This window comes from Undibacterium sp. Tian12W, assembly GCF_049339405.1.
Lineage (GTDB): Bacteria > Pseudomonadota > Gammaproteobacteria > Burkholderiales > Burkholderiaceae_D > Undibacterium.
In genome coordinates this window covers 1-56,778 of the sequence record NZ_JBMPPK010000025.1, presented here as the reverse complement: position 1 = coordinate 56,778, position 56,778 = coordinate 1, and the positions used below count along the sequence as shown (strand labels likewise).

The 56,778-nt window shown below is 51.7% G+C and carries 54 protein-coding genes (1 of these 54 only partly in view); 25 read left to right on the top strand and 29 right to left on the bottom strand.

Annotation, left to right across the window (positions count from 1 at the left end; translation table 11 throughout):
* From ACO0LI_RS26060 to ACO0LI_RS26045, 4 genes are all read left to right on the top strand, one after another.
* Positions 1 to 481, top strand: partial view of a pyrimidine 5'-nucleotidase gene (locus ACO0LI_RS26060; protein ID WP_423036321.1) — the 3' portion only. 218 nt of this gene lie to the left of the window's left edge; 481 of the gene's 699 nt are visible here — the last part of the coding sequence; its start codon lies beyond the left edge, outside the window; the stop codon is at positions 479 to 481.
* A 121-nt stretch (positions 482 to 602) separates the two neighbouring features.
* Positions 603 to 1,178 (top strand): nucleoid occlusion factor SlmA, encoded by a 576-nt coding sequence (gene slmA / locus ACO0LI_RS26055; RefSeq protein ID WP_422950045.1) that lies wholly within the window; start codon positions 603 to 605, stop codon positions 1,176 to 1,178.
* Positions 1,179 to 1,260: 82 nt separating this feature from the next.
* Positions 1,261 to 2,034, top strand: coding sequence for a helix-turn-helix transcriptional regulator (locus ACO0LI_RS26050; protein ID WP_423036319.1), 774 nt, complete (start codon positions 1,261 to 1,263; stop codon positions 2,032 to 2,034).
* A gap of 40 nt (positions 2,035 to 2,074) precedes the next feature.
* Entirely contained in the window at positions 2,075 to 2,518 is a 444-nt protein-coding gene (locus tag ACO0LI_RS26045) for a DUF962 domain-containing protein (RefSeq protein WP_423036317.1), read from the top strand.
* Positions 2,519 to 2,543: 25 nt separating this feature from the next.
* On the opposite strand, the gene ACO0LI_RS26040 is transcribed toward ACO0LI_RS26045, so the two are convergent.
* Positions 2,544 to 3,827 carry a diguanylate cyclase domain-containing protein gene (locus tag ACO0LI_RS26040; RefSeq protein ID WP_423036315.1) on the bottom strand — a complete coding sequence of 428 codons (1,284 nt, stop codon included), beginning with the start codon at positions 3,825 to 3,827 and terminating at the stop codon, positions 2,544 to 2,546.
* Between the two features lie 483 nt (positions 3,828 to 4,310).
* Here ACO0LI_RS26040 and pabB point away from each other — a divergent pair, with 483 nt between their 5' ends.
* The 7 genes from pabB (at position 4,311) to ACO0LI_RS26005 (ending at position 12,207) form a co-directional block, all read left to right on the top strand.
* Positions 4,311 to 6,191, top strand: a complete 1,881-nt coding sequence (gene pabB / locus ACO0LI_RS26035) for an aminodeoxychorismate synthase component I (RefSeq protein WP_423036313.1) — start codon at positions 4,311 to 4,313, stop codon at positions 6,189 to 6,191.
* A 247-nt stretch (positions 6,192 to 6,438) separates the two neighbouring features.
* A complete protein-coding gene (locus ACO0LI_RS26030) occupies positions 6,439 to 7,602 on the top strand; it encodes an ABC transporter substrate-binding protein (protein WP_423036311.1) in 1,164 nt (387 codons plus the stop codon).
* A 98-nt stretch (positions 7,603 to 7,700) separates the two neighbouring features.
* Positions 7,701 to 8,750 (top strand): branched-chain amino acid ABC transporter permease, encoded by a 1,050-nt coding sequence (locus tag ACO0LI_RS26025; RefSeq protein ID WP_423036309.1) that lies wholly within the window; start codon positions 7,701 to 7,703, stop codon positions 8,748 to 8,750.
* Positions 8,750 to 10,591 (top strand): ABC transporter permease subunit, encoded by a 1,842-nt coding sequence (locus ACO0LI_RS26020; protein WP_423036307.1) that lies wholly within the window; start codon positions 8,750 to 8,752, stop codon positions 10,589 to 10,591. Before ACO0LI_RS26025 ends, ACO0LI_RS26020 begins: the two co-directional genes overlap by 1 nt.
* The gene (locus tag ACO0LI_RS26015) at positions 10,591 to 11,394 is read left to right on the top strand and encodes an ABC transporter ATP-binding protein (protein ID WP_423036305.1); all 804 of its coding nucleotides are present in this window, start codon (positions 10,591 to 10,593) and stop codon (positions 11,392 to 11,394) included. The genes ACO0LI_RS26020 and ACO0LI_RS26015 overlap by 1 nt, the downstream gene beginning before the upstream one ends.
* Positions 11,395 to 11,418: 24 nt before the next feature.
* Positions 11,419 to 11,784 carry a hypothetical protein gene (locus tag ACO0LI_RS26010; RefSeq protein ID WP_423036303.1) on the top strand — a complete coding sequence of 122 codons (366 nt, stop codon included), beginning with the start codon at positions 11,419 to 11,421 and terminating at the stop codon, positions 11,782 to 11,784.
* 27 nt (positions 11,785 to 11,811) lie between these two features.
* Positions 11,812 to 12,207 carry a VOC family protein gene (locus ACO0LI_RS26005; protein WP_423036301.1) on the top strand — a complete coding sequence of 132 codons (396 nt, stop codon included), beginning with the start codon at positions 11,812 to 11,814 and terminating at the stop codon, positions 12,205 to 12,207.
* A gap of 35 nt (positions 12,208 to 12,242) precedes the next feature.
* Here the strand turns inward: ACO0LI_RS26005 and ACO0LI_RS26000 are convergent, their stop codons facing one another.
* The 6 genes from ACO0LI_RS26000 to gpmA form a co-directional block, all read right to left on the bottom strand.
* A complete protein-coding gene (locus ACO0LI_RS26000) occupies positions 12,243 to 13,037 on the bottom strand; it encodes a spermidine synthase (protein ID WP_423036299.1) in 795 nt (264 codons plus the stop codon).
* Between the two features lie 9 nt (positions 13,038 to 13,046).
* Positions 13,047 to 13,691: a glutathione S-transferase family protein gene (locus ACO0LI_RS25995; protein WP_423036297.1), complete on the bottom strand. Its 645-nt coding sequence runs from the start codon at positions 13,689 to 13,691 to the stop codon at positions 13,047 to 13,049.
* 69 nt (positions 13,692 to 13,760) lie between these two features.
* Complete coding sequence (locus ACO0LI_RS25990; RefSeq protein ID WP_423036295.1) at positions 13,761 to 14,519, bottom strand: HesA/MoeB/ThiF family protein; 759 nt, start codon at positions 14,517 to 14,519, stop codon at positions 13,761 to 13,763.
* Positions 14,520 to 14,579: 60 nt separating this feature from the next.
* Positions 14,580 to 16,109, bottom strand: coding sequence for a S41 family peptidase (locus ACO0LI_RS25985; protein WP_423036293.1), 1,530 nt, complete (start codon positions 16,107 to 16,109; stop codon positions 14,580 to 14,582).
* Positions 16,110 to 16,123: 14 nt separating this feature from the next.
* Positions 16,124 to 17,467 (bottom strand): murein hydrolase activator EnvC family protein, encoded by a 1,344-nt coding sequence (locus ACO0LI_RS25980; RefSeq protein ID WP_423036291.1) that lies wholly within the window; start codon positions 17,465 to 17,467, stop codon positions 16,124 to 16,126.
* A 10-nt stretch (positions 17,468 to 17,477) separates the two neighbouring features.
* Complete coding sequence (gene gpmA, locus ACO0LI_RS25975) at positions 17,478 to 18,224, bottom strand: 2,3-diphosphoglycerate-dependent phosphoglycerate mutase (protein WP_423036289.1); 747 nt, start codon at positions 18,222 to 18,224, stop codon at positions 17,478 to 17,480.
* A 97-nt stretch (positions 18,225 to 18,321) separates the two neighbouring features.
* Here gpmA and ACO0LI_RS25970 point away from each other — a divergent pair, with 97 nt between their 5' ends.
* The 5 genes from ACO0LI_RS25970 (at position 18,322) to ACO0LI_RS25950 (ending at position 21,277) form a co-directional block, all read left to right on the top strand.
* A complete protein-coding gene (locus tag ACO0LI_RS25970) occupies positions 18,322 to 18,729 on the top strand; it encodes a rhodanese-like domain-containing protein (RefSeq protein WP_423036287.1) in 408 nt (135 codons plus the stop codon).
* 14 nt (positions 18,730 to 18,743) lie between these two features.
* Entirely contained in the window at positions 18,744 to 19,010 is a 267-nt protein-coding gene (gene grxC, locus ACO0LI_RS25965; RefSeq protein ID WP_423036285.1) for a glutaredoxin 3, read from the top strand.
* A 163-nt stretch (positions 19,011 to 19,173) separates the two neighbouring features.
* Complete coding sequence (secB, locus tag ACO0LI_RS25960) at positions 19,174 to 19,650, top strand: protein-export chaperone SecB (RefSeq protein WP_422950062.1); 477 nt, start codon at positions 19,174 to 19,176, stop codon at positions 19,648 to 19,650.
* Positions 19,651 to 19,711: 61 nt separating this feature from the next.
* Complete coding sequence (locus tag ACO0LI_RS25955) at positions 19,712 to 20,161, top strand: SH3 domain-containing protein (protein ID WP_422950354.1); 450 nt, start codon at positions 19,712 to 19,714, stop codon at positions 20,159 to 20,161.
* 117 nt (positions 20,162 to 20,278) lie between these two features.
* Positions 20,279 to 21,277 (top strand): NAD(P)H-dependent glycerol-3-phosphate dehydrogenase, encoded by a 999-nt coding sequence (locus ACO0LI_RS25950; RefSeq protein WP_423036283.1) that lies wholly within the window; start codon positions 20,279 to 20,281, stop codon positions 21,275 to 21,277.
* 31 nt (positions 21,278 to 21,308) lie between these two features.
* Here ACO0LI_RS25950 and ACO0LI_RS25945 read toward each other — a convergent pair whose 3' ends face one another.
* The 11 genes from ACO0LI_RS25945 to ACO0LI_RS25895 all read right to left on the bottom strand — a co-directional run bounded on the left by ACO0LI_RS25945 (position 21,309) and on the right by ACO0LI_RS25895 (position 31,526).
* Entirely contained in the window at positions 21,309 to 21,488 is a 180-nt protein-coding gene (locus ACO0LI_RS25945; protein ID WP_422950064.1) for a hypothetical protein, read from the bottom strand.
* 221 nt (positions 21,489 to 21,709) lie between these two features.
* Entirely contained in the window at positions 21,710 to 22,219 is a 510-nt protein-coding gene (locus ACO0LI_RS25940; RefSeq protein ID WP_423036281.1) for a GAF domain-containing protein, read from the bottom strand.
* Positions 22,220 to 22,237: 18 nt separating this feature from the next.
* A complete protein-coding gene (locus ACO0LI_RS25935; protein ID WP_423036279.1) occupies positions 22,238 to 22,447 on the bottom strand; it encodes a hypothetical protein in 210 nt (69 codons plus the stop codon).
* Positions 22,448 to 22,503: 56 nt separating this feature from the next.
* Positions 22,504 to 23,841 carry an ATP-dependent protease ATPase subunit HslU gene (gene hslU / locus ACO0LI_RS25930; protein ID WP_423036277.1) on the bottom strand — a complete coding sequence of 446 codons (1,338 nt, stop codon included), beginning with the start codon at positions 23,839 to 23,841 and terminating at the stop codon, positions 22,504 to 22,506.
* A 13-nt stretch (positions 23,842 to 23,854) separates the two neighbouring features.
* Positions 23,855 to 24,391, bottom strand: coding sequence for an ATP-dependent protease subunit HslV (gene hslV / locus ACO0LI_RS25925; RefSeq protein ID WP_423036275.1), 537 nt, complete (start codon positions 24,389 to 24,391; stop codon positions 23,855 to 23,857).
* Between the two features lie 179 nt (positions 24,392 to 24,570).
* Positions 24,571 to 25,962 (bottom strand): hypothetical protein, encoded by a 1,392-nt coding sequence (locus tag ACO0LI_RS25920; protein WP_422950069.1) that lies wholly within the window; start codon positions 25,960 to 25,962, stop codon positions 24,571 to 24,573.
* Between the two features lie 296 nt (positions 25,963 to 26,258).
* A complete protein-coding gene (locus ACO0LI_RS25915; protein WP_423036273.1) occupies positions 26,259 to 28,298 on the bottom strand; it encodes a TonB-dependent receptor in 2,040 nt (679 codons plus the stop codon).
* Between the two features lie 123 nt (positions 28,299 to 28,421).
* Positions 28,422 to 28,820 (bottom strand): hypothetical protein, encoded by a 399-nt coding sequence (locus tag ACO0LI_RS25910; protein WP_423036272.1) that lies wholly within the window; start codon positions 28,818 to 28,820, stop codon positions 28,422 to 28,424.
* A 266-nt stretch (positions 28,821 to 29,086) separates the two neighbouring features.
* Positions 29,087 to 29,491 carry an RNA polymerase-binding protein DksA gene (gene dksA, locus ACO0LI_RS25905; protein ID WP_110256573.1) on the bottom strand — a complete coding sequence of 135 codons (405 nt, stop codon included), beginning with the start codon at positions 29,489 to 29,491 and terminating at the stop codon, positions 29,087 to 29,089.
* Positions 29,492 to 29,697: 206 nt separating this feature from the next.
* Entirely contained in the window at positions 29,698 to 30,792 is a 1,095-nt protein-coding gene (locus ACO0LI_RS25900) for a CobW family GTP-binding protein (protein ID WP_423036270.1), read from the bottom strand.
* A 233-nt stretch (positions 30,793 to 31,025) separates the two neighbouring features.
* Entirely contained in the window at positions 31,026 to 31,526 is a 501-nt protein-coding gene (locus ACO0LI_RS25895; RefSeq protein ID WP_422950073.1) for a Fur family transcriptional regulator, read from the bottom strand.
* Between the two features lie 409 nt (positions 31,527 to 31,935).
* Here ACO0LI_RS25895 and ACO0LI_RS25890 point away from each other — a divergent pair, with 409 nt between their 5' ends.
* Both ACO0LI_RS25890 and ACO0LI_RS25885 read left to right on the top strand, forming a co-directional pair.
* Complete coding sequence (locus ACO0LI_RS25890) at positions 31,936 to 33,912, top strand: PhoX family protein (protein WP_422950074.1); 1,977 nt, start codon at positions 31,936 to 31,938, stop codon at positions 33,910 to 33,912.
* A gap of 237 nt (positions 33,913 to 34,149) precedes the next feature.
* Entirely contained in the window at positions 34,150 to 35,244 is a 1,095-nt protein-coding gene (locus tag ACO0LI_RS25885) for an OmpA family protein (protein WP_423036268.1), read from the top strand.
* 12 nt (positions 35,245 to 35,256) lie between these two features.
* Here ACO0LI_RS25885 and xerC read toward each other — a convergent pair whose 3' ends face one another.
* Genes xerC through ACO0LI_RS25865 form a run of 4 tightly spaced genes read right to left on the bottom strand, consistent with a single transcriptional unit; the run spans position 35,257 to position 40,094 of the window.
* Entirely contained in the window at positions 35,257 to 36,186 is a 930-nt protein-coding gene (xerC, locus tag ACO0LI_RS25880; protein ID WP_423036266.1) for a tyrosine recombinase XerC, read from the bottom strand.
* A gap of 11 nt (positions 36,187 to 36,197) precedes the next feature.
* Positions 36,198 to 36,857, bottom strand: a complete 660-nt coding sequence (locus tag ACO0LI_RS25875) for a DUF484 family protein (RefSeq protein ID WP_422950077.1) — start codon at positions 36,855 to 36,857, stop codon at positions 36,198 to 36,200.
* Complete coding sequence (gene dapF / locus ACO0LI_RS25870; RefSeq protein WP_423036264.1) at positions 36,857 to 37,717, bottom strand: diaminopimelate epimerase; 861 nt, start codon at positions 37,715 to 37,717, stop codon at positions 36,857 to 36,859. Before dapF ends, ACO0LI_RS25875 begins: the two co-directional genes overlap by 1 nt.
* 46 nt (positions 37,718 to 37,763) lie before the next feature.
* Positions 37,764 to 40,094, bottom strand: a complete 2,331-nt coding sequence (locus ACO0LI_RS25865; protein ID WP_423036262.1) for a methyl-accepting chemotaxis protein — start codon at positions 40,092 to 40,094, stop codon at positions 37,764 to 37,766.
* A 392-nt stretch (positions 40,095 to 40,486) separates the two neighbouring features.
* Between ACO0LI_RS25865 and ACO0LI_RS25860 the strand changes: the two genes are divergently transcribed.
* Positions 40,487 to 44,071 carry an indolepyruvate ferredoxin oxidoreductase family protein gene (locus ACO0LI_RS25860; protein WP_423036260.1) on the top strand — a complete coding sequence of 1,195 codons (3,585 nt, stop codon included), beginning with the start codon at positions 40,487 to 40,489 and terminating at the stop codon, positions 44,069 to 44,071.
* A gap of 123 nt (positions 44,072 to 44,194) precedes the next feature.
* Here the strand turns inward: ACO0LI_RS25860 and ACO0LI_RS25855 are convergent, their stop codons facing one another.
* Entirely contained in the window at positions 44,195 to 44,842 is a 648-nt protein-coding gene (locus ACO0LI_RS25855; protein ID WP_422950081.1) for a peptidylprolyl isomerase, read from the bottom strand.
* Between the two features lie 4 nt (positions 44,843 to 44,846).
* Positions 44,847 to 46,217 carry a hypothetical protein gene (locus ACO0LI_RS25850; RefSeq protein WP_423036258.1) on the bottom strand — a complete coding sequence of 457 codons (1,371 nt, stop codon included), beginning with the start codon at positions 46,215 to 46,217 and terminating at the stop codon, positions 44,847 to 44,849.
* A 155-nt stretch (positions 46,218 to 46,372) separates the two neighbouring features.
* Here ACO0LI_RS25850 and ACO0LI_RS25845 point away from each other — a divergent pair, with 155 nt between their 5' ends.
* The gene (locus ACO0LI_RS25845; protein ID WP_423036256.1) at positions 46,373 to 46,744 is read left to right on the top strand and encodes a DUF423 domain-containing protein; all 372 of its coding nucleotides are present in this window, start codon (positions 46,373 to 46,375) and stop codon (positions 46,742 to 46,744) included.
* Between the two features lie 7 nt (positions 46,745 to 46,751).
* Here the strand turns inward: ACO0LI_RS25845 and ACO0LI_RS25840 are convergent, their stop codons facing one another.
* Together ACO0LI_RS25840 and ACO0LI_RS25835 are read right to left on the bottom strand one after the other, a co-directional pair.
* Positions 46,752 to 48,095, bottom strand: coding sequence for a reverse transcriptase family protein (locus tag ACO0LI_RS25840; RefSeq protein WP_423036254.1), 1,344 nt, complete (start codon positions 48,093 to 48,095; stop codon positions 46,752 to 46,754).
* Between the two features lie 254 nt (positions 48,096 to 48,349).
* The gene (locus tag ACO0LI_RS25835) at positions 48,350 to 48,961 is read right to left on the bottom strand and encodes a glutathione S-transferase family protein (RefSeq protein ID WP_423036252.1); all 612 of its coding nucleotides are present in this window, start codon (positions 48,959 to 48,961) and stop codon (positions 48,350 to 48,352) included.
* Between the two features lie 191 nt (positions 48,962 to 49,152).
* Between ACO0LI_RS25835 and ACO0LI_RS25830 the strand changes: the two genes are divergently transcribed.
* On the top strand, positions 49,153 to 50,868 hold the full coding sequence (locus ACO0LI_RS25830) for an alkaline phosphatase D family protein (RefSeq protein ID WP_423036250.1): 1,716 nt from the start codon (positions 49,153 to 49,155) through the stop codon (positions 50,866 to 50,868).
* Positions 50,869 to 50,922: 54 nt separating this feature from the next.
* Here ACO0LI_RS25830 and ACO0LI_RS25825 read toward each other — a convergent pair whose 3' ends face one another.
* Positions 50,923 to 51,384 (bottom strand): GNAT family N-acetyltransferase, encoded by a 462-nt coding sequence (locus ACO0LI_RS25825; RefSeq protein ID WP_423036248.1) that lies wholly within the window; start codon positions 51,382 to 51,384, stop codon positions 50,923 to 50,925.
* 207 nt (positions 51,385 to 51,591) lie between these two features.
* Here ACO0LI_RS25825 and ACO0LI_RS25820 point away from each other — a divergent pair, with 207 nt between their 5' ends.
* Together ACO0LI_RS25820 and ACO0LI_RS25815 are read left to right on the top strand one after the other, a co-directional pair.
* A complete protein-coding gene (locus tag ACO0LI_RS25820; RefSeq protein ID WP_423036246.1) occupies positions 51,592 to 53,052 on the top strand; it encodes a hypothetical protein in 1,461 nt (486 codons plus the stop codon).
* A gap of 143 nt (positions 53,053 to 53,195) precedes the next feature.
* Positions 53,196 to 54,047 carry an EamA family transporter gene (locus ACO0LI_RS25815; protein WP_423036244.1) on the top strand — a complete coding sequence of 284 codons (852 nt, stop codon included), beginning with the start codon at positions 53,196 to 53,198 and terminating at the stop codon, positions 54,045 to 54,047.
* Between the two features lie 7 nt (positions 54,048 to 54,054).
* Here ACO0LI_RS25815 and ACO0LI_RS25810 read toward each other — a convergent pair whose 3' ends face one another.
* Together ACO0LI_RS25810 and ACO0LI_RS25805 are read right to left on the bottom strand one after the other, a co-directional pair.
* On the bottom strand, positions 54,055 to 54,618 hold the full coding sequence (locus ACO0LI_RS25810) for a YceI family protein (protein WP_423036242.1): 564 nt from the start codon (positions 54,616 to 54,618) through the stop codon (positions 54,055 to 54,057).
* A 75-nt stretch (positions 54,619 to 54,693) separates the two neighbouring features.
* Entirely contained in the window at positions 54,694 to 55,488 is a 795-nt protein-coding gene (locus tag ACO0LI_RS25805) for a class I SAM-dependent methyltransferase (protein WP_423036240.1), read from the bottom strand.
* Between the two features lie 186 nt (positions 55,489 to 55,674).
* On the opposite strand from ACO0LI_RS25805, the gene ACO0LI_RS25800 reads away from it, so the two are divergent.
* Together ACO0LI_RS25800 and ACO0LI_RS25795 are read left to right on the top strand one after the other, a co-directional pair.
* Positions 55,675 to 55,878, top strand: coding sequence for a DUF4124 domain-containing protein (locus ACO0LI_RS25800; protein ID WP_423036238.1), 204 nt, complete (start codon positions 55,675 to 55,677; stop codon positions 55,876 to 55,878).
* Positions 55,879 to 55,944: 66 nt separating this feature from the next.
* Complete coding sequence (locus ACO0LI_RS25795; RefSeq protein WP_423036236.1) at positions 55,945 to 56,658, top strand: head GIN domain-containing protein; 714 nt, start codon at positions 55,945 to 55,947, stop codon at positions 56,656 to 56,658.
* Positions 56,659 to 56,778: the final 120 nt, after the last annotated feature.

Here is a 56,778-nt window from a genome sequence, read left to right as displayed (position 1 = left end):
CCATGGCGTCAGGGCAGATGAGTTTTTGCAAGAGGTCCATCATTTTGATGACCTCAGCGCGATGATCAGGTATGAGCGCGGTTTGAAAAAACTGTTGCGCCGCCTGCCAGGTAAAAAGATTTTGCTGACCAATGCACCGCGCGTGTATTCAGGCCGGGTACTCAGGCACATGGGTTTGCATAAACATTTTGATGCGCATATCCCGGTTGAGGCCATGCGCGTGCATGGGCAAATGCAACCCAAGCCTTCGCGCCCTTATCTGCGCAAGCTGCTGGCAACTTATGGCAAACAGGCAAGAGACTGTATTTTGGTAGAAGATAGTGTGGAGAATTTGCTTGCTGCAAAGCAAGAAGGTCTGCGCACAGCCTGGGTCACAGGCTATACTCCTGCCCATCAGCGTAAAAGAGCTGCTGCCTGTGCCGACGTCAAAGTAAAATCCGTCATACAACTCGCCCGCCACATCCATCGTCTGCGCGCCTGAGCTCAGGCAGTGTAGCAAAATGTGCAGGGGGATTGCGTACTGGGCGGCTGGTCTTTAGAATCTCGCCCCGGCGCGGCTGAATTGCGTGCACTCCTTTTTTGAATTCACTTATTTGACACCTATGGCCAGCACCAAACCCGGCGAACGTAAATTACAGATACTCCAGACGCTGGCGGCGATGCTTGAACATCCCAAAGGTGAAAAGGTCACAACCGCTGCGCTGGCGGCTAAAGTGGCCGTGTCTGAGGCTGCGCTCTACCGTCATTTCGCCAGCAAGGCGCAAATGTTTGAGGGCCTGATCGAATTCATCGAGTCTTCCATCTTTGGCCTGATCAACCAGATCAATGAAAGCCAGGAAGATGGCATGGTGCAAGCCCAGTCCATCATCAACATGCTGCTCAATTTTGCTGAGCGCAATCCAGGCATGACCCGCGTGCTGATTGGTGACGCCCTGGTGAACGAAGATGAACGTCTGCAATTGCGCATGAACCAACTTGCCGAAAGACTGGAAATGGCTTTCCGCCAGTCTTTGCGTCTGGCAGCCAGCCAGGGGCATTTTGCTGAAGAAGAAGCACAGGCCCGCGCCAGTCTCTTGTGCAGCTTTGTCATGGGCCGCTGGTTGCGTTTTGCCAAGACCGGCTTCAAATTGCTGCCGACTGAACAGGCAAACATGCACATTGCTTTGCTGTTGCGCTAATCATCAAGGCTTGATTGCACTTCATCGCTAGCTGACGCATCATAGCCCTTGTTTGATTCACACAAGATGCTGACTGCCATTGATGAAGCTGCCCCAGCAACCCGGACGTTTATTTTTATGGCGCGGAGCCGCCCTGGTGGTTTCACCGGGCATAGATTCGTCCCTGCATACCCATTTTGCACTGCAACTGACTTATGGCCTGGAGCGGCCATTCCGTGCCCGACTGCAGGCAGATCATGACTGGACAGAAACCCGCAGTGCCAGCTTTGCCCCGCATGATGCCCATCAGATAGACAGCGATGGCGGCATGCTGGCGCATCTGTTCCTGGAGATGCCGGAGGCAGTGAAGTGGGGTGGGACGGATTTGCAGGCGGCATTCGGGGCTCTGCCAGAATTTCAGGCGATAGCCGCCAGTCTGGCCGATAACCGCCATCAGTCACTGGACATGGCAAGAGCCCTGCAGATACGCCAAATCTGGCAAGCCTGTGCCTTGCCGCATAGCCAGACCAGTACCTCACTCGATAACCGCATCCTGACTGCGCTGGATGCGATAGCCGCTAACCACGGCGCAGATTGTAGTGGTGAGAGCCTGGCCAGACTCGTACATTTATCTGAAAGTCGCTTCACCCATTTATTCCGTCAGCAAACCGGCATGTCGCTGTCGCGCTATCTGCTATGGTCGCGCATGGTGGATGCAGTAGCGGCAGTTGCGCAGGGCAATAACATGACAGCGGCTGCGCATGCCTCCGGCTTTGCCGATCTCGCCCACATGAGCCGTACCTTCCGTAGCATGATGGGGGTAGCACCTTCAGAATTGCACAGGATGGCGATTGCGTTCAAGCAGAATGTCATTTGATGGATTACTCTGGGGGTATAACAATATCCGGGAGACCCTCATGCAACAAACAAACCAAAGACAGATAGAGCAACTGCTGGCGAAATATAGCGAAAGCCATCTGAACCCCACCAATGAACTGATCCACTTTGTCTGTGTGCCCGTGATCGTGCTGTCCTTCCTTGGCCTGATCTGGGCTGTGCACCCTATGGCGGCACTTGCTGTTACTGTCATCTCGCTGATTTATTACACGACACTCTCGGTGCCGTTTGCCGTAGGCATGCTGGGAATGTCGGGTACGATGCTGTGGATACTCTCGCAACTGCCGCAACACATGGTGTGGCAAATCTCACTCGGTATTTTTGTGGTCGCCTGGATAGGCCAGTTCATCGGCCACAAGATAGAAGGCAAGAAACCTTCTTTCTTTGATGACCTGCGTTATTTGCTGATCGGCCCTTTGTTCGTTCTCAGCTTTTTATACCGCCGCCTGCATATCGCGTATTGAGCATCCGATCAGCATCAACTCAGCATCAGATGCTGAGTTGCACTGCCTGAGAAGTCTTGGGCAAGTCCTTGCTATACAGGCGCCAGGTATTGCGGCCAGCGGCCTTGGCGGCTTTTAGTGCAATATCAGCATGATGCAAAAATAGCCGCTGCTCTTTGGCATGCAGGGGGCAGCAGGCTACGCCCACACTGGCGCTCAGCAAGATTTGCTGGCCGCGCAAGGTCATGGGCTGGTTGATGGCCTTGACCAGCCGGTCTGCCAGTTGTTCTACTACTTCCAGGCTACCCACATTGGGCATGATGGCGGCAAATTCATCACCATCAACACGGCATAGCGTATCAGTACTGCGCAAGACACCGCACAGACGGTTGGCCATGGTCGCCAGGATCAGGTCACCGGCATCATAGCCAAAGCTTTCGCTAAGTCCCTTGAAGTGGTCCAGGTCGATAAACATCAGGGCAGCTATTTCATTATTGGTGACGGCATCTTCGAGACAATTGCTGAGCAATCTGTGGAAGTAATGGCGGTTAGGCAGCTTGGTCAGGCTGTCATGGTTGTTCAAAATAGCCAGGCGGCTGTCGGCTTCACGCCTTTCCCTGGCTTCACTTTGCATATCGTTTTCCCAGGCTTCCATGCGGGCCAGCATGAGATTGAAATGCATGTTCAGGCTGCCCAGTTCATGCTCAGGGTCTTGCGGTGCGCGCAAGCTGTAATCGCCCAGTGTTGCCACTTTTTCAGCAATGACGCTTAATTCCATGATGGGTTGCATGGAGCGTAACTGGTTATTCGTCAGCCAGTAAGCTACCAGCACAGTGATAAACACAGACAGGAAAGCCGCAATCAGCAAGAACAGCAGGATATGCTGGTACAGCGGCCAGGTGCTGATTTGCAACTGTACCTGGCCTATCACCGTGGTGCCGCTCAGCACCGGGCTTATCGCGTTGAAACTGCCTGGGTGAAAATCCACCGTATGGCGCCGCAACAAAGTCGTGGCTTCTACGCCACTGGTCTTGATCAACTGGCCCTGGGGGTTCCAGGCCAGTATTGGCTGGCCATGCCTGTCATAGACATTGGCGGTTTGCATGTCTGGCGTATTGGTAGCATTCAGCAACAGGCTTTGCAATTGCCGCATGTCATTGGCGATCATCGCGTCCGCCATGTTACTGGCGAGGATGTCAGACTTATACAGGGCTTCTGAACGCAGGTTTCTTTGCAAAAGATAAGCAGACAGTACCAGTCCCAAGATCAGGGCAGCCAACATCGCCAGCGCGATTGCCTGCAAATTCTTGCGAAAAATGCGTTTTGCCATTGGTAACCTGAAGTAAGTGTTTTGCATGAGAAATATTGCGAATTGCCCTGTGGGAAGTACTGCTGTAGTGAATATCAGCGACTATACCTATGTGCCAGAATCATGTCATAAAAAAGTGCCATGGCACCAGAACTCATTTCATAAATAGGGGTGAGTGCGAACAAGGCGATTTGGGATGCAGTGCAAGGCGTGACGCGCAGCTAAGGCGTCCGCCTTTGCAAGCGGCACAACGCAGCAATGCGCCCAAATCGTCAGTTCCCGAAGGGTTTGCCTCATAACGCGCGCTGGGCTGCGTTGAACTCCACCGCTATTGACTGCCTCGCCCGACTTACCAGCCCACGTTATGAGGCAAACGCATCTCATCCTTATTTATGAAATGAGTTCTATACTTCTGTCTTGATTGGCGTCTTTGTGCATCGCTTTATGCAGAAGCAGGCATCTGCGGGTAAACTGCGGCACATCTTTATGTTAGCTTGAATCCGCGTGTCAGATTTTTCCAACAATCCTGTCCTGCCATTTTCTCTGCCCCGGGCTGGGGAATGTTTTGCCCTGCTTGATGATGCTCATTCAGAGCAGGCACAATCGCGCTACTACCATGAGCTGCAGACCGTACTGACATGCAGTACAGCGCAACAGTGGTCAGACTTGTGGCGTGATGCAGAGGAGGCTTTGCAACAGGGCAGTTTTGCGCTGGCATTGTTGTCGTATGAAAGCGGTGCGCAATTGCAAGGCATTAGTGAACATGTTGAACACCCTACAGCCGCTGTATCACGCATACTCCTGTTCCGGCAATGTCATATTCTGGATAGCCAGCAAGTCACTGCTTTTTTGCAGGCGCAAGAAGCTTCGTACACCATTGCCGGAATCGCAGGTATACAGCCCAGTGTCGATGCCAGCCAGTTTGAAGAAGACATAGCAAGGGTCAGGGAATATATCGCTGCCGGTGACACTTATCAGGTCAACTACACTTACCGCCTGCATTTTGACAGCTATGGCCCGCCCGCCGCACTCTACAGCCGCTTGCGTCAGCGCCAGCCCGTGCCCTATGGTGCGCTGATCTGCCTGCCTGATGGCGAGGCAATAGTCTCACTGTCACCAGAATTATTCGTGCGCCAGCAACAGGGTAAATTGCTGGCCCGCCCCATGAAAGGCACCGCAGCAGCAACTGGCGATGCAGAGCAAGACCAGCGTTTGGCAGCAGAACTTGCTGCCGACAGCAAGAACCGCGCAGAAAATCTCATGATCGTTGATTTGCTGCGCAATGACCTCGGGCGTATCGCCAAAACCGGCACGGTCAGGGTACCCAAATTATTTGAGGTCAAGCGCTTTTCCAGCGTGCTGCAAATGACTTCTACTGTCGAAGCCGATTTGCAGCAAAACCTGAATCTCGAACAGATACTGACGGCCCTGTTTCCCTGTGGCTCGATTACCGGGGCACCCAAGCACCGCACTATGCAGATCATCCGTGAACTGGAAGCAGAGCCGCGTGGCTTGTATACCGGTGCCATAGGCTGGTTCGATCCACCTGCACAACCAGGCGCATTGGGCGATTTTTGCTTGTCTGTACCTATACGTACTCTGCAACTGCAAGCTCCTGCCGATGATGCAGAGCCAGTCTTGCGCCGTGGTGTGCTCGGGGTAGGTGCTGGCATCGTGTATGACAGTGTGGCCCAGGACGAATATGCAGAATGCCATTTAAAGGCACGCTTCCTGACCGGTTTGCCACCCCAGTTTGAACTGTTTGAAACCATGTACGCAACCCAGGAAGAAGGCTGCCGTCACCAATCACGGCATCTGCAGCGCCTGCAGGCGTCGGCACAGTATTTTGGCTTTGTCTGGAACCAGCAACAGATCAGGCTGGCATTGCAGCAAACATGTGATGCCCTGCCTGCTAGCCTGCCACACAGGTTGCGCCTGGCATTGAAGCCGGATGGCGAACTGGAAGTGCGAACAGCGCTACTGAGCAGCATGCCAGAACAGCCCAAGGTCATGCTGGCGACAACTGCCAGTGATAGTCGTAATCTGTTCCTGCGCCACAAAAGCAGCTTGCGCCAGCAATATGACCAAGCCTGGCAGGCAGCAGAGCAACAGGGCGCATTTGATATGTTGTTTTTTAACGAAAAAGGGCATCTGACCGAAGGCGGGCGCAGTACAGTCTTGCTGAAACTCAATGGCAAATGGCTGACACCGCCACTCGAAGACGGTGTCTTACCCGGTATCATGCGGGCGATTTTGCTGGAAGACAGGCGTTACCAACTGACTGAGCAAGTCCTGACGCTGCCAGACTTGCAGGCCGCAGAGCAAATCATGTTGTGCAATTCCCTGCGTGGTGCTTTTGTTGTTGATTTGATTAAAATGGATTAACTAAGTGCATGCAAGACTTGTTTTGCTGGCAAGAAAGCTGACATGACTTGCCTATCTGAAGTATAAAGATAAATTCCGCTCACAAATTTGGTCTGGAAAATTGATCCAGCTTAAATATTGTGCCTGCACGAAGGAAAGGTTACACTGGAAAAAAATTAACCGACCAAGCGGTCGGCAAATTGCATTCTTATTCATATTGTTTGGTAATGATTAATATTGCAGATAATCGCAAAACAGGAGACTACCCATGAAGAAACGGTTTTTACTGGCGGCCTTGCCTGCCATGTTATCGCTGGTACTGGCAACAAATGCTTATGCGCAGATCAAGGTTGGCGTCAATGTGTCGGCCACCGGCCCCGCCGCTTCTCTGGGCATCCCTGAAAAAAATACCTTTGCCCTGCTGCCCAAGGAAATCGCCGGCAAGAAGGTGGAATACATCGTACTGGATGACGCCTCTGATACCACGACCGCTGTCAAGAATGCCCGCAAGCTGATAGCCGAAGACAAGGTTGATATCCTCATCGGTTCTACCATCACGCCTAATTCCCTGGCCATGGTCGATGTGGCAGCAGAAAATGAAACGCCAATGATTTCGATGGCGGCATCTTCGGCGATTATTTCACCTATTGATTCCAAGCGTTACTGGGTATTCAAAACGCCGCAAAATGATTCACATATGTCCACAGCGATCACCGGCCACATGAACGATGCTGGCGTCAAGACTGTTGCATTTATTGGCTTTGCTGATGCGTATGGCGAAGGCTGGTACAAAGAATTTTCCAAGATCGCTGAATTGCGCAAGCTCAAAGTGGTTGCCAATGAGCGCTTTGCCCGCAGTGATACTTCAGTCACTGGCCAGATTCTCAAAATCCTGGCGACTAATCCTGATGCAGTCTTGATTGCCGGTGCCGGTACGCCAGCAGCCCTGCCACAAAAGACCTTGAAAGAACGCGGCTACAAGGGCAAGATTTATCAGACCCACGGTGTTGCCAATAACGACTTCCTGCGTGTCTGCGGCAAGGATTGCGAAGGCACCTGGTTGCCAGCAGGCCCACTGCTGGTGGCTGAACAATTGTCCAATGATAATCCAGTCAAAAAATCTGCCATGCGCTATGTCAAAGCGTATGAAAAAGAATACGGCGCAGGTTCTGTTTCCACCTTTGGCGGCCATGCCTGGGATGCCAGCTTGTTGCTGGAATCAGCAGCGACCGTGGCTTTGAAAAAAGCCCAGCCAGGTACCAAAGAATTCCGCGCAGCCTTGCGTACCGCGCTGGAAAATACTGTGAACCTGCCAGTCTCGCATGGCATCGTCAATATGACGGATACTGATCATCTGGGTTTTGACCAGCGTTCCCGCGTCATGGTGCAAATCGTCAATGGCAAATGGAAACTCATAGGTCAGGCTAACTGATGTATTGATGAAGTAATCAAGGGAGCTGCGGCTCCCTTTTTGTTCGGCCCAAAGTATAGGGCCACGCTTGAACTAGTAAGCAAGAAAGTCAGGTTTACATGGATTTTTCAATTGCCGCCATCCTCGCTCAGGATGGTATTACCAGTGGCGCCATCTATGCCTTGCTGGCATTGGCGCTGGTGCTGGTGTTTTCCGTTACGCGGATTATTTTCATACCGCAAGGTGAGTTTGTCGCCTTTGGTGCGCTCAGTCTGGCTGCTATACAGTCGGGCAAGTTCCCGCATTCTGCCAGCCTGTTACTCGCTTTTGGCTTGCTATGCCTGGGCAAGGAAATTTATGCGCAACTGCGCAGCAAGCAAGCTGTGAATGCCAAGGCCATGGCTTTATCGGCTGGCAAGCTCTTGCTGTTTCCACTGACTGTCTGGCTGCTGGCACGCAATGTCAACGCGCAGGAATGGCCCTTGTTCGCCCAGGTCTTATTGGCACTGGCGATAGTGGTGCCCATGGGACCCATGATTTATCGTCTGGCTTACCAACCGCTTGCAGAAGCCAGCACTCTGGTCTTGCTCATCGTTTCTGTTGGTGTGCACTTTGCGTTGACTGGTATGGGTCTGGTGATGTTCGGTGCTGAAGGTTCACGCACGACCGCTTTCAGTGATGCCCGCTTTGAACTCGGTGCCATGCAGATATCTGGCCAGAGTCTGGTAGTGATTGCTGTCTCTGCCCTGTTGATCGCTGCACTGTATTTCTATTTTGAGCGCAGCCTGTCTGGCAAGGCCTTGCGTGCTACTGCCGTCAATCGCCTCGGTGCGCAACTGGTTGGCATAGGTACCACGCAGGCGGGTCGTCTGGCATTTACACTTGCCGCAGCCATGGGAGCATTGTGTGGCGTGTTGATCGCCCCGATGACTACGGTGTATTACGACGGCGGCTTTTTGATCGGCCTCAAAGGTTTCGTCGGTGCCATCGTCGGTGGCTTGGTGTCTTATCCGGTGGCCGCAGCGGGTGCACTGCTGGTGGGCTTGCTGGAATCGTATTCATCTTTCTGGGCCAGTGCCTATAAGGAGGTTATCGTATTTACCCTGATTATCCCGGTCTTGCTGTGGCGTTCACTCTCCAGCAAACATACTGATGAGGATGAAGAATAATGAAAGCACTCATCAATAACGGTATCAATAAGGGCATCAAACACGGTAAATGGATATTGCTTGCGCTGGTCTTGCTATTCCCCCTGGTGCCGGTACCTGAATTCTGGATCACTCTTGCCAATTACATAGGCCTGTATGCGATCGTCGCGCTGGGCCTGGTCTTGTTGACCGGTGTAGGTGGCATGACCTCTTTTGGCCAGGCAGCTTTTGTTGGCCTCGGTGCTTACTCCACAGCTTATCTGAGTACGGCCCTCGGTTATTCACCGTGGCTGGGTTTGCTGGCTGGCCTGGTGCTGACCATGGTGGCAGCACTGGCGATAGGCCTGATTACCATGCGCCTGTCCGGCCACTATCTGCCACTGGGGACTATCGCTTGGGGCCTGTCGCTGTTCTTCCTGTTTGGTAACCTGGAATTCCTAGGCAAATATGATGGCCTCAACGGCATACCGCCGATAGAAATCGCTGGCTTAAAACTAGATAGCGGCCGCAGCATGTTTGGCCTGATCTGGGTAATATTGTTGCTGGCGATAGTTGCGGTACAAAACCTGCTGCAATCCCGTCCTGGCCGTGCCATACGCGCACTCAAAGGTGGTGGTGTCATGGCAGAAGCCATGGGTGTCAATACTGCGCGCATGAAGGTTATTATCTTCGTCATCGCTGCGATGCTGGCCAGTGTTTCCGGTTGGCTGTATGCGCACTTGCAACGCGCCGTTAATCCCACGCCATTTGGCTTGAATGCCGGTATTGAATACCTGTTCATGGCCGTGGTTGGCGGTGCTGGTCATGTGTGGGGAGCCTTGTTGGGATCAGCCCTGCTGACGCTGCTCAAAGACAAATTGCAAAGCATCTTGCCTGCATTGCTGGGCGCGAATGGCAATTTTGAAGTCATCGTGTTCGGTGTCTTGCTGGTCTTGCTGCTGCAACGTGCGCGCGATGGTGTCTGGCCTTATTTAGCCATCTGGAGCAAGCACCTGTTTGCCAAATGGCTGCCAGAAGATAAGGGCATACAGGTCGCTGCAGATGCCGCAATATTGCCAGTACGTGCCAAACCACCAGTCGATACCGTCATCCTCGAAATCGACAAAGCGCGCAAGCAATTCGGTGGACTGGTTGCTGTCAATGACATGCAGTTCACCGTCAGTGCAGGCCAGATCGTCGGCCTTATAGGCCCGAATGGTGCAGGCAAATCAACGATGTTCAACCTGGTCACTGGTGTCTTGCCTTTGACCAGCGGTGCCGTGCGTTTTTACCGTGATGGCAAATTGCAGGACATCGCCAACCTGCCTTCGCGTGAAATCGTCAAGCTCGGCATAGGCCGCAGTTTCCAGCATGTGCGTTTGCTGGCCAGCATGACGGTGCTCGAAAACGTCGCGATAGGCGCGCATTTGCGTGCCAAGGGTGGTGATGTCATGGAAGTCATTGCCAGCATCTTGCGCCGTGACAGCAAAGTAGAAAATTCTCTGCTGGCCGAGGCAAAAAAACAGCTGGAACGGGTAGGTCTTGCCCATCTCATCAATGAAGAAGCAGGCAGCCTGGCGCTGGGCCAGCAGCGCATACTGGAAATCGCCAGGGCGCTGTGTTGCGACCCCAGCCTGTTGTTACTCGATGAGCCAGCCGCCGGTTTGCGTTATAAGGAAAAACAGGAACTGGCCGAGCTCTTGCGCAAGCTGCGTGCAGAAGGCATGAGTATCCTGCTGGTCGAGCATGACATGGATTTCGTCATGAATTTGACGGATCAACTGGTGGTCATGGAATTCGGCACCAAGATTGCCGAAGGCTTGCCGCAAGACGTACAACAACATCCGGCTGTGCTGGAAGCTTATCTGGGTGGGATAGATTGATGACGACTACAAATTCTGCAGACACCACGCCAGTCATCCTGGCGACGACTTCCTTGTCTGAACCGGCCTTATTGCAAACCAAGGACCTGCAAGTATTCTATGGCAAGGTCGAGGCTTTACAGCCTGCCAATATACGTGTCGGCGTCGGGCAAATCGTTACCGTCATCGGCCCGAATGGTGCGGGAAAATCGACGATGCTCAATGCCATCGCCGGTGCCCTGCCGGCCAGTGGCAGCATGCGCGGTCAGATATTATTGGCTGATAAAAACCTCGCCAGCGTCAGCATAGAAAACCGCGTTGCGCAAGGCATGTCACTGGTGCCAGAAAAACGCGAGCTGTTCGCTAGCATGAAGGTCGAAGACAATCTTTTGCTCGGCAGTTACCGCCGCTACCAGGCCGGTGAAAAAAATTATGCTGACCAGCTCGATGTTGTCTTCGATCTTTTCCCCCGCCTCAAAGAAAGACGCACCCAGGAAGCGGGTACATTGTCAGGCGGTGAACGCCAGATGCTGGCAGTAGGCCGTGCTCTCATGGCCAAACCGCAATTGCTGATGCTGGATGAACCCAGCCTTGGCCTCGCACCCTTGATCGTCAAGGAGATTTTCCACATCATCCAGCGTCTCAAGCAAACCGGCGTTGCGATTCTACTGGTAGAGCAAAATGCCCGCGCCGCCTTGCAAGTGGCCGACTATGCCTATGTGCTGGAAACCGGTCAGATTGCGCTCGAAGGTGATGCCGCAGAATTGGCAAATGACCAGCGCGTGATCGATACCTACCTGGGTCTGACCAAAAAGAATCATTGAGCTAGCCGTGCTAGACTTTGCGGTATGAGAGTATTGATTACAGGTGCCACCCAGTGGGAAAGCCAGGTCGCTATCCGCCGCGAACTGGCTCAGCTACCGCCAGCGACCATCATCGTCACTGGTGATACACCTGGCATAGATGCGCACGCCAAAACAGTTGCACTGGAATTTGGTTTTGCAGTCGAAGCGATGAAAAAAACCAATGCTGACTACCGCGCATTTCCAGGTGAAGGATGGAAGGGCCTGAATGTCAGAATGCTGGCGACAGGCATAGACCTGGTGCTGGCCTTTCATGCCGACTATGGCAAACCTGGTTGCGCTCGCGGTACAGTACATGCAGCGACACTTGCTGAGCAGGCACAGATACCGGTCAGGATTTTTACACAGTAATGACGCAATAAGCGCAAAGGATGTAGCATGATCTCCCATGTATTCACAGGCATACAGGATTTTGAGAAATCTTTTTCGTTTTACTCTGCCCTCATGACAGAGCTTGGCCTGGTCTTGAAATTCAAGGATGCAGGCAAGCCCTGGGCAGGCTGGATGCCGGCAGACCAGCCTCGCCCTTTGTTCGTCATCGGCAAACCTTATAACGGTGAAAGTGCCGAACAGGGCAATGGTCAGATGGTGGCATTGCTGGCTACGTCACGTGCAGTGGTGCAGCATGCCCATGCATTGGCACTGGCGCACGGCGGTACTTGCGAGGGAGCGCCAGGTTTGCGTCCGCATTATCATCCAAATTATTATGGCGCTTATTTCCGAGACCCAGATGGCAACAAGCTTTGTGTTTGCTGCCATCATCCTGAGGATTAAACAGCACGGAGCATATTAAAGATGCTCGCCAGGATTCAGGCATTTTCCGCCATCCATGCCTTCAGGCCATTGACCCATTTTGCCGCCGGTAATTTGCAGGCCAGCCGTATTGCCTTTGCGCGTTCATACAAGTCTTCAAAATCCACTGCGGGGGCTTGTTTGAAGGCGATGGCGACGGTGTTGGCATCGTGCACCAATGGCAGCCAGACCACGGCATCGAAAGCCTCTTGCAAGGCAGCGATATTGGCATTGCAGTTGGCGCGGTAATTTTGTGGATTGCCAAACAGGTTCACGGTCAGCATACCATCTTCGCTGAGACAATTGGCACAGGCCTGGTAAAACGCGGCGCTGCCGAGTGCCGGGGCTTCGGCGGCGGCATCATACAAATCAATTTGCAAGACATCGGTCTGGCCGTGGTTGGCGCTGTCGTTGACATAGTCCAGCGCATTCATGCACAGCACTTGCAGACGTTCATCGTTGACCGGTAGTTTGAAATGCTGGTGGCAGGTGGCGATGACCCTGGGATTGAGTTCTATCGCAGTGACCCTGGCCTGTGGGAAATTGCGGTAGCAAAACTTGGTCAGCGCGGCTGCACCCAGGCCCAGTTGCACTACGTGTTGCGGTTTATATTTGAACAGCATCCACATCATCATTTGCTGCACATATTCCAGTTCTATCTGGTCAGGCATGGCCATGCGCATGGCACCCTGTATCGCATCAGAAGACAGATGCAGGGTGCGCACACCAAGGTGCTCGGCGATGGTGACCTCGGGCAAGTCCATGGTTGCTGCCTGAGTCGCCTTGTACAGATTAAGACCAGTCTTTTGCATGCGGAGGAATTAATTACTGGTTTTAGGCCAGGTTTCCAGGCCTTCGATGTCCACCATCTTTTGCCAGCTCGGGCGGGCGATGATCAGTTGCGCGAGTTTGTTCAGTGCAGGCCATTGTGTTGCCGGACGTGGCATATTGCGTGACCAGCGCATCAGCATGGTCAGTTGCAGGTCAGCGCCAGAAAAAGTTTCACCGAGCAGGTAGGGGCCATTCTTGCTCAGGTGCAGGTCAAGCTGATCCCAGATGGCAGCGATGCGTTTTTGCAAGGCCGCTTTGCTGGCTTCACTATGCTCAGTAAAACCCAGTTCGGCCGGATAAAACCAGGCACGGAAAGCCGATTGCAGGCTGCCGCTGATGAAGATGATCCATTGCCGCCACAGATCGCGTTCAACGGTGCCAGCGGCGGGTGCAAGGGCCGCTTTCGGGTGGCGCTCTGCCAGCAGCATCAGCAAGGCGGCGGATTCCAGGTAAGGGCGGTTATCGATGACCAGAGTAGGCACGACACCATTCGGATTCAGGCGCAGATAATCGGGATCTTTTTGCTGGTTCTTTTCTACATCGACGAGTTTCAATTCATGGGCAGCGCCAATTTCCAGTAGTGCCAGATGAACGACCATGCTGGCGGTGCCAGGGCAATAGTAAAGAGAATACATATAGTCCTTGATGAATTTTGAAGTGTAGTTGTGAGGTGTAGTTTTAAGCTGCAGTTGTAAAGTACAGGTTTAATCCGGATGAACTTGCCCGCAAACAGAGCATTGTGCATTTTTGCTGATGCCTATGCTATTCCATTCCATGCGCAAGGCATCCAGTAACAGCAGGCGGCCTGACAGTGCCTGGCCTATGCCCATGATGACTTTCAGGGCTTCGGCGGCCTGCATGCTGCCTATGATGCCTACCAGCGGTGAAAATACGCCCATGCTGGAACACAGCACTTCTTCAAAAGGCTGGTCGGGTGGGAACAGACAGGCATAACAGGGCGAAGCCTCGTCACGGCTGTCAAAAACGCTGATCTGGCCATCAAAGCTGATGGCCGCACCAGATACCAGTGGCACTGCAAATTTGACGCAGGCGGCATTCACGGCATGGCGGGTGGCAAAATTGTCGCAACAGTCGAGCACGATGCTGGCCTGGCTGACCAGTTCTTCCAGCCGCGCATCGGCAGCCCGCTCTTGCAGGGCAATGATATTTATTTCAGGATTGATGGATTCCAGCGTGTGTTTGCCTGAGCCAACCTTGGCCATGCCCACGGCTGCCGTGGTATGCATGATCTGTCTTTGCAGATTGGTCAGATCGACGCTGTCATTATCGACCAGGGTGATCGTACCCACCCCAGCGCTGGCCAGGTACATGGCCGCAGGTGAACCCAGGCCACCTGCACCGATGACGAGTGCATGTGCTTCCGTGATTTTTTGCTGGCCCTCTATACCTATCTGGTCCAGCAGGATGTGGCGGGAATAGCGTAAGAGTTGCTGATCGTTCATCGTCGTAAAAAAGGCCGCTGTTGGAGTAAGCGGCCTTTTTATGAAGGTTAATTTCAGGGTTTATTTTTTCTTGCTATCTGTTTTGTGATCGGTCTTGTGATCGGCTTTGTCAGTTTTTTCAGCTTTGGCTGGCTTGTCAGCTTCTTTACTGCTGTCTTTGCCTTCCTTGCCTTCTTTATCAATGACCTTGGCTTCAGTGACCTTGACTGGCAAACCTTTCAGGTGGTTCAGGGCTTGGGCCAGCTGGAAGTCTTCGGCGCCGCCGTATTCAAGAGGCTTGCTCTTTTTCGCCAGCGCGATCAGGCGTTGCTCTTCTTCGGCTTCATCGACTTTAGGACGGGCAACTTCTTTTTCCTTGTCGTTTGTCAGATGTTTTTGCAAGTCAGCTTCACGCGCACGCAAGCCATTGAAGCCATCGCCATCTGCTGTTTCTTCGACGTTCAGGTCAGGGACGATGCCTTTGGCCTGGATAGAGCGGCCATTCGGCGTGTAGTAGCGCGCTGTGGTCAATTTGACGGCAAAGTCTGGATTGCTGCTATTGAACGGGAAGCGGATGATGGATTGCACTGATCCCTTGCCAAAACTTTGCGTGCCCAGGATGGTCGCACGTTTGTAGTCTTGCAAGGCACCCGCCACGATTTCTGAGGCAGATGCAGAACCGGTGTTGATCAGCACCACCATCGGGACTTTTTTGATTGCTTCCGGCAATTTGCTCAGAGGATCAGTCAGCGTTGCCCTGTCATAGTCCTGGCGGCGGGCAAAATAAGTTACTTTTTGATCTGCCATCTGACCATTGGTGGATACTACCGGCACTTCCTTGGGCAGGAAGGCGGCAGACACACCGATGGCGCTATCAAGCACACCACCCGGGTCATTGCGCAAATCGAGTACCAGTCCCTTCAAATTCGGGTCTTGTGCATACAGGCCCTGGATTTTCTTGGACATGTCGTCGGTAGTTGGTACCTGGAACTGGGAAACCCTGATCCAAGCATAGCCAGGCTCGACAATTTTTGCCTTGACGCTTTGCTGCTTGATCAGTTCACGGGTAATCGTGACGACGATAGGTTTTTCTTCGCTCTTGCGGTAAATCGTCAGCGTGATCTTGGTATGCGGTTCACCGCGCATTCTCTTGACGGCTTCATCCAGCGTCAGGCCTTTGACCGGTTCAGAATCGAGCTTGGTAATCAAGTCACCGGATTTTAGATTCGCGCGGTAGGCAGGAGAATCCTCAATCGGGGAAATGATTTTCACATAGCCGTCTTCCATGCCGACTTCTATGCCCAGGCCAACAAACTTGCCCTGCGTGCTTTCATTCAGTTCCTTGTAGGCTTTTTTGTCCAGGTACACTGAATGCGGGTCGAGGGAGCCGACCATGCCGGAGATGGCATCCTTGATCAGTTTTTTGTCTTCAACTGGCTCAACATAGGCAGATTTGATCAATCCGAATACGTTAGTCAGGTCTTTTAGCTCGTCGAAAGGAAGTGTCTCCGCAGTGCCTTTTTGTGCCACTGCAGAAAACTGCATCGACACTGCCACACCGGCAATCATGCCGAGGCCAATTAAACCGAAATTCTTGAATTTGCTGCCCATGATTCACCTAATGCCTATTTAGAGATCCAGTTGAGAGGATCAAATACACGTCCTTGATGACGTACTTCAAAGTATAAACCTGATTCTTCATTACCGCCGCTGTTTCCGGCACTGGCAATGACATCACCGGTTTTTACTACATCGCCGACATGCTTCAATACTGCCTGATTATTGCCATACAGGCTCCAGTAACTGCCGCCATGATCAACAATCACCATATTTCCATAGCCCTTCCACCAGTCAGCAAAAATCACTTTGCCCGGGGCGATGGTCTTGATTTCCGTCCCTTCATTCGCTTTGATGAACATGCCTTTCCAGCTGGGGCCATCAGCGCGTTTGCTACCAAACCGGGCAAGAATTTCACCTTTTACTGGCAAGCGTAATTGCCCTTTCAGCTTGTCAAATTCACCTGCAGGTGGGGTCGCCACCTTGGCTTGCCTGGGCGGTTCGTCATCATCAATCGCATTAGGATTGGTGATTTTCGCTGGTTTCTTGCCCTGTGCTGCCTGTCTTGCTCTTTCTTTCTGTGCTGCTGCAATTCTTTCCTGGCGTTGTTTTTCTTCCAATGCCGCTTTGGCCGCATCTGCCTTGGCCTGCTCTTCAATCAGTTTATTTAATTGTGAGACCAGATTACTCAGTCTTTGTTCATCTTTTTCGAGACTATCAGCCTGTTTTTTTTGTATATATAATTTTTCTGCCAACTGACTTACCAATGTGGCATGTCGTTTTTTCTCTTTTTCCAGCGCCAGCTTATGACTTTTTTCTTCATCAGCTATTTCATCAAGTTCTGCCTTGGCTTCTATCGCTTCTTCGGCATTTTTTTCCACAGCTTGAAGACTGATGCGCAAACCATCTATCAGTTTGGCCTGGGTTTGCGATACATAACTCATGTACTGCAGTTCGCGGTTGATACGGTTGGGGTTGTCGCCCGACAGCAGCAATTTGATGCGGTCACTGTCGCCGCGCATGTATTGGCGGCGTAAAAAATTCGAGAGTTGTGTTTTTTGTTTTTCAACTTTATCAGCCAGGGCTTGCTGCTGCTCTGTCAGTTGTTTGACTTTGGCTTCAGTCTGCGCCTGTTCGGCCTGCAAATCACGCAAAGAACGGTTGGCTTCAGAAATGGATTTTTCTGATTCGGCCATCGCATCGCTGGCATTGTCTTTGGCCGTTTCAGTTTTATTGATATCGTTTTTCAAGGACTTCAGGCGGTTTTGCAACTCTGCCCGGTCTGCTTCTGCCTTGTTTTTTTGCTGGGCGCGGGCATTGCTGGCGGCCATTGCAGACGTTGCTGTGCCTGCCAGAGTCAGGCACAGCAAACTTGCAATTAAAAACGGTGAAGACTTGGTGTTAAATGACATTCAATACTTATTATTTGGACTTGCCCTGGCTGGCCACAGCTTGCAAGGCCGCGGCGATGGCTTCCTGGTCACCCAGATAATAATGTTTAATTGGCTTCAAGTCGGCATCAAGTTCATACACCAGTGGCTGGCCATTCGGGATATTCAGGTTGACTATGTCGTCATCGCTGATACCGTCAAGCATCTTGATCAGGGCGCGCAGGCTGTTGCCATGGGCAGAGATCAGGATGCGTTTGCCAGCGCGTATGGCTGGTGCAATGCTGTCGTCCCAGGCTGGCATGACGCGGGCCACCGTGTCTTTCAGGCATTCTGTCAGCGGTATCTGGCTGCGGTCCAGGCCGGCATAGCGCGGATCGTTGAACGAGGTGCGGTCATCATCTTCTGCCAGCGGCAGAGGTGGCGTGTCGTAGCTGCGTCGCCATACCAGCACTTGCTCGTCGCCATATTTGGCTGCTGTCTCTGCCTTGTTCAAGCCTTGCAGCGCGCCGTAATGACGTTCATTCAGACGCCAGTCATGGATCACTGGCAACCACATCAAGTCCATTTCATCGAGTGTGCCCCACAGTGTACGAACCGCGCGCTTGAGTACCGAGGTATAGGCCAGGTCAAAAGTCAGGCCGGCTTCTTTCAATAGCTTGCCAGCCTGGGTAGCTTCTGCCACACCTTTAGCTGTCAGGTCAACATCAGTCCAGCCGGTGAAACGGTTGTCCAGATTCCAGGTAGATTCGCCGTGGCGCATTAAAACGATTTTATACATAGTGTGCGGGAAGATGAAATAAGTGAATTAGTATGCGATTGCGGCATCTATTTTATAATGACGCGCTTCTGATAACCATTTTTACTACTGGAATCCTGTGAATTTCATTCTTACCAACTACAATTATGTGTGGTTAGCCCTTGCCCTGATCAGCGGCGGCGCATTGTTAATACCTGCTTTACAAAGACGTGGTGCCAAGGTATCGCATTTTCAAGCCACACAATACATCAATCAGCCCAAAACCCTGGTGCTGGATGTGCGTAGTGCAGAAGAATTTGCTGCCGGTCATTTGCAAAATGCCAAACATATCCCTCTGCCAGAGTTGAATGACCGTCTGAAAGAGATAGAAAAATCAAAAAGCAATGTGGTGATCACGGTATGTGCGTCTGGCGTGCGTTCTTCCAGCGCCGTCGGTTTGCTGAGTAAGGCCGGTTTTACGCAGGTGTTCAGCCTGGAAGGCGGTATAGATTCCTGGAAGTCGCAAGGCTTGCCAACAGTAAAGTAAAGCAGGAGAGCATCATGAAAGCCCATGTAGTCATGTATACCACCGCCGTGTGCCCGTATTGCACAATGGCAGAACGCCTGTTGAAGTCCAAGGGTGTGGACGATATAGAAAAAATCCGTGTCGATCTGGAGCCCGGTGTGCGCGAAGCGATGATGAAAAAGACCGGTCGCCGCACCGTGCCGCAAATCTATGTAGATGACACGCATGTGGGCGGCTTTGATGACCTGTCTGCCCTCGACAGGGCGGGTAAACTTGATCCTTTGCTGAATCCGGTTGATTAAAACCAGATTTTTGCCGGATTTTCTACGGGTTTTGCAGCAAAATTGCTGTTTTTGCAGACTACTTGCTACAATAGCGCGCTGCGATCTTGAAATGGCTGGAAACGGCCCTATCTGCCAGTCTCGCTGTTCATTATTAATCTTTTAGAATTTTAGAAAGTTTCACATGTCTGACGAAAATCTGCAGCCCGTATTCCAAATTCAACGCGTTTATCTGAAAGATTTGTCGCTTGAACAGCCAAATTCCCCAGCTATTTTCCTGGAACAAGAAGCCCCAGGCATAGAAGTTTCTGTTGATGTAGGCTCTGAAAAACTGGCTGATGGCATCTACGAAGCCACAGTAACAGTGACTGTTACTGCAAAAGTCGGCGAAAAAGTTGCTTTCCTGGTTGAAGGCAAACAAGCTGGTATTTTCGAAGCGCGCAATATCCCTGAAGATCAACTCGACCCTCTGCTGGGTATCGGCTGCCCTAACATCGTTTATCCATACCTGCGTTCCAACGTAGCAGATGCGATCACACGTGCTGGCTTCCCTCCTATCCATCTGTCAGAAATCAATTTCGAAGCGTTCTACGCGCAACGCCTGACACTGGCTGCTGAGCAGGCAAATGCCACTACTGAAGCACCTACGACTATTCAGTAATCTGCTTTATTACTACGGGCTTGATCCGGTTTTTGGCCGGGTCGGCTTGATGAAAGCTACCATGCGACGCTTGCTGACGCCTTTGCCTTTGTTGTTATTGATGCTACTTGCGAGTAGTGCGGCGCAGGCTTTGGAATTCCGTTCCGTCGGTGCTTCGCCGGTCATCTTGTACGATGCCCCGTCTGCCAAAGGTGCAAAACTGGCAGTGGCCCCGCGTGGCATGCCGCTGGAAGTGGTGTTTACTTCTGGTACCTGGAGCAAGGTAAGAGATGTCAGCGGTGAAATGAGCTGGGTTGAATCCAAGGATTTGATCACCCGCCGCAGCCTGGTAGTGCGGGCCGCGAATGCCAAAATCAGGGCAGCGGCAGACGAATCTGCGCCGCTGGTCTTTAGTGCCGACAAGCATGTCTTGCTGGAAATGGCCGAGCCCGCTGCTGGTGGTTGGGTCAAAGTGAAACATCGTGACGGCCAGTTAGGCTTTGTCAAAATCAATGAAGTCTGGGGTCTGTAGTGCTATAGTGCCTGGGCTGAATATATAGGCAGATGACAGTTTGCAAAAAAGGACAGCCTGCTGTCCTTTTTTTACATCTTCCCCGGTTATTAAAATAAGCAGGAGTCAGGGACAAGCATGAATATCAGCGTATTGGGTGCAGGTGCCTGGGGTACGGCCATGGCAATTGCCTTTGCTGCAAAAAACAATGTTTTGCTGTGGGGGCGTAATCAGGCTGCGATGTCTGCCATGCAGACAGGCAGGCAAAATAGTGATTATTTAAGTGGTTTCCCTTTTCCTGATAACTTGCAGGTGACGGCAGATTTTGCCGCTGCCATGGCACATGCCGCTGGCGCTGATGGCTTGCTGGTGATTGCCACCTCAGTCTCTGGTTTGCGTCCTACGCTGGAAGCCTGCCGTGCTTACCAGCCAAAAAACATTATCTGGCTATGCAAGGGCTTTGAAGAATCCACGCAGCTTTTGCCGCACCAGGTAGCAGAGCAGGTGCTGGGGCAGGACACTGCCTTCGGTGCCCTGTCTGGCCCCTCGTTTGCACAGGAAGTAGCCAAAGGCCTGCCTTGTGCATTGACGATTGCCTCAAAGTCCAATGAACTCAGCAGCCTGGTGGTACAGGCCCTGCATGTGAATGCCATGCGGGTGTATTCCAGTGACGACGTGGTCGGTGTTGAAGTCGGTGGTGCGGTCAAGAACATCCTGGCGATTGCGACTGGCGTGGCCGATGGCCTGGGTCTGGGCTTGAATGCGCGGGCCGCCCTGATCACCCGTGGCCTGGCAGAAATCAGCCGCCTGGGCGTTGCTCTTGGGGGACGTTCAGAAACCCTGATGGGCCTGACTGGTGTAGGTGATCTGATACTCACCTGTACCGGTGATTTATCGCGCAACCGCAAGGTCGGCCTGGCGCTGGCCCAGGGTAAATCCCTGGACGTCATAGTGCAGGAACTCGGCCATGTTGCTGAAGGCGTTCGTTGTGCGCAGGCAGTAAGGACGCTGGCTCAGCAACTGGGCATACAGATGCCAATTACCGATGCGGTGGCAGGTGTCTTGTTTGACGGGATTTCATTACAGGAAATGATCAGCCGCTTGCTGGCCAGGGATGCAAAACAGGAAACACATTAGGAAACGCATTAAGGAAACGTATTAGAACAGCTTAATAGCGCCGTCGGTATGCAGGCGAATGCAGGACGCGGTTGATGACAGTTTCAGGCACATGGTGCCTGCGCAAGAAATGCATGGCCTTGGCCAGCCCCAGTACTTCAAGATAGTGGATGCCCAGATCGACCATGAAGCGCGTCATCACATCACGCCTGCGCAAAGGCTGCTTGTGCATGTGTAGCATTTTCCGGCGTCTGCATCCTGCCATGATGCCATCTCCCTCGGTCTTCTGAATTTTGCTCAATTTCAATAAACTCAGTGTAGAGCGACAAAGACCGGGCAAAGACAGGAATTAGGCAGTTTTGACATAGCTTAACAAAAAAGACCATGGCTACCATGGTCTTTGTCTGCCCCTCGCCACATTCTGGCTGATTCCACAGGGCACTGGTATTGCTATTATTTTAAATCTGTCGCTGCCGTAAAGATGGCGAGCAGGTTCTCCAGACCCAACTGGTCTTCTGCATCGAAGCGTTTCAGGCGCGGACTGTCGATATCAAAAACGCCATAAATCTCACCGTCCTTGATCAAAGGGATGACTATTTCAGAATTGGATGCTGAATCACAGGCGATGTGTCCCGGGAAGGCATGTACGTCTTCTACCAGTACCGTACGTCTTTCTGCCGCTGCCGTACCACACACGCCGCGTTTGAAAGGGATGCGGGTGCAGGCAACCTTGCCCTGGAATGGGCCCAACAGCAGATCATTCGGGAATTCTGCATCAGGCTTGCTGGCCGGTGCGCACAGATAAAACCCAGCCCAATTCAAATCCGTGATGCTGCTGTAAATGAAGGCAGAAAACTGGGCGGCATTGGTGATCAGATTGCGTTCAGCTTCGAGTACGCTGGCCAACTGGCGCGCCAGCATGGGGTAATCGGGTTTGTCGCTGGCAGCCGGTGTGCTAAACATGGATGTATTCCTGAAGGTTTAATTTTCTTGTTGTTCATCTGTACTGCTTGCAGTGTTTGCCGCAGCAGTAGCAGGGAGTGACAGAGATTTGGTATTTCTTTTCGCAGTCAGGTAATCAGGCAAGACTTTTCTTGCCTGATTAGCCCTGCCTTTGGCCGGGGCCGGGATTTGAGACGGCTCAACGCGGAACTGCATGCGTTGTCGTGTTGCGAGCGCCTTGTTAGCCATCTTGAATCCCGGATTAGGAATTGAAACTAAGATTAAAACTAAGATTAAAACTAAAATTACAGAACGTAGCGTGACAGATCTTCATTCACCGACAAGGCTTCCAGACGTTCATTGACGTAGGCAGCATCGATAGTGACTGTCTTGCCGCTATTCTGGTGAGCATCGAAAGAAATCTCTTCCAGCAGCTTTTCCATGACAGTATATAGACGGCGGGCGCCGATATTTTCTGTCGTTTCATTGACAGAATAAGCGATGCCAGCCAGGCGCTCAACACCTTCAGGCGTGAAGTCTATCTGCACGTCTTCGGTTGCCAGCAAGGCCTGGTATTGACGTGTCAGGCAGGCATCGGTGCCTGTCAGAATACGTTCAAAATCAGCGATGGACAAAGATTCCAGTTCGACACGGATAGGGAAACGGCCCTGCAACTCAGGTATCAGGTCAGACGGCTTGGCCAGATGGAAAGCGCCAGACGCAATGAACAGGATATGGTCAGTCTTGACCATGCCATACTTGGTATTGACGGTAGTGCCTTCTACCAGTGGCAGCAAGTCACGCTGCACACCAGCGCGTGAGACTTCAGCGCCACCAGTCTCTGAACGTGAGGCGATCTTGTCAATCTCATCGAGGAAGACGATGCCGTTTTGCTCTACATTGCGTATCGCTTCCTGTTTCAGTTCTTCTTCATTGACGAGTTTGCCCGCTTCTTCTTCTATCAGGAACTTCATCGCTTCCTTGATTTTCAGCTTGCGTGATTTCTTGCGGCCATTGCCCATGCCCGAGAACATGGTCTTGATCTGCTCGGTCATTTCTTCCATGCCCGGCGGTGCCATGATTTCCATATGGGTCACGCCTTCGGCCACTTCGATTTCAACTTCCTTGTCGTCCAGCGCACCTTCACGCAGGCGCTTGCGGAAAGTCTGGCGGGTGGTATTGTCTGGCGTTGCAGCTTCGGTTTCATTTGGATGGAAGCCAAAATCACGCGCAGGTGGCAACAGGATATCGAGGATGCGGTCTTCCGCCGCATCTTCAGCACGGGCGCGTACCTTGCGGGTAGCTGTTTCGCGGGTTTGCTTGATGCCGATATCGACGAGGTCGCGGATGATGGTATCGACATCGCGGCCTACATAACCAACTTCAGTGAATTTGGTTGCTTCGATTTTGATAAAGGGCGCATCCGCCAGTTTGGCCAAGCGACGGGCGATCTCGGTTTTACCTACGCCTGTCGGCCCTATCATCAGGATATTCTTGGGTGTGATTTCATGGCGCAGCGGTTCTTGCACTTGCTGACGGCGCCAGCGGTTACGCAGGGCGATGGCAACGGCGCGCTTGGCCTTGGACTGGCCAACTACATGTTTATCGAGTTCAGAGACGATCTCTTGCGGGGTCATGTTCATTGCGTATTCCAATTCATTCCAGTGTTTCTATGGTGTGCGACAAGTTGGTATAAATGCACAACTCACCAGCAATAGTCAGGGATTTCTTGACGATGTCGATGGGCGACAAATCGGTATTTTCAAACAGGGCAATCGCAGCGGACTGGGCGAAAGTGCCGCCGGAGCCTATCGCACCTATGCCCTGATTGGGTTCCAGCACATCACCATTGCCAGTAATCACCAGCGTGCTGTCTTTATCGGCTACCAGCAACATGGCTTCCAGGCGGCGCAGCATGCGGTCAGTGCGCCAGTCCTTGGCCAGTTCTACCGATGCGCGCATCAGGTGACCCTGGTGCTTTTCCAGCTTGGATTCAAAACGTTCTATTAATGTAAAAGCGTCAGCCGTGCCGCCAGCAAAACCGGCCAGCACCTTATTGTGATACAGCTTGCGCACCTTGCGGGCAGTGCCCTTCATGACGATATTGCCCAGTGTCACCTGACCGTCGCCGCCCAGGGCAACCAGGTTGCCGCGTCGCACCGTCAAGATCGTGGTGCCGTGAAATTGTTCCATATGAACCTCAAAAAATAGTGCCATTCCTGCACGCGAACATGGATCATGAGCGGGCAGTATAAGCAGGCCAAATTGCCTGATTCGTAGAAAATGGGGTGTTTTTTCTGAATTGCAAGCGTGAACAAACCACGTGTACATATGACAGCAAATGGGCGGGCAAAAGCCCACCTTGCTACAGTTTAGTGCTTGCGGGGGATGATGCTGGCGATGTTTTTCAGGCCCATGGCATTGAACAACATCATGACCAGATAATTGACGCCTTCAAAGCGTATATTCATGCCGGCTTTGCTGGCGATAGGTGCGAGGCCATTCAATAATTGCGCAGAGGCACCGAATTCCACACGTTCGAGACGGGTGCAATCGAGGATCAGCGGGTTGTGCTGTTCTGCCTGCATGGCAATATTGGAAATCAGGAATTCTGTCTTGCCTTCGACCACTTTGGGCATCATGTAGCGGTCAGATGCTTCTTCCTGTGCCGGAGCTTCAGGCAGGGCGCTGGTGACATTGTTCTTTGGCGCTTCAAACGATGGCGGCGACACTTCGAAAGTAATACAGTAATCCATACTGACTTCTTCGAAGGCTTGCTCAAAATGCAGTAATTGCAGGATTTCCAGCAACAACAGCCATGGCGCTTCAGTTTCGTCGCGGCGGCCTACCAGCAAGATACTGCGGATTTTATCTGCCAGGTCTTTGGCGCCGACCAACAACAGGTCATGGCCGGATTTTTTCAAACCCTTGAGGGCGCGCAATAACAGGCCGCAACCTATGGGATCAACTTCCTTGACGCGGGAAAAATCCAGCCGCAGGCTTTTACTCTTGCCTGCTGCTATCTGCAATTTCTCGAGCGATTTGATGGTAGTGCTATCGAGCTTGGCCGGGAAGCTGACATTCGCTACGGTGGTGTCGCCCTGGGCTTCAGCATCATTGTCATTGGCAGTCTGGTTTTCTGGCCACAGTGGTGGAGAGGTTTCAAACTTGTTGGCGTAATCAAGCGACAGGCTTTCAAACTTGTGCTGGTCGTTCGTGATGCGGTACAGGTCAAACAGCATTTGCCAGCCAATTTCCGTGGCACCACCAAGTTCATGGTTATGCACGGCAGACGCCAGCATCTGTTCAGCAACTTCATTCTGGCCACTGGCGAACAGGATGGCTGCTTCTTCAAGTACCGGCACGGTTTCGCTATAGGCGAGGGCAGAGGCCGACATTTCCGAGTTTTGCCCTAACAGATAATCTGTAGGCATCATCATCGGCAATGTGGTCTGGAATTCTACCGGCGGCGCTTTTCTTTCCAGCGGTTGGGTGGGAGCACCCAAATCGGTTTTGGTGATGGTCGGCGGACGGGTCTTGACGATGTCGCGCGACATTTCAAATTCTATGGCGTCAATTTTTCTCTCGGTAGCACGGGCGATATGGCGCTGAGCAATAATCGAATTGCTAAAAACCTCACTGTCCTGGAAACCGCCAATGACGGTATTACCATTCTTGGAGCGCGTCTTTCTCGAAGAAGATTTCTCGGTGGAGCGATCTTCTTGCTTGACACCTTTTTTACCGAAAAGAGAAAAAATCCCCACTTTGTTCCCAAATAAGAATAGAAGCGCTGACCACCCGGTAGCGAATTTGACGAGTGCTTAGTATATTCTGATTTCCGTTCCAATGGTTGACTGGGCTCAACTAGTCCAGACAGTTTTTCTTGAAATGTTCTTTTAATTGCTACGCAAGATCGGTGAAAACCTTGCAAAAAAGCAGCTTTTTTGCAGGAAATGGGGGCGGATGCCGCCTCCCATACCTACAGCTTATGAATTAATAACCTAAACGTCAATTACATCTGCTTACATTTTTCTTGCAATTCTTAGCTGATTTTTTAACATTAAAAGCTGACACGCAGTCCTGCCAGTACATTTCTGCCGGGCTGAGGCAGGGTTTCTTTCAAAACTGAAGTAGAAAGACGGATATCCTGGTTCAGCAAATTCTTCGCCATCAGGAACCAGGTCAGCTGCATATTCTGATAAGGATGGGTATAAGTCAGGCTGGCATCAACCTTGGTATACGCCGGTGTAACAAAACCTTCAAAACTGGCCAGCCTGTCCTGGCGCAAGGCATGCAAGACATCGACGCCAGCACGCCATGCCCCAGTGCGGTAGCCAATGTCAAAACCGGTACGTGTGGCTGGTTGCAATGGCAGGTTGCCCATATTGTCCAGGCTGCCGCGTGAGTAATCGGCAAAAGCGCGGCCTGACCAGCCTTCACCCAGCAAGTTGTAACTAATCTCGGCTTCACCGCCACGTATGGTCGCAGATGCCTGCGACCAGTTGCGCAGCGTAAATTCTGCGTCAGCATCAGGAATGCCTGCTTCATCTACCTTGATACCATTGGTATGGCCGTAGATGTAATTATTGACCTTGTTCAGGAAGGCATTGATCTTCCAGCGCAGCACGCCATGGGTTTTTTGTATGCTGAACTCCAGATTGCGCGAGGCTTCTTTTTTCATGTCGGCATTGCCGATATCAAAAGTCGCAGTCGATTCATGGGGCCCGGCGGAATACAATTCTTCTGTCGCCGGGGCACGTTGCGCCCATGACAGGCTCAGGCCTGCGCCATAAGATTTATCGAATTGCCACAAGCCACCAACAGAAGCCGAGAATAAATTGAATTCACGCGCCTTCAGGCCTGTGCTTGCATCCGGTGTGCGCTTCACATTTTCAAAGCGCATACCTGTGCTGGCCATGACATCGGCAATCTGCTTTTGCTCGACAAAGAACAGGGCAACTGAATTGGATTTGGTACTTGGTACCGTATCGGCGCGGCCAGTCGTGGCAGACAAAGCAGAGAATTTCACCTGTTCAGTCTGCAGACCCCAGCTACCCTGCCAGCCCGCCCAGGACGGGTGGGACAACAAAATGCGGCTTTCCAGCATCTGGTTCTTGAAGTCAGTAACGGGTGTGCCGTCCTCGGCTTTTTCTGTGTGCTTATAGTCGGTGGCGCTGAATTTGTATTTCAGTGTATCGAAACCGCTCAATGGCGAATTGAGCAAACCATCAATGTCGAGGCGGTTTTGCTTCAAGTCGATGAAGGAGCGTTCTGCCGTTGGTATGCCATAGTGGTCATTCAGGGTTTGGACTGCGGCACCGACATAACCCCAGGACTGTATGACAGACGCACCCAAAGCCAGTGAAGATTCACGAGTGAAGCTGGACGGCACGCGACCACTGCCTGAGCCTGGGTCGCTCAAAGAGATATTGCCGGGTATTTTATAGTTGCCCGTTTCACGGCTGGCACCGTCTGCATGCAGGCCGATCACGCCACTGGAACCATCCAGCGAGAATGACAAACTCTTTTCCGAATTGACACTGCCGAAGCGAACTTCACCTTCACCCGTCATTTTCTTGTTCAGGATAGTTGGTATGCGGTTGTCGATGACATTCACCAGGCCACCAATCGCACCACTGCCGTACAGCAAGGCGGCAGGGCCACGCAAGACTTCTATCTGCTGGGCAGTCGCGCTTTCGCTGGCAACTGCATGATCATTCGACAGGCTGGATACGTCAGCCACACCCATGCCATTTTGCAGGATCTTGACACGCGGGCCCTCCAGGCCACGGATGATGGGGCGGGAGGCACCGGCACCAAACCCGGATGCTGATACGCCGAGTTCAGCCCCCAGGGTGTCTCCGAGTGAAGTGCCAACCTTGGCCCTGAGCTCTGGCCCTGACAATATCTTGGCCGGAGTGAGCACTTGCATATTCTCGTCCGAGCTGATCGGGTTGGAAGTGACGGTAACTGTATTGATGGTGCCAGATGCAGAGTCGCTGGTGGAGCTTGTCTGGGCATATGCCTGCGAGGCGGGTGTCAGTACAGGCGTCAAAAGTGCCAGCACTGCGCTGGTGATCAGAGTGCGTTGAAAAACCATGTTATTTCCTGTTTGCAATATAAACCAAAGGGTGGCGCGCAATGAGCGGCGACCTTCCTGATGTAAAAAATACATCAGGAAAATATGATAGCCAGAGCACCACGCAGGGTGTTCTGGCGCTGGTCAGGCAAACAGGGAAGGTGGGGCGCGGGAAGAAAAGGGAACTTGCAGCAGGGCATGCCAGCTCAGCATTGCAGGGCTGGGGCCGACGATAGCCTTCCCAGCCAGCAGTTTTATGGCATCTGGTATATGTTGCAGGAATTCGGCAGCACTGACAGCATCGTACAAGGCGCAGGAGTGCAGGGTATTGCCATTCTCATCCTGGCTGCCAGACTGGAAAAGGAAGGCCCCCAGTTGCGCAGTTTGCGGCAAGCCACCAGTAACTATCTGGCTGCTGGCACCACCTGCATGTGAGATACGATGTGCCAGCCCCAGCCATTGCGTAAATAACAGCGCAGGCAGCAGAACACACAGCAACCATCGTTTGCTGTTTTTCATGCTGATCTGGGTGGGGCGTAACATCTTGGGATTACATTTCCAGTGAATACCGGGTCAAATGAATACCGGGTCAAATTCAGGTCAAAAAATTAATCAATATCTGTAGCAAAAAACCGACAATACACCCGCATTATGACAGCCGGATGGCATGGTCTTGCATGATTTGGAAACAATTATCTGATAAAAGTTCAATCGCATGCAACATGGTTGCATTCAATTCCAATAAAAAAGCGCGCAGTTGCCACCGCACGCTTTTGCGAATCAGAAGCGCTGGAGATTGATGCTAAAGCTCAGTCACCGTACAGCTTTTGTTTCATTTCACGTCTTTGCTGTGCTTCCAGCGACAGAGTCGCTGTTGGACGCGCCAGCAGGCGTGGTACGCCAATTGGTTCACCGGTTTCTTCGCACCAGCCGTAATCGCCTTCATCAATACTATTGATGGATTGCTGTACTTTTTTCAGCAATTTGCGTTCACGATCGCGGGTGCGCAATTCCAGCGCATGTTCTTCCTCTATCGTGGCACGGTCTGCCGGATCTGGTACCAATACGGTTTCACGAAGATGCTCGGTGGTTTCGTCGGCGTTCTTCAATAAATCCTTCTCAAGCTGCTGCAAACGGGCCTTGAAAAATGCCAGTTGTGCAGCGTTCATATAGTCCTTCTCGCCCATCTTGAGGATTTCTTCCTCTGTGAGCAGAGCTTCAGGTGCGCTGACTGTAGCAGTCGATTTAGGTGATTTAGTTGCCACTTCGCTAACTTTCGATACGACGGGTTAATACATAGAACAAATCTGAAACAACATTTGTCCCAGACAATTATCCTCCCCTTATTGATAAAGTAAATGACATTTGCATGAATGCCACTTGCACGACAGACAACGTCTGACTTCAATAGCCCGCTAGTTTATACCAAACAATGCTCCAAACCTTCAATAAATATGTCTTTGGGTAGATTTTTGCCAATAAATACCATCTTGCTTTCACGCAATTCATCTTCTCCCCACTTGGCACCGACATCAGTGCCCATGATTTGATGCACGCCCTGGAAAATGACCTTGCGGTCTGCCCCTTCCATCAGCAATACCCCTTTATAGCGCAACATGCGTGGTCCAAAGACTTGCACCAGGCCGCCCAGGAATTCATCAAGCTGCCCGGTATTGAAGGGGCGCGTGCTTTTGAAGACAAAGGCGGCGATATCGTCAGAATGATGGGCGTGATGATGGTTATGTACCTGCGGGGCATGGTCACCGTGCTCGCCATGTTGCTTGTGGTGGTGATGTTCATGCGTGCAATCTGCATCGCAAGCTTCATGATCGTGCTTGTGCTCGTGTTCTGCTTCTTCAGCACGCAGGAAGTCGGGGTCGAGATCCAGCTTGGCATTCAGGTTGAAGCCTTTCAAGTCCAGCACTTCCCTGATGGCGATCTTGCCAAAGTCGACGGCAGTGATAGGGGCACGCGGGTTCATGCGGGTCAGGCGGGCACGCAATGCAGCCACTGCTTCTGTATCAACCAGATCAGTTTTCGATAACAGGATCTTGTCGGCAAAGCCAACCTGGCGTTGGGCTTCTTCATGTTCATCGAGCTGCTGCATGCCATGGCGCGCATCAACCACTGTGACCACCGCATCAAGCATGTAATAAGTGCCGACTTCTTCATCGACAAAAAAAGTCTGTGCTACCGGGCCAGGGTTGGCCAGGCCTGTGGTTTCTATGATCACGCGGTCAAAACTCAGTTTGCCTTCATTCTTTTGCTGTATCAGTTTGCTCAACGCGACGATCAGATCGCCACGGACCGTGCAACAGACACAGCCATTATTCATTTCTACGATTTGTTCATTGCTGTCCTGCACCAGGATTTCATTGTCTATGTTTTCCTGGCCAAATTCATTCTCGATAACGGCAATCTTGTGGCCGTGATCTTCCTGCAGTATGCGGTTTAACAGCGTGGTTTTACCTGCACCCAGAAAGCCGGTCAGGATAGTGGTAGGGATTAATGCCATGATTTTTCTCTAATACTCAACAAGTTCTTGTACTGTTTAGGAATTACGAAAAATTGTCCCAGCAAGGCCGTTGCTTCAAGAAACATCCCTTGCAAGGGATGTTCGTTACGTCGGCGGACAACATGTTGTCCGAAATCCCGACTTCACCGCAGCGACGAAGACAGTACCTTAGTACAAGGTCTTGTAAACTGCAGGAGCTGCAACGCAGCTGGGGCGGTTTTTCGTAGTTCCTTCTATTTGGCGCAGTCGGCGCACCAGCCTTTGATGGTCAGCTCTATGTCGTGACTTTTAAAACCGCGTCCCAGTGTGGTCTGCAAGGTTGCCTGCAATTGCTCACGCAGGCCAGGTGGTTGTTTGGCGTCATCGAGACAAAATACCCTGGCGCAGCGGGTGCATTTGAAATGCCCGTGTTGATGCTGGGCCGGATGGTCCTTGTTGCCCGCTGTCTCACTACCCGTGCTGTATCTGAACACTCTGTCATCGCCAGAAATTTTATGCGCCAGGCCGGCATCAGTCAGGCAATCCAGTGCCCGGTACAGGGTAACCCTGTCCATGTCGGGCAAGGCATCCTGCACTTCCAGGTGCGACAGTGCGCGCTGGCTGGACAAGAGTTCAGACAAGACATTCAGGCGTGCATCAGTCACACGCACGCCAGCTCCCGACAGCAGGATAGAGGCTGCGCCCTGATGATGGGCAGTTGTGGCAGGTTTGGCTCGGGTAGAGGGTGATTTCATAGTCATTCCATCGTTTGCTGGCAGGCGTAAGAGCATGCTGCTTACGGTCCAAGTACAGTTTAAGTACGGTGTACGTGCTGTCTCTCGTCTGCTTTCTATATGTGCTTATTATGCCTCAAAAATGCAATTCAGTTGCAAAAGTGTTGACCAGCGATGCCGGAATTGAGCAGGGCGGGATTTGTGCAAAGAATTTTCCGGCCAGGAGTAGCAAGCGATTTGGGTGTTTGGCGCACGTGTTGTAAAGAAAAAATCCCGCGTTTCACTTGCCTGTCACATTCACTTCTTATACTCCTGCCCGAACTTGCCCATACTCATAGCAAGGTTTTAATCGCAAATTCAGGCGCGTAATTGGTGACCTTCAGTCTCCGGTTGGCTCATTTTGTCGCAATCAACTTTTGGAATTCGAATCATGTCAGATCAACCTCAAGCCGGTCGCCGTCAGGCACTTAAATTCCTTGCTGGCGCTCCTTTGCTGCCGCTGGGCGCGTTTTCCACGGCCTCATTGCTGAGTGCATGTGGCGGTAGCTCGACAGCAGCAGCGCCTGCGACGGTAACGCCAGTCGCAGCGAATTTTGTTGGCGCAGAATTTACTGCGATGCCAGCACCATCTCTGGCAAACGCTGCAGCAATGGCGACCACGACCGTGGGTTCGACATTGAGCGTCAATTTCAGCGACAATAGCTCACAAACTTTCAAACTGGCTTACCAGCCTTTCTTCCTGACTGGTGACCTGGTGCCAAATGGCAGCGGCGGCACTATCCTGGCTGGCGGCTACTACGATATCAATAACAAGCCTATCATCGACAAGACTGTGGCTGGCAAAGAACGCCAGTTCTTCTCGGATTCTCCTGATGGCACATCCCTGCTGGCAGTGGCAAACCCTACAGTCACAGGTATCAAAGGCAAGGCAGTATTCGCTGTTGTGCAGTTTGAATACACGACCTGGGCGCAAGATGGCACGACAGACATGTATGGCAAACTGCCTTCTCCTATCGCTGTACTGACACTGGATCAAGACCAGGCTACTGGCAAACTGTCCCTGGTGAAATACCATAATGTTGACATGTCCAAGGTCAATGGCCTGTGGATCACTTGTGGTGCGAGTCTGTCGCCTTGGGGCACGCATTTGTCGAGTGAAGAATACGAACCGGATGCATTCACCATCTCTACCAATACTCAGTTCAAAGCCTACAGTACCAATCTGTTTGGCGATGAAAACAAGGCCAATCCTTACCACTATGGCCACATGCCAGAAATCACTGTCAACCCTGACGGTACTGGTACAGCGAAAAAACACTATTGCATGGGCCGTCTGTCGCATGAGCTGGTACAAGTCATGCCTGATAACCGTACCGCACTGATGGGTGATGATGCCACTAACGGTGCTATCTTCATTTTCGTGGCCGACAAAGAAAAAGACCTGTCTTCCGGTTCCCTGTATGTTGCAAAAATCGGTGCTGGTTTCTCTATCGACCCAGCTGCTGCCGGTGCTGCTCTGACCTGGATCAAGCTCGGCTCTGCCACAAGTGCAGAAATCGAAGCCATGGCAAACACCCTGAAGCCTGCCGACATCATGGAAGTGGCAACAGCCGATCCTAAAGATGCGACCTTCACCAAGATTTACTTCAGTGGCAAAGTGCAGTGGATCAAGATCAAACCAGGCATGGAAAAAGCAGCCGCCTTCCTGGAAACCCACCGTTACGCAGCTTACATGGGTGGCAGCATGGCCCTGACCAAGCTCGAAGGTACGACAGTCAATGCCAAAGACAAGATCGCTTACTCTGCTTTGCAAAACATGCAAAGCTCCATGGTGCGTGGCAATGCCGCCTGGAATGAAGCCTTTGGTGTGACGCTGGAAAAAGCCGTGAATGCCGGCGCAGTATTGGCCCACACCCTTGCTGGAGGCCAGAAAGATACTGCCGGTGCTGCCATCAACAGCGACTGGGTACCAACCGTAACCAAGACCCTGCTGATCGGTGAAGATATCACTGCTGATGCGCTGGGTAACCTGGCTAATCCAGACAAGATCGGTGCACCTGACAATCTGAAGTTCTCAGAAAAACTGCGTACCCTGTTCATTGGTGAAGACAGCAGCTACCATGTGAATAACTTCCTGTGGGCTTATAACGTCGATACCAAGAAACTGTCACGTGTTGCCTCCATGCCTTCCGGTGCTGAAGCGACTGGCTTGTCAGTGGTGGATGACTTGAATGGCTGGACTTACATCACCAGCAACTTCCAGCACGCAGGTGACTGGCTGGCGATCCACTCCATCGTCAAGCCGACGCTGGATCCACTGGTACGCGCCAACTACAAAGACCGTTTCGCTTCTGCCGTTGGTTACCTGACAGCGGATGTCAGCAGCGTCAAGCTGGCCAAGGCATAAATAATAAAGTTTTGGTATTGATGTAGGGAAAAAGCAGCGGAGTCGCTGCTTTTTCTTTTTTTGCGCTAAGTTATAGACAAGCCTGTAACGGTGTTTGTAACCGAGCTCCGAACTGAGCTTATAGCTGCGTTTGTAACTGAAATTGTAACTGAGTATCACTACCCACTTTCCAGAAATATCCTGTGCTACATTAACAAGCTATTGTTGAAAATTCATTTTCCAGGAGCCTCGGATATCATGTATATCATGCACAAAGCGCTGAAATCATCCCTGCTAATTCTGTCCCTGCTTCTGTTCCTGCTTCTGTCCACATCAATCAATCCGCTGGCCTTTGCAGCAACAGATCCGGCTCATGAAAAGGTATTTACGACGGATGCGCCGAATGCCAAGGATCACCCTCTGACCGGGCGTTACCAGGGTTCCAGCATCATGCTGCAGACGCGCAAGGCATTCGATGAAATTTCTTTCCCGGTTGGGCCTGCAACTGAGCCGGACTACAGCAGCAATAAAAAATTCTCCAAGTTGCTAAAAGCTGAGGGTACGGTGACCCGCACTGTCTATATGGTGCCCAAAGGGCGCTCTTCGCTGGAAGTGTTTCGCAATTTCACTGACAATCTGGCCAGCAAAGGTTTCAAGCCCGTATTCCAGTGCGATAGCGATAGCTGTGGCCCATCCTTCAAGAGCCTGAAATACAACTGGAATGACGTTCGTACTCATGTGCAGGGCGAGGGTTACGACGTGACCCGCAATCGTTTTGTACAGGCCGTATTTGATGGTGCCAAGGATATCCGTTATGCCTTGCTGCAAAAAGGCGCAGGTGCAGCGACGACTTATGTGGGTGTATATGCCGCACTCAATTCTGGTGGCACCATGGGTGATCTTACTGACAGCATGAGCGACCGTGTGTCCGTGCTGGTAGAAGTGCTGGAACCAAAAGCCATGGAACAGAATATAGTCACCGTCGATGCCGACGCCATCAGCAAGGAATTGGCAGCGAATGGTGCGGTCAGTTTTTATGGCCTGTATTTTGATACCGACAAAGCCATCATCAAACCAGAATCCAAACCGCAACTGGATCAAATGGCGAAATACCTGAAAGCCAATACCGCAGCAGTATATATCGTCGGCCATACCGACACCCAGGGTGTGCTTGACTACAATATGACACTGTCAGGCAAGCGTGCCCAGGCGGTGGTTGATGCACTCAAAGGCTATGGCATTGCCGATGCGCGTCTGATCGCCAAAGGCGTGGGGCCGCTGGCGCCGCGTGCTTCTAATGCGGCAGATGCTGGCCGTGCCAAAAACAGGCGCGTGGAAATGGTATTACGTTAAGCTAATTACCGCCTATTTCTTGGCACGTGGATGCGTCTGGTCATAGACTTTGGCCAGATGCTGGAAATCCAGAGAGGTATACACCTGGGTCGCCGCAATAGAGCTGTGGCCCAGCATTTCCTGCACGGCACGCAAGTCGCCGGAAGATTGCAAGACATGTGAAGCAAACGAATGTCGCAACATATGTGGATGCACATTCGCCGGGATATCCAGGCTTTGCGCATGTGCTTTCAGACGCAGTTGTATCAGGCGAGTGGAAATGCGGGTGCCGCGTTCTGTTAAAAACAGCGGGTGCGGGTCAGCCTTGACCAGTGTCGCCCTTATCGCCAGCCAGTCTTGCAAGGCAGCCAGCGCGGGTTTGCCTACCGGGACTATGCGTTGCTTGCCGCCTTTACCGGTGACGCGGACTTCGGCTTCCTGCATATCTACCCAGCCCGCCGAGCTATAGCCGGATTCTGTGACAGCTGCCACATCCAGGCTGGCCAGCTCAGATACCCGCAAACCACTGGAATACAAGAGTTCAAACATCGCACGGTTGGCGCGCGCGGTAGGCTGGTCACCGCCCTTGTGGGCTACCAGGCGCACCGCATCATCTGCTCCCAGGGCTTTGGGCAAGGGCTTGCTTTTCTTGGGGGCGCGCACGCCTTCGACCGGGTTGGCCGCCAGATTGCGTTCTTCTGTCAGCCAGCGGTAAAAGCCGCGCCAGCTCGACAGTTTGCGGGCTATGCTGCGGGCGTTTTGTCCACCCGCATGCATTTGTGCGGCGAAGCGGCGTATATGATGGGTGGTCAGGCTGGCCAGATCGATTTTCCCGGCCTGATCAGCGAGCTTGATAAGCTCGCGTAAATCCAGCAGGTAACTGTCCAGCGTGTGTGGTGATAATTGTCTTTGACTACGCAAGACTTCCAGATAAAGGCTCAGATAATCGTCTTGCGTATTCATGTACGGCTTACTTAGATATCGACCAGGCAGCTCAGCGCAGCGCTGCTGGTGTCGGCAATCTTGCTCAGGAAATCCGTTGCCATGTCCTTGGTATAGCGGTTAGGGTCGGGTGAGCCCAGTACCAGTAAACCAAAAGTCGGGCCATTGCCAGACAAACGCAGGGGCAGCATGGCCAGTGACTCAACCGGCTGCTCTGTCTCTATCCAGCCCGCTGCTTCAAAATCATGGTTCTTGCCGCAATAAGGCGTGGTCAGGCCCTTGGCAAACAACTGTGCATCATCGCTGGTAGTGCTGGCAAACCAGGTATGGGCAAAATCCTCAGCCACACCCCACAGGCGCAGGGTGGCATGTGGCAGGTTGAAGATATCCTGCAAGCCCTGAGTCAGTACATGGGGTAAATCGACGTCGTTTCGGGCGAGCAGCAGCGCGCGCGTCCAGGTCTGGAACTTTTGGCTGATGTCATGGTTTTCTTCTGCGATGCGCAGCAAATCTGCCATGCGCAATTCCAGGCTGCGATATTTTTCGCGTACGACCTCCATTTGCCTTTCCTGCAAGGAAATGGCACGCCCCATGACAGGGCTGGTCAGTTTGATGGAACCCAGCAACTCTGCATGTTCTTCAAAAAAATGCGGATGCTGTATCAGGTAGGTGGCGATATCAGTGGAATTCATCATGTTTTTGTTAAATTAATTTCGCCTTCAAAGACGGTCACTGCCGGGCCGCTGAGGAATACTGGCTGGCCTTCACCCTCCCAGGCAATGGAAAGTTCACCACCGCGCATGCTGACACGTACCGGGCTATCCAGCAAGCCCCGGCGCAGGCCAGCCACAGCGGCGGCACAGGCACCAGTACCACAGGCCAGGGTTTCACCGGCACCACGTTCAAACACGCGCAGCCGTATGTGCTGGCGATCCACAACCTCCATGAAGCCAGCATTGACGCGGCGCGGGAAGCGAGGATGCTGCTCGATCAGAGGACCATCAGCAGCAACGGGGAAGTCATCGACCGAGGCTACTACCTGCACTGCATGGGGATTACCCATGGAAACGGCAGAAACCCAGACCTGTTTGCCATTGATGTCCAGTGGCCACAAGCTGTCATGCCCTTCAGGCCTGGATTCCAGACCTTCGGCATTGAATGGCACCTGAGCTGCTTCCAGTATGGGTGCCCCCATATTGACGGTGATTTTGCCATCTGCCCCCATGCGCGGTTCTATGACGCCGGACATGGTCTGCACCCGTATGGTCGATTTGCTGGTCAGGCCTTTTTCGATGACAAACTGCACAAAAGCTCGTGAGCCATTGCCACATTGTTCGACTTCACCACCGTCAGCGTTATAGATGCGATAGCGAAAATCGACGTCCTGACTTTCAGGTCGTTCTACCACCAGGATCTGGTCTGCCCCTATGCCAAAGCGGCGGTCAGCAATCAGCCGCCAATGCGCAGGCGTGAAATTGATGTGCTGGTTAATCGCATCGATAACGACAAAGTCATTACCGGCACCATGCATTTTGGTGAATTTGAGTTTCATGCTGTGATTATAGCCTCAGACAGCATTGGCCATGGCATTCCATGCCTTACTCGACCTGATACACGCCACAGCCCAGCACCAGATTGTCTTCCACCGCTTCTATATAAGAGGTTTTTGCTTCCGTCTTTTTTGAAACAGGGTTGACGATGGTGTAATTGATCCAGCCACCGCTTGCTGGCAGGGCAAAAGCATCCCTTACCAGCTTGCGGCCATCCAGGCCATCGACATGGAACAGATTGACCTTGAGTTTGGCCGCATTGCCGGCAAAAGCCAGGTATTGGCCATTACGGTCAAAGGCAAACACATACATGTCGCGGTCGGCATATAGCTTGTCGGCATTGGCCGTGATGATTTGCAGGGCCGGTCTGCCTCTGGACTGATACGCTGCCACGGCTTTCTTGACCAGCGCATAAGCCTCGTCTGCTGTACCTTGCAATAATTTAAAGGCGGATGCCGCCCTGGTCAGGGCATGGGCCTTGTCTTCCAGGCTGATGGACGCATGTTTGGCCTGCTCTGCCATCTGGGCATTGCTCTGGGTGATTTCATCCAGATGGCGCAGGGCTTCAGAGATTTGCGACAGGCCATTGCTTTGTTCACTGGAAGCGACGGAAATCGCATTGATATTATTTGCCAGGTCGCGAATACCACCGACGATGTCAGTCAGTGTCATGTTGACATTGCTGATCTGATTCACGCCCTGATCCACCCTTTGTACAGAGTCATCAATCAAACGCCTGATCTGGCGGGCCGAGTCAGCACTGCGTTGTGCCAGGCTGCGTACCTCGCTGGCGACTACGGCAAAACCACGGCCATGCTCGCCCGCGCGCGAAGCTTCTACCGCTGCATTCAGGGCGAGGATATCGGTCTGGAAAGAAATGCCATCAATCAGGCTGACGATTTCCTGCACCTTGCGGGCGCTCTGGTGTATGCCATTCATGGACTCGACGGCGGCGCGCATGTCGTCACCCGTGGATTCTGTAATCAGGCGCAGGTTGGCTGCCAGGTTATCGACTGCCCTGGCACTGTCGGCATTCTTTTTGACAGTATCAGCCAGGTCATCGACACTGGCTGATGTTTCTTCCAGGCTTGATGCCTGTTGCTCAGTCCTGACAGTCAAGTCACTGATGTTCGTCGCCAGGCCCTCGCCCAGTTGCGCCACCATGCTGGCATTGCTACGTACATTCGCCACGAGTTTGGACAAATTGCCATTCATGGCTTCCAGCAAATTACCGGTTTTTGCCAGCTCATCCTTGCCTATGATGCGTATGTGATTGGTCAGGTCACCGGCAGCAACAGAATGTGCCGCACGCCCTACCTGATTCAGGGCAGACATGAAGCCACGGTAAAACCCCAGCGCCAGATAGCAACTGAGGATGACAATAAGGCCAGTGCCCAGGCTGACCAGGTTTTGATACAAGTCCATCTGGCTGCTGCGGTCTCTTAATATACCTGTCAGTTTGGCCTGCATCTGGGTTTGCAATGCCAGGGTTTTCTCTATGGCTTGCGTGCCTTGGGCAAAATAGGCACTGGCATCCCCACTGATGCTTTCTGCCAGCAGGTTTTTCCTGGCGAGTGTGGCAAAGGTCTGGGCTGCTTCGATCGCTGCCTGTTCTGCAGTGCTGACATCGACATCAGCCCGTTTCATCGCCTCATCAAGATCAGTCACCCCATTCATGGCTGCCTGCAAGGCATCAAGGCGCGAGATCACGCCCGCTTTTTCCGGGAACTCCATAGACCCTGTCTTGATATAACTGGCGCCCAGGCCGCGCAACAGCGCCACATGCTCTATCCATACAGGTAACTTGCGCAGGGAGATATCCAGCAAAAGAAAGTTGGCGCTCTGGGTATCTGTCAGCAAGCCGGTTTTTTCACTGAGCAAGGCAGAGAATTGCAGGCTTTGCCTGATCAGGCGGCTGTGCTGGACGACATTGTCTTTGACATTGGCGGCAATCTGGCCTGCAGCCAGTTGCTGCAGTTCATCAGCACTGGCTTTCCATGGGCCTTGCAGGCCCAGGTCGGCATGATTGAGCAAGAACTGGTCGAGCTGGGTCAGGCTATTTTTCAGCTCAGTCCGGGTTTTCGCCAGATCATCATCCAGCTTTTCTCCAGCAAGCTTGAGATTGACCTGACCACGGTGCTTTTGTGTCTGGATGATCACATTCATGACCAGACCATTTGCCTCCACACCGGCCAGGCCGTTGTGAGCATTGATGGCATTAGTCCGTATCTGGTTCAGGGAAAGGCTGGCAAAAAACAACAAAGGCAGTAGCAAAATAATAAATATACCCAGCAACTTGGTGCGCAAACTGAGTTTGCTCATCAAGACTGTACAGGGATACATGATCTTATCTATCAGTGTTGCTTTGGTACCGGACATGATTTTCCTTGCCTTTGTGGTCTGATGCAAAACTGCCCCTGCTGCGCAGTCCCTGTCTATCTTGCGGCTGCTTTTTATAAAACCTATTCTCCCAGATTCCAGTCATTGATACGATAGAAATCAAATGCATAAAAAGCAAAATTTTGATTGTATTCAGGCTGACCAGTACACTTTTGGAAAGTGTCAGTCATACTGTACTGGTCTCTTTGTGCAGCACTGTCCATTGGGACTGGCAATACAGCGTGTTAATGTGCGACCCATATCATGGTAGCTTGAACTTGCTCATCCCTTACAAAGTCGAGCTACACTAAAAAAGTATATGATTCACTCACAAGGTGATTCTGTTTTGTTGCGCACACCATTGCCCAAACGATAAAAAGCACGGAGACCCCATGAACGCACCGCTAAAAGCCGAGCAGCAGGCGCTGATCGACAACAATATTTCCCTCGACGATAAATTCACGCTGGAGCGCGGCCGCGCCTTCATGACCGGCACCCAGGCCCTGATACGCCTGATGATGTTGCAGCGCCAGGCCGATGAAAAAGCTGGCCTCAATACTGGCGGCTATATCAGCGGTTATCGCGGTTCACCGCTGGGTAATGTCGATCTGACTGCTGCCAAGGCAAAAAAACATCTGGCCAAACACCATGTCAAATTCCACCCCGGCGTGAATGAAGACCTGGCGGCTACGACAGTCTGGGGTACGCAACAGGTGAATATGTTCCCTGGTGCTAAATATGATGGCGTGTTTGCCATGTGGTATGGCAAAGGCCCTGGCGTAGATCGTTGTGGTGACGTGTTCAAACACGCGAATCTGGCAGGTACATCCAAACATGGTGGTGTACTGGTCGTGGCGGGTGATGACCACGCCGCCAAGTCTTCCACAGCAGCGCATCAGAGTGAACATATCCTCAAGGCCTGTGGTATTCCGGTGTTGTATCCATCTACCGTGCAAGAGTATCTGGACTATGGCCTGCATGGCATCGCCATGTCGCGCTATACCGGCCTGTGGGTGTCGATGAAATGCGTGACTGACATCGTTGAATCCGGTGCTGTGGTTGATATCGATCCAGACCGTGTGCAACCTGTCATTCCAGCAGATTTTGTCTTGCCCGCCGATGGCGTGAACATACGCACACCAGACCCGGTACTGGCGCAAGAAATCCGCATGAATAACTACAAATGGTATGCGGCGCTGGCCTATGCGCGTGCCAACAAGCTCAATAAAATTATCTGGGACAGCCCGGTTGCCAAGATAGGCATCATCACCGCCGGTAAATCCTATCTCGATACCCGTCAGGCCCTGGCCGACCTGGGCATCGATGAGCAAGTCGCCAAGGACATAGGCATACGCCTGTACAAGATAGGCCTGACCTGGCCGCTGGAATCCGAAGGCGTGCGCGAGTTCGCCACTGGCCTCGAAGAAATTCTGGTCGTTGAAGAAAAACGCCAGATCCTTGAATACGCCTTAAAAGAAGAACTGTACAACTGGGAAGACAAAGTACGCCCACGCGTAGTTGGCAAGTTCGACGATAGTGGTGAGTGGAGCAACCTGCATGGCTCCGGCCATGGTGAATGGTTGCTGCCAGCGACTTATGAACTGAACCCGGCACAGATCGCCCGTGCGATTGCTTCGCGCATCAGCCGCTACTTCGCTGGCCACCCGGTAGAGCAACGCGTGAAAGAACGTGTAGCCTATCTGGAAGCCAAGGAATCCATGCTGAATGTGATCTCCAAGCCTGATCCTAACAAGGACCGTGTACCGCATTTCTGCTCTGGCTGCCCGCACAATACATCTACCAAAGTACCTGAGGGCAGCCGTGCGCTGGCCGGTATCGGTTGTCACTACATGGTGACCTGGATGGACCGCGAAACCTCCACCTTCACCCACATGGGTGCAGAAGGCGTGACCTGGGTAGGCCAGGCACCATTCACAACTGAGAACCATGTATTCTGTAATCTGGGTGATGGTACTTACTATCACTCGGGTTTGCTGGCGATACGCGCTGCGGTATCTGGTGAAGTCAATATCACTTACAAGATACTGTTCAATGATGCTGTCGCCATGACAGGTGGACAAGAATTCGATGGTCCGCTGGACCCTGGCATGATCTCGCGCCAGATCGCCGCTGAAGGTGTCGGCCCTATCATCGTCGTCACTGACGAGCCAGAAAAATATGGCGCGAATTATCCATGGGCTGCCGGTGTCACCGTGCGCCACCGTAGCGAGCTTGATGCCGTGCAACGCGAATTGCGCGTTGCCAAGGGCGTCTCTGCGATGATTTACGACCAGACCTGCGCGTCTGAAAAACGCCGCCGCAGGAAAAAGATAGACAAGGATGGCAAACCTGGCTTCCCTGACCCTGCCAAACGTGCAGTCATCAATGAGGCAGTGTGTGAAGGCTGTGGCGATTGCTCAGTGCAATCCAACTGCCTGTCAGTCGAGCCGCTGGAAACCGAATTCGGTCGCAAGCGCCAGATCAACCAGTCTTCCTGCAACAAGGATTTTTCCTGCGTCACAGGTTTCTGCCCCAGCTTTGTTACCGTCGAAGGCGGCAAACTCAAGAAACCGGCAAAAACCAAGATAGAACCAGGCAATGCACTCGACGTGAATGCACTGCCTTATCCAGCCCTGCCTGATACCAAAACACCTTTCGGTGTACTGGTGACCGGTGTAGGAGGTACCGGCGTCATCACCATCGGCCAGATCATGGCGATGGCTGCGCATTTGCAGGGCAAAGCCTGTTCCGTGCTGGACATGACAGGTCTGGCACAAAAAGGTGGCGCGGTCATGTCACATGTGCGACTGGCTGACCATGCGGATGACATACAATCAACACGCGTAGGTACAGGCATGGCTGATCTGGTCATAGGCTGTGACCTGATCGTGACGGCAGGCAAGGATGCGCTGTCGCGTATGGGGGAGGGCCGTACCCATGCCGCTATCAATGCGAATGGTTCGCCTACATCCACTTTCATCAAGAATCCTAACTGGCAATTCCCGGCTGAATCGGCCGAAGGCGATATCCGCAAAGCCTGCGGTGCCGACCGCGTTGATCTGATCGATGCCGCCTCAATAGCCACGGCCTTGATGGGTGACAATATCGCCACCAATATGTTCATCCTCGGCTATTCCTGGCAAAAAGGCTGGGTACCGCTGGAAGAAGTCGCCCTGATGCGTGCGATTGAACTCAATGGTGTATCGATAGATTTCAACAAGCAGGCATTCAACTGGGGCCGCCTGGCTGCACATGATCTGGCAGCCGTGCAACGCCTGGTGACACCAGCTCAAGTCATAGAACTGAAACGTGCGCCTACACTGGATGACACCATCAACAAGCGCGTGGCATTTTTGACGGATTATCAGGATGCCGCTTACGCCAGCCAGTACAGCGAATTTGTGGCGCAAGTCAAAACAGCAGAAAGCAAACTCGTCGATGGCAACAAGCCTTTGCGCCTGACAGAAGCGGTGGCGAAATACCTGTTCAAACTGATGGCCTACAAAGATGAATATGAAGTCGCACGTCTGTACACTGACGGCAAGTTCCAAAAGAAAATTGCCGACATGTTTGAAGGCGACTATGCGATCAACTTCCACCTCGCACCGCCATTACTGGCCAAGCGTGACGACAAGGGCCACCTGATCAAGCAACAGTTTGGTCCATGGATGATGAAAGCTTTTGGCGTACTGGCCAAGTTCAAGTCCCTGCGTGGCGGCACATTTGATATTTTCGGTTACACCGAAGAGCGCAGGATGGAACGCGCCTTACCGGTCGAGTATAAACAAACCCTGAACAAATTGCTGCCTTCGCTGAATGCAGATAATTTGTCCAAGGCAGTAGCGATAGCCAGCATCCCAGAAGACATACGCGGTTATGGTCATGTCAAGGAAAGGCATTTCAAAGCCGCCAAGGCCAAGGAAGCAACACTGATTGCAGAGTTTAATACTGCACAGTCTGCGCAAAAAGCTGCCTGATATTTTTCATTTCAGGTCTCGGCAAGATAAAACAGGTCGCCTTCGAGCGACCTGTTTTGTTTGTTAGCCTGGTTTTAAAAACCGTAATAGCAAATCCTTGCTTCTATTCGCCAGTAGTCAATATTATTTATCGCTAAGGCGAATCTGTTTGATCACAATTTCCTGCACGGGCATATGTTCATATAAGCCACGTACTTCAACTGCGGTTTGAGCTATCTGATCTGCGACAGTCATACCTTCAACTACACGGCCAAATACAGCATAGCCGCTGATCTCAGTGCCCGCAGGAGCAAGCTGTGGGCCAGCCTGGGTAGGCACCATGGTTTCTTTTTCGTAACGGTAATAGTTAAGAAATTGATTGTCTTTTAGATTGATAAAGAAACCTGTGGGTGCTAACTCATTATTGCCTACCCTGGCTCTGGTCATCGCTATCGTACCGCGCTGGTTTTTGAGTCCATTCTTTACTTCAGGCAAGAACACTGGTAAAGAAAAGTCTGGTCGTAGTGCTTCATTTCTTTCGCCCGGGGTCGCCTTCATCAATTCTCCGCCTTGTATCACAAAATCTTTTACGGCGCGATGAACGATACTGTTTCTGTATATTCCTGCCTGAACGTACTTGATAAAAGCAGCAACTGTTTTTGGCGACTGCCTTGCATTCAATTCTATTTTGATGTTTCCTTCAGATGTTTCGATGATAGCGTAACGAGACTGGGCAACTGCACTTGTTGCTGTAAAGAGAAAAAGAGTCAGGCACAAGAATCTTTTGATCATGATTTCAACATCCCTGTGACTGGAATACTGAAACGCGCTTCATTATTTTTGTCCCATCATTCGTCTTTTTCCACTGATTGTACATGCCATTATTATAGTGAGGCTGCCAGCTCATGGAGATGGACAAGATGCCGCTGTCATCGAGGTCTCCGGCAGTCACGGAGATGGGCCCATCCATGATCGTATTGGTTACCAATAAGACCTGGCGTCGACCCTTGTGATAAAGGTTGATGACCAGACTGCGGGGACATCCTCCATAGGCACCGAAGTATAATTGTGAAATATAAGTGGGGCCGCCGACTTCACCACAGAATGTGGGCAGCACTTCAACCAGCAGGCGATATTTCTCTTCTTCAAAGCTGAATACCAGATCGCGTTTGATTTCTGCTTTTGCTGGCTCCAGTGAGATATTGGGAGCTTCATTACTATTGGTATTCGCATTTTCACTGGCGGGATCGCTAACTAACAATAAGTTAGAGACAGTCATGGCACCAGATTTTGCCATTTTGCGCGTCTTCTCCTGTCCAGAAGCCGTGACCGTTGCTTGTGGTAAGGTGTAAACTGGGTAAGGCTTTGGTGAATTCAGCACTTGTGATTCCTGATAATCTGCCTCACCGACACCGGAAGAAAATCCCATATCAGGCTTGTCGCTATCAATAGTGATGCCAAGCACAGTGTATTGCCAGTTGGTGTTGCTGATAGAAATAATGTAGTCGGTTTCACCCGTGATCAAAGTTCTCTGTATCAAAAAGTCAGGTAACCCATCGCCATTGATATCGCCGTACCACAGGAGTTTCTGCTCACTAAAAATCATGCCCGGCGCGCGATCCAGTATGATGCTGTCAGGTTTACCGGGAACACTCATCAGTAGTTGCATGGACCCTGGCAAGATTTTTGCATCGGCGCTCTTTTGATAAACAGCACGCAGCTCCAGTTTTTTTGCGTCAAGGCTGACGGTTTTTTTCCAGTCTTCTCTGATGGTTTCTTTTATTGTTGTCCCACTTTTGCAAAACGAGCTTGTTTTTTGGAATGATGTAGTGCCTAAGCCTTTAAGTACGAATAAAGCGGATTCAGGAACGATAGGTTCTATGAGAAAGTTTTTTGCATCTTGTCTGTCCCAGTTAAATGGCAACGACTTCTTGCGGAAACCCTGGAACGGGCTGCAGGATAATTTTTCATCATCCCACATTAAAACTTGCCAGGATTTGATACTGCCTTTTTCAGCACCAAAATAAGTTTTGCCATGCTCTTCTAACGTGGTATTTTCTACTTCTTGCATACCTAAAGGTATGCTTTCTATGGCTTGCGCAGATACAGTCTGGTGCAAGCTGCCAAACAACAGGCTGAAAATCAAAATACCAGAAAAACTTGTCATGCTCTTACCTGCATAAAATGAAAATGTGGACGAATCGCTGATGTGAGTGAAATACAATTATCCATACATTCTGTGAGAAGAACCATGCGCGCAAAAATTTCTTTTTTTGCGCCTTGCCTTACAATGCTGCTTTCATCCAATTTCCTGCCACCAATATGCAAGCACGTCCTTTCATCGCTATTGCCGCCATTCTCATGTTCACAGGCGTGGCTGCCGGTGCCTTTGGTGCACATGGCCTGAAGCAAATGCTGAGTGCCGACATGCTGGCTATCTGGCAAACGGCAGTGACTTACCAGATGGTGCATGGCCTGGGCATGCTGGCGCTGGGCATCATGTTGCAGCAACAGGATAATGCCCTGTTGCGCAAAGCTGCCTGGGCGATGCTGGCAGGGGTCATTATTTTCAGTGGCAGCCTGTATGCGCTGGCATTGACTGGCGTACGCATATTGGGGGCGATTACACCCATAGGTGGGGTGGCATTCCTGACTGGATGGGCGATGCTGGCCTGGGCGGCAATCCGTCGCTAAGCCAAAGTCAAGTCATCACTGGCGTGTCTGACCAGTTGATCTGTTCAAACAGGGTTTGCAGTTTCGCCGTGCGCGCCGGATTGATCATGCGCATATAGGCCAGCTTGCCTGCCAGATGAGCGCGAAAATCGGCATGTCCTTCGCGATTTTGTGAAGCTGGATTACTGCGCAGGCAATTAGTCAGTATCGCTTTCAGGGTATCGTAATCTTTTCGTTTGATATTGCAGTGGTTGTTGACGACGATGCCGGTGACTTGCTGTCTGGTTGAGGCCCGCATGATGCGGGTCTTTTTGTAATTTAATACAAAACCTTCTTCCAGCACGATGGCAGCCACCTGTGGGATAAAACGCCGCAGGCTTTGCTCAAATTCTTCATCACCAGAAAATGTCAGGTCATCTGCATAGCGACTATAACGGGCCTGCATATTGTCTGCCAAGGCCTGCAGGCGCATGTCGAGACGGTAGGCACATAGATTGGCGAGGGCAGGGGAGGTTGGCGCACCTTGTGGCAGATGTGGACTGCGCAATAGATGAGCAGAGCTGACTGGAGCAAATGGGCAGCGGGTTTTGTCTTTGACGATAGCTGTGGGCGTGCGGTTGCTGCATAGCCGTGCCAGCGTACCCGCTACTTTTTCTGGATAGCCCAGTTTGGCGAACAGGGCATGCAGGCGTGAACCTGGAATGCTCGTAAAAAAATCCTTCAAATCCAGCCTGACCACAACGCGCTTCCCCGTGTGTTGTGCCGCATGGCTGATGCTCGAACGGCCTTGCTGAAATGCCTGCGCCGCTGCATGTGGCGGCACCCGGTTCAATAGTTGTTGCAGGATTTTGCTTTGTATATTGCGCAGGCGTGACTTGGGTACTTCCAGCAAACGCCAGCCGCCCTTTGCTTTTTCCAGCCAGCGATAATGATAGTGTCCGAGTTGCGGGGTTGCTTGCGCATCCTGTCGCCATTGATCGGCAAACCAGGCGAGTTCATTGACAGTCAGGTTCAGGTGTCTGGCCAGATCAGCGGAGTTATTGAATTCAGGTAAAACCAGGGCTTGCAGCCATGCTGGTTTTTCAGGGGCGATCGCTGGCTGCAGACAATACTGTTTGATTTGCGGTTTTTCCCCGTTACGCCAGGCATTGTCGTAACCATGGTCATCCAGTATCAATGCAGCCATTTCATGGCGGCTGTAATGATAAAAATGCGGGCCAGTATGTTGTACAATTTTTTGAGATAGCGATGGTATCCACGGCCATTTCCTGCCCAATACCCAGCTCATGTTTTTCATCAGGGCGATATGGCTGCATTCACCTGCCAGTAAGGCGTCGGCAATGGCTAAGGCGACCTGTTTGGGAATGTCCATGAGTAAAGGCAGTGGCGTATGATCGTCGGCAGCGGGGCGGCGGAGAGCCTGCAACCAGTCTCGTCAAGTGTGAGCTGTCCTGCATGGAATGCAGGCAGGTTCACGCGATGAAATACCAGGTAAATTTATCCCGCGGGGTAACCCCGCAGAGGCACTATGGACTTGCGTCTGAGCGCCAGCTTGCAGGGTCCGCCGCAATGCGAAGATAGAGCATGCAATCGTAGCTGTCAATCCACGAACTGCATCTAAAGCGATTACTCGCTGTATTTTTCTACTGCTCTTTGATAAGCGGGACGCGCCGCAACCATATCAACAAAGCGCGTCAGGTTGGGGAAGGCTTCACGGCCAGCACCGCGCACTGCTGACTGTACGGCGAAAGACAATTGTATGTCTGCGCCCGTCAGGCTGTCGCCAACGAAGTAATCACGGCCTTCCAGTTCCAGGTTCAGGTAACTGAAATGGTTTGCCACTTCGCTGCTGATACGGGGATGCAGCGGTGCACCGGCGTCACCCAGGCGACCTACATACAGCTTCAGCAACAGCGGCAACATGGCTGAACCTTCAGCATAGTGCAGGAACTGCACATAGCGGTTGTAGTCAGTCGTGCCCACGGCAGGGGCCAGGCGGCCGTTACCATAAGTGCGTATCAGGTAATCGATGATGGCACCAGACTCAATCAGTGTCTGGTCTTTGTCACGGATGACAGGGGCTTTGCCCAGCGGGTGTATCTTTTGCAGCTCAGGCGGTGCCAGACGTGTCTTGGGATTACGGTCGTAAGAGATGACGGTGTAATCCAGCCCCAGTTCTTCGAGCAACCAGGTAATGCGGCGTGAGCGTGATTCTTTTAAATGGTGGACTTCTATCATGGCAGCCTCGCGGTGTGGGGAAATGAAAAAATCGGAAAAACCTATTATGCCCAGTTTTGACAAAGCCTGCGCCGACACTTTTTAATTCGCTAGAGTGGCCGCTCTAGACTTTCTTCAGAGAATCGTCGCCAGCGTCATATCCCTGACATAAGGCAGCCCTACTATCTCTCATTTTCCAGGGGAGTAGCCAGATGCAAAACGATCAGAAGAAAAATTCAAAAGCGCCAGCAAATATCGCCAGACGCGGCTTTGTCATCAAGATGTCTTCCGTTGCTGCTGTCATGGCATCTGGCGGCGTATTGACTGCCTGCGGTGGCTCCTCTCCAGAGCTGAATGGCGAGATGGCTGCCTTTAATTATGGCGTTGCCAGCGGCGACCCTCTGGCAGACCGCGTGATCTTGTGGACGCATGCAAAGATATCGACAGATGCCAGTGTTGATCTGACCTGGCAAATGGCAGCGGATGCCAGTTTTTCCAGCGTGCTGTTCTCGGGCAGAACGACAGCAAGTGCAGCCACAGGTTTTACCGCCAAGGTTGATGCGACTGGCCTGTCTGCCAATACAGAATACTACTATCGTTTCGTCGCCCCCAATAATAGCGTTTCGGCCGTAGGCCGCACCCGCACGCTGCCAGTTGGCAATGTCGATCAGGTCAAGCTGGCGGTGTTCTCTTGCAGTGATTATCCTGCCGGTTATTTCAATGCTTATGACAGCGCAATCTCTTCCGGTGCGCAGTTCGCCCTGCATCTGGGTGATTATATTTATGAATACAAGGATGGTGTTTATCCACCAGTTGCATCGCAAGTTGCAGGCCGTGTTTCTGCGCCCGCCAGCGAGATTGTCACCGTCGCTGATTACCGCGCACGCCATGCCCTGCACAAGGCTGATCCTTACCTCAAAGCCCTGCATGCACGCATGCCCATGATCGCCATCTGGGATGATCATGAGTTTGCCAATAATGCCTGGATGGATAGTGCAGAAAATCATAATCCAGCTACCCAGGGCACATGGGCAGCACGCAAGGCAGCTGCCTGCCAGGTTTATCATGAATGGATGCCGATACGCACACCGGATACCAGCAATCTGCTGAAGATCTACCGCTCGTTTGACTTTGGCAATCTGTTGTCGCTGCACATGCTTGATACCCGCATGATAGGCCGTGAACAGGCGCCAGACCGCATGCTGGATGCGCAAGGCCGTGATGTGGCTGATCCCAAGTTCCTGCCCTACGCTTTCAACAAGAACAAGCAATTGCTGGGCACCACGCAGCAAGCCTGGCTGGATACGCAAATGACATCGTCCAAGGCGACCTGGCAGGTACTGGGTAACCAGACTGTCATGGGCCGCGTGCAGTTGCCGGCATCGACACTGGTTTCCAATCTGAGCGCAGACTCAGTGACTGCTTACCTGACTGCCAAGGCAACGCCGGCAGCAGCGCAGACACAGACGCAAAAAGATTTGCTGGACCCGTTGAAGAATCCCAAAATATCCTACAACTTCGATAACTGGGAAGGTTATCCGAATGCCCGCGATGCCGTCTTTAATTCCGCTGCGAAACTGAAAACGGCAGGCAAAAAATTCCTGGTTTTGTCAGGCGATAGCCACAATGCCTGGTTCAACAAACTGACACTGACTGATGGTACGCAGGTGGGTGCAGAATTTGCTGGCATGTCGGTCACCTCATCCGGTTTTGAAGGCGTATTCCCTCCCTCAGTAGTGCCGCCTGCGACACTCGCAGGCACCATCAAGGCACTGGTTGATGACATCACTTATATCGACACCTACCGTCGCGGCTATATGCTTATTACCGTGACACCGGCGCAGGCCAAGGGTGAGTACGTATATGTCAGCACCGTCACCAGTTCCAGCTATACCACCAGTGTGGATACTTTCACTTACGCTGGTTAAGCAAGGCTGAACAGGAATAAGGGAGGTCAGCGTATGCTGGCTTTCCTATTACTTTCAAACCTTGTGCTCCATCGCCAGCACCTCTTCATTTGAATCAGTCTCGACAGCCACAAATCCCAGATGGCGGTACAAATGCAGCGCCCCTTCATTATTACGGTACACCCGCAAACTGAGTACAGGTGAGCCAGTCTCAGCTATGGCATGCCGCATCAATTGCTCACACAATAGCCTGCCATAACCCAAACCGCGTGCTGCAGGGGAAACGATGATACGGCCCAGGTGCGTGCGGCGCTCGTCCCGTTGCCAGAATTGGGCAAATCCGACCACATCATTGTTCACATCAATCAGAACCAGGTCTTGCGCCTGTGGCTTTGCCAGCAAGGCTGGCAAGTCAGCACTGGCAAATGGAAAGGGTAACTGCGGGCCCGCCCAGCGGGTACAGGCCTGTATATTGTTTATCCAGGTGGCGATGACTGCATAATCATCCGGGAGGGCGCTGCGTAAAAGTGGCGACATGTTCATAGAGGATTGGGGGTATGCTTTTTTTAAAAAAAACAGCTATGCTCAAGTAAACGGTATTTATTTTACAATTTAACCGTAGACGAAGTGCAATGAGATAAAGATAATCCGCACGTGGTTTGTATATGCTTAGCTCTGTTCAGAATCAGGTATTCGTCTAAATGTCTTGATAAACGCCTTGATTAACCCACTCGAAAATCATCTATGTCAAACGCGCTTGCTGGTAATAACGGACAATTCAATCCGGCTAATTTTCAAAAATTGAAAACGGTGGGACGTTGGGCGCTGAGAATCTTCCTGGCTATCCTATTGATTATTGTATTGCTAGTGGTGGCACTTGCCATCATCAACTGGAAAGACGAAGCCTTGAATCCAGAAGCGCAAGCTTTTCTGCATGACCAGCAATACCGTGTGCCCGATGCGCAGAATGGTTTTTATATCATGGAGGCAATGAATGCTCCTTTGGGTAGCGATCTACTAAAAACTGGTATAGAGAGTATCAAGGCTGAACAGGCTCTGTACCAAAAAGATAAAGCCGCTTATGAAAGCCAGCACCATCCCGAGCACAGGGGAGAATATGTAAAGTTTAGCTGGAACAATAATCGCTGCAGGAAAACCATACAAAACTGCGTGAAGCTGGATTTGGAGAAACGCGCTGAACTAACTACGCAAATAACCAATAATCTGTTGCTGGCAGAGCGTTATGCATTGATGCGAAAAATGGGGAATTATGAAGAACATCTCATACCGTCTTTCAATGCAAAATTACCAGCCTACATCAACTTAAGCCATGCAATAGATTTGTTATTGACGCAAGCCAGTTTTGATGTCGCAGACGGCAAACTGGATGCCGGTTTGCAACTGCTGGAAAGCAATGACTCTTATCTCAGGTTGATGTTGAAAAACAGTTCCAGCCTGATTTCTAAAATGGTGCTGCAGGCGGCGATACGCAAGCAGGCGCGTACAGTAAGTGAACTGTTGGTGGTGTATCCGGCGCTGCTGGAACAATATGCAGAACGTATCACCAGTCTGGTGCGACCCATGACTGAGGACGAGAAGAGTCTTGAGCGCCCGTACTTGTATGAGGCTGGAGTACAGGTGAATTTTTCCCAGCATTTGCGTGCCAGCCTGGCGTTGACGAAAGATAAATCAGATAATCCTCCTTGGCCTTTGAATTTGCCGGGTGAACTCACTTTCCAGCCGAATGCAACATCCAATATGGTTGCCAGGAACTGGGCATTGATTATCGCCGAGGCAAAAAATCCATCTTCTGGTGCGAGCGACACAAAAAATCGTTTAATCAGCTTGAATCAAGAGTTAAGCGGTAGCGGTATTACTTACTACCTCAATCATGCCTATAACCCTGCAGGAAAAATGCTGATGCAAATAGGTGTGCCAGATTATGCTGGAACCTATATTGATAGAAGCAGAGATACCGACGCCTATTTACGCATGGTCAGTTTACAAGCCGATATCTTGCTTAAAAAAATTCCTGATGCCGACATACCAGCATACCTTGCCAGCGCACCAGCAGCATTGCGTAACCCTTATGATGGCTCGGCCATGGAGTGGGACGAGAAAGCCGGACAATTGAAATTTACTGGTCATGAAAATGCCAATAGTAATCTGGACGGGGGCAAGTTGAATATCGTCGTTCTGCGTTAGAGTTCTCTACTAAATGCAGAGCGCATCTTCAGTAATTCACCGCAAACGATGTTGGTTTACAATGCCCCTCATCCCTTATAGATGAAATGTTTGCGTATGTGTTTTGACCCAAGCTATCCACTACTCAGCTTGCTTGAATTTTCATGTCAAGCCTAGTTGTCGCTATTGTCTTGTTCGCCGCCTTCCTGCATGCCGCCTGGAATGCAGCGATCAAGGTTGGCACCAACAAATACTTTAATACAGTATTGGTGACCTCTGGTGCCGGTCTAGTTTGTGCAATTGTTTTGCCCTTTGTGCGCCAGCCTGCATTTGAAAGCTGGGTATTCATGCTGGCTTCGGTGGTCTTGCAAGTGGCGTACTTTTATTTGCTGGCCGCAACCTACCGGCATGGCGACATGAGCCAGGCTTATCCTCTGATGCGTGGCACTGCACCGCTGCTGGTGGCCCTGGTCAGTGCCAGTGTGATTGGTGAAGCTGTACCCACCTTGCGCTGGCTGGGCTTGGGCATGCTGGTGCTGGGCATACTGGGCTTAAGTCTGTCTGGCCAGACCAGCAATGGGGACAAATCCCAGGCACTGGCAAGCCGTGGTTTTGCCTTGCTGAACGCCTGTTTCATTGCCGGATATACCGTTGTTGATGGCATAGGTGTACGCAAGTCTGGTGCACCAGCGGCCTATACCATGTGGATTTTTTTGCTGACTGCATTGGTATTACTGACTATTGTCATGCTCAGGGACAGGCAGGTATTTTTTGCTTACATCAGGGGTAAATATTTTCTCGGGGTGGCTGGTGGCACTGCTTCAGTCGCTTCGTATGGGCTGGCATTGTGGGCCATGACCCTGGCACCTGTGGCCGCCATTGCTGCCCTGCGTGAAACCTCGATACTTTTTGCCACAGCGATTGCGGCCTGGGTTTTGCATGAAAAAATCCCAGCCCGGCGGCTGACGGCTATTTTGCTGGCGGTAGCGGGTGCCATCGTCATCCGCTATACCTGACAGAGACCTACTCTTTGATTGCCTCAACACTGAATGACAAAGTCACTTCATCGCTGACAAAGGGGACATAGCGGCCTACTCCATAATCGCTGCGCAGTATTTTGGTGTAACCGTTCGCGCCGCAGGCACGCTTGAGGTAGATGATCATGAAGCGGCAATCAAACTGGGTGATATCTACCGTTACCTTGCGGGTGACGTCCTTGATGGTCAGGTCACCTTCTACCTGCACCAGTTTGTCTTCATTAAAGACCAGCTTGTTCGACTGAAAAAAGATTTTTGGGTATTTCTCTGCATTGAAAAAACTGGCCGAGCGCAGGATATTATTGAATGTATCTGAACCGGTATTGATGGAGTCTGCCTCTATGGCAATCTGCAGGCTACCGGTCTTGTTCTCCATGTCCAGTTCTATGCTGCCGCTATTCTTGTCGAAACGGCCGCGCTGCAAGGACAGGCCCCAGTGCTTGTATTCAAAATTGCTGTATGTGTGTTCCTGATCAACGATGTATTTGTCTGCGGCATATCCGCTCATGCCAGTACAGCACAATAGCAGCAGCAGGCATTTTCTGAACATGGCGGTTCCCAGAAAAAAGGCGGTAACAGCTATCATAAGCTGTTACCGCCAGACTTGCCAGTTGCGCTTAGTGCATTAAGATTTGACGAACTTCAGTGTCATCCTGTCGCTTTCGCCTATTGCTTCATACTGAGCTTTGTCTTTCTCCTTGTTTGCATAGGTAGGTGGCAAAGCCCAGACGCCGTTTTCATGTTCGGCATTGTCTTTAGGGTTGGCATTGACTTCAGATTTCCCCGCCAGTTTAAAGCCCACGCTTTCAGCCAGTTTGATGACATAGCTTTCATGCACATAACCAGTGCTGGCTTTTGCATCCTGGGTTTTGCTGGCTGGCAGGCGATGTTCTACCACGCCAAATACACCACCTGGTTTCAGGCTGTCATAGGCGCTCTGGAACAAGGCTTTCATGGCAGGTTCGCCATTGTCTATCCAGTTATGGATATTTCTAAACGTCAGCACCATATCGACTGTACCCCTGGCAGCATAATCAAGCTTGGCTGGCGGAGAGAAAACACCCATTTGTACCTTGCCATACACTGCCGGTGTAGCATCCAGTTTTTGCTTGAAGTTGGCGGCGCCCTTGCTGGCGGCTGGATCATTCAGGGCGACGATCATCTTGCCATTGTCGCGCAAATACGGTGCCAGAATTTCTGTGTACCAGCCACCACCAGGCGACAGTTCAACCACGGTCATGTTTGGTTTGATGCCAAAGAAAGTCAGGGTTTCATACGGGTGACGCGCACTGTCACGTACGGCATTGGCTGGCGTGCGTTGTTGTCCGGCGATGGCAGCCTTCAAGGCATCATCGGCCAGCGCTGCCTGGCTGGATGCCAGACCTGTGATCAGGCTCATGGCGAGCAGAAATTGTTTCATACAAAGTCTCCTGAGGAAAAGTGTTGTGACCGCCACGCCGGATAAACGTTCCGTGGCGTAGCAATTGTTCATCGTGCAGCGCATCATAAGCGGTTTTCAAGAAGCTGCGGTAAATGTCATGGAGATGTAAAAAAGAAAACAGAATGCAGGGTATAATCATGCATGTATTTCCTCACTAAGTGTTTCATGAAAAAATCTCTCCTCCTGGTATTGCCCCTGTTGTTTCCTATTTTATCTTCAGCACAAACACCCGTATTTCGTTGCGAAGTTGATGGCCGTGTTGTCTGGTCAGACAATCCATGCAAAAGCAAGGGCAAGGTAGTGACCGTCAAACCCCTGAAAACCCAGCCAGCAAAAAACGATAACGCACCCAAGCCACAGCCTAAATAAGTTTCCTTTTCAGGAACTTCGCTCATTAGTGATAGTCTCAAGGCAACAATTATTAAGGAGACTATGATGAAAAATCCGATTTCCCGCCGCTACATCCTGGGTGCCTTGCTGGCGTTGGCCAGCCTGCCTGCTGCCGCTGACTGGTCAGATGGCTGGTTCAAAGGAAAGGCCGTAGAAGGTTCAGGCAATATCCAGAAACAAGACCGTGCCGTCACTGGTTTCTCTGGCATAGACCTGGCTTTGCCTGCCAGACTGGAATTGCGCCAGGGCGATAAAGAAGGCGTGCAGGTAGAGACTGACGACAATCTGCAGTCGCTGGTAGAAACCGTGGTTGAAAGCGGTCACCTGAAAATCCGCAATGCCGAAAAAAACAGTTACCCTAAAACCAGGACCATGAATATCGTGGTCTATTGCAAGAATCTGGATAAGATCGCCGTCGGTGGTTCAGGTAAAGTCTGGACCGACAAACTGACCAGCAAAGAATTGCAGACCAAGATAGGCGGTTCAGGTGATGTACAGATTAAGACCTTGCAGGCAGACAGCCTGAGTGTGGTCATAGGCGGCAGTGGCAATTTTGTCGCTGCTGGCACTGTCAATGACGTGGCTGGCACGATTGGTGGTTCTGGTGATATAAAAGCGGGCAGGCTGGAAGCACGCAACGTCAAAATCAAGATAGGCGGTTCAGGCACAGCCCAGGTCTGGGCCAAGGACAAGCTGGATGTCAGCATAGGCGGCTCTGGTGACGTCAGTTATTATGGCGATCCAAAAATCAGTAAATAAATAAGGTAATCCCCCGGCTCTGCCGGGGGACTCCTCAAGGTTTGACCTATACGGCGGTCGGTTTGAAACTTCTATCTCTACCAAAAGAAGGAGTTTCAAGATGAAAGAGTATCAAAGTTT

What these genes read in the sequence shown, in the direction of transcription:
- ACO0LI_RS25895 (WP_422950073.1), bottom strand. Translation starts at nt 31,526, where the DNA reads ATGAAATCACCCTCTACCCGAGCCAAACCTGCCACAACTGCCCATCAT.
- ACO0LI_RS26025 (WP_423036309.1), top strand. Translation starts at nt 7,701, where the DNA reads ATGGATTTTTCAATTGCCGCCATCCTCGCTCAGGATGGTATTACCAGT.
- ACO0LI_RS25985 (WP_423036293.1), bottom strand. Translation starts at nt 16,109, where the DNA reads ATGGGCAGCAAATTCAAGAATTTCGGTTTAATTGGCCTCGGCATGATT.
- ACO0LI_RS26050 (WP_423036319.1), top strand. Translation starts at nt 1,261, where the DNA reads ATGAAGCTGCCCCAGCAACCCGGACGTTTATTTTTATGGCGCGGAGCC.
- ACO0LI_RS25865 (WP_423036262.1), bottom strand. Translation starts at nt 40,094, where the DNA reads ATGTCCGGTACCAAAGCAACACTGATAGATAAGATCATGTATCCCTGT.
- ACO0LI_RS25855 (WP_422950081.1), bottom strand. Translation starts at nt 44,842, where the DNA reads ATGATCAAAAGATTCTTGTGCCTGACTCTTTTTCTCTTTACAGCAACA.
- ACO0LI_RS25890 (WP_422950074.1), top strand. Translation starts at nt 31,936, where the DNA reads ATGTCAGATCAACCTCAAGCCGGTCGCCGTCAGGCACTTAAATTCCTT.
- dapF (WP_423036264.1), bottom strand. Translation starts at nt 37,717, where the DNA reads ATGAAACTCAAATTCACCAAAATGCATGGTGCCGGTAATGACTTTGTC.
- grxC (WP_423036285.1), top strand. Translation starts at nt 18,744, where the DNA reads ATGAAAGCCCATGTAGTCATGTATACCACCGCCGTGTGCCCGTATTGC.
- ACO0LI_RS25950 (WP_423036283.1), top strand. Translation starts at nt 20,279, where the DNA reads ATGAATATCAGCGTATTGGGTGCAGGTGCCTGGGGTACGGCCATGGCA.
- ACO0LI_RS25820 (WP_423036246.1), top strand. Translation starts at nt 51,592, where the DNA reads ATGTCAAACGCGCTTGCTGGTAATAACGGACAATTCAATCCGGCTAAT.
- ACO0LI_RS25915 (WP_423036273.1), bottom strand. Translation starts at nt 28,298, where the DNA reads ATGGTTTTTCAACGCACTCTGATCACCAGCGCAGTGCTGGCACTTTTG.
- ACO0LI_RS25935 (WP_423036279.1), bottom strand. Translation starts at nt 22,447, where the DNA reads ATGGCTAACAAGGCGCTCGCAACACGACAACGCATGCAGTTCCGCGTT.
- ACO0LI_RS25990 (WP_423036295.1), bottom strand. Translation starts at nt 14,519, where the DNA reads ATGAACGATCAGCAACTCTTACGCTATTCCCGCCACATCCTGCTGGAC.
- ACO0LI_RS25910 (WP_423036272.1), bottom strand. Translation starts at nt 28,820, where the DNA reads ATGTTACGCCCCACCCAGATCAGCATGAAAAACAGCAAACGATGGTTG.
- slmA (WP_422950045.1), top strand. Translation starts at nt 603, where the DNA reads ATGGCCAGCACCAAACCCGGCGAACGTAAATTACAGATACTCCAGACG.
- ACO0LI_RS25840 (WP_423036254.1), bottom strand. Translation starts at nt 48,095, where the DNA reads ATGGACATTCCCAAACAGGTCGCCTTAGCCATTGCCGACGCCTTACTG.
- hslV (WP_423036275.1), bottom strand. Translation starts at nt 24,391, where the DNA reads ATGGAACAATTTCACGGCACCACGATCTTGACGGTGCGACGCGGCAAC.
- xerC (WP_423036266.1), bottom strand. Translation starts at nt 36,186, where the DNA reads ATGAATACGCAAGACGATTATCTGAGCCTTTATCTGGAAGTCTTGCGT.
- hslU (WP_423036277.1), bottom strand. Translation starts at nt 23,841, where the DNA reads ATGAACATGACCCCGCAAGAGATCGTCTCTGAACTCGATAAACATGTA.
- gpmA (WP_423036289.1), bottom strand. Translation starts at nt 18,224, where the DNA reads ATGTATAAAATCGTTTTAATGCGCCACGGCGAATCTACCTGGAATCTG.
- ACO0LI_RS25805 (WP_423036240.1), bottom strand. Translation starts at nt 55,488, where the DNA reads ATGAAACAATTTCTGCTCGCCATGAGCCTGATCACAGGTCTGGCATCC.
- ACO0LI_RS25945 (WP_422950064.1), bottom strand. Translation starts at nt 21,488, where the DNA reads ATGCACAAGCAGCCTTTGCGCAGGCGTGATGTGATGACGCGCTTCATG.
- ACO0LI_RS25800 (WP_423036238.1), top strand. Translation starts at nt 55,675, where the DNA reads ATGAAAAAATCTCTCCTCCTGGTATTGCCCCTGTTGTTTCCTATTTTA.
- ACO0LI_RS25845 (WP_423036256.1), top strand. Translation starts at nt 46,373, where the DNA reads ATGCAAGCACGTCCTTTCATCGCTATTGCCGCCATTCTCATGTTCACA.
- ACO0LI_RS25860 (WP_423036260.1), top strand. Translation starts at nt 40,487, where the DNA reads ATGAACGCACCGCTAAAAGCCGAGCAGCAGGCGCTGATCGACAACAAT.
- ACO0LI_RS26015 (WP_423036305.1), top strand. Translation starts at nt 10,591, where the DNA reads ATGACGACTACAAATTCTGCAGACACCACGCCAGTCATCCTGGCGACG.
- ACO0LI_RS25830 (WP_423036250.1), top strand. Translation starts at nt 49,153, where the DNA reads ATGCAAAACGATCAGAAGAAAAATTCAAAAGCGCCAGCAAATATCGCC.
- ACO0LI_RS25850 (WP_423036258.1), bottom strand. Translation starts at nt 46,217, where the DNA reads ATGACAAGTTTTTCTGGTATTTTGATTTTCAGCCTGTTGTTTGGCAGC.
- ACO0LI_RS25955 (WP_422950354.1), top strand. Translation starts at nt 19,712, where the DNA reads ATGCGACGCTTGCTGACGCCTTTGCCTTTGTTGTTATTGATGCTACTT.
- ACO0LI_RS25900 (WP_423036270.1), bottom strand. Translation starts at nt 30,792, where the DNA reads ATGGCATTAATCCCTACCACTATCCTGACCGGCTTTCTGGGTGCAGGT.
- ACO0LI_RS25835 (WP_423036252.1), bottom strand. Translation starts at nt 48,961, where the DNA reads ATGATAGAAGTCCACCATTTAAAAGAATCACGCTCACGCCGCATTACC.
- ACO0LI_RS25875 (WP_422950077.1), bottom strand. Translation starts at nt 36,857, where the DNA reads ATGAATTCCACTGATATCGCCACCTACCTGATACAGCATCCGCATTTT.
- ACO0LI_RS25810 (WP_423036242.1), bottom strand. Translation starts at nt 54,618, where the DNA reads ATGTTCAGAAAATGCCTGCTGCTGCTATTGTGCTGTACTGGCATGAGC.
- ACO0LI_RS25825 (WP_423036248.1), bottom strand. Translation starts at nt 51,384, where the DNA reads ATGTCGCCACTTTTACGCAGCGCCCTCCCGGATGATTATGCAGTCATC.
- ACO0LI_RS25980 (WP_423036291.1), bottom strand. Translation starts at nt 17,467, where the DNA reads ATGTCATTTAACACCAAGTCTTCACCGTTTTTAATTGCAAGTTTGCTG.
- ACO0LI_RS25815 (WP_423036244.1), top strand. Translation starts at nt 53,196, where the DNA reads ATGTCAAGCCTAGTTGTCGCTATTGTCTTGTTCGCCGCCTTCCTGCAT.
- ACO0LI_RS25995 (WP_423036297.1), bottom strand. Translation starts at nt 13,691, where the DNA reads ATGTATTCTCTTTACTATTGCCCTGGCACCGCCAGCATGGTCGTTCAT.
- ACO0LI_RS26045 (WP_423036317.1), top strand. Translation starts at nt 2,075, where the DNA reads ATGCAACAAACAAACCAAAGACAGATAGAGCAACTGCTGGCGAAATAT.
- ACO0LI_RS26000 (WP_423036299.1), bottom strand. Translation starts at nt 13,037, where the DNA reads ATGCAAAAGACTGGTCTTAATCTGTACAAGGCGACTCAGGCAGCAACC.
- ACO0LI_RS26040 (WP_423036315.1), bottom strand. Translation starts at nt 3,827, where the DNA reads ATGGCAAAACGCATTTTTCGCAAGAATTTGCAGGCAATCGCGCTGGCG.
- ACO0LI_RS25885 (WP_423036268.1), top strand. Translation starts at nt 34,150, where the DNA reads ATGTATATCATGCACAAAGCGCTGAAATCATCCCTGCTAATTCTGTCC.
- ACO0LI_RS25940 (WP_423036281.1), bottom strand. Translation starts at nt 22,219, where the DNA reads ATGTTTAGCACACCGGCTGCCAGCGACAAACCCGATTACCCCATGCTG.
- ACO0LI_RS26010 (WP_423036303.1), top strand. Translation starts at nt 11,419, where the DNA reads ATGAGAGTATTGATTACAGGTGCCACCCAGTGGGAAAGCCAGGTCGCT.
- ACO0LI_RS26005 (WP_423036301.1), top strand. Translation starts at nt 11,812, where the DNA reads ATGATCTCCCATGTATTCACAGGCATACAGGATTTTGAGAAATCTTTT.
- secB (WP_422950062.1), top strand. Translation starts at nt 19,174, where the DNA reads ATGTCTGACGAAAATCTGCAGCCCGTATTCCAAATTCAACGCGTTTAT.
- ACO0LI_RS25795 (WP_423036236.1), top strand. Translation starts at nt 55,945, where the DNA reads ATGAAAAATCCGATTTCCCGCCGCTACATCCTGGGTGCCTTGCTGGCG.
- ACO0LI_RS26030 (WP_423036311.1), top strand. Translation starts at nt 6,439, where the DNA reads ATGAAGAAACGGTTTTTACTGGCGGCCTTGCCTGCCATGTTATCGCTG.
- ACO0LI_RS26020 (WP_423036307.1), top strand. Translation starts at nt 8,750, where the DNA reads ATGAAAGCACTCATCAATAACGGTATCAATAAGGGCATCAAACACGGT.